Origin of the sequence: Escherichia sp. MOD1-EC6819 (assembly GCF_002965765.1) — a bacterium.
GTDB classification, from domain to species: Bacteria; Pseudomonadota; Gammaproteobacteria; order Enterobacterales; family Enterobacteriaceae; genus Escherichia; species Escherichia ruysiae.
In genome coordinates, this window is record NZ_PTRG01000003.1 from 288,357 (window position 1) to 346,027 (window position 57,671).

The 57,671-nt window shown below is 50.0% G+C and carries 57 protein-coding genes, 1 tRNA gene and 2 pseudogenes (2 of these 60 cut by a window edge); 24 read left to right on the top strand and 36 right to left on the bottom strand.

Annotated elements, in window-relative coordinates; genetic code table 11:
- The 3 genes and pseudogenes from A7Z06_RS05245 to iadA form a co-directional block, all read left to right on the top strand.
- Positions 1-1,028 carry the 3' portion of an MFS transporter gene (locus tag A7Z06_RS05245; RefSeq protein WP_000075228.1) on the top strand. 151 nt of this gene lie to the left of the window's left edge, so the window shows 1,028 of its 1,179 coding nt (coding positions 152-1,179); its start codon lies off the left edge, out of view; it ends in the stop codon at positions 1,026-1,028.
- A gap of 118 nt (positions 1,029-1,146) precedes the next feature.
- A pseudogene (locus A7Z06_RS21975) lies at positions 1,147-1,308 on the top strand (hypothetical protein); the annotation flags it as partial.
- A gap of 12 nt (positions 1,309-1,320) precedes the next feature.
- The gene (gene iadA / locus A7Z06_RS05255) at positions 1,321-2,493 is read left to right on the top strand and encodes a beta-aspartyl-peptidase (protein WP_000568388.1); all 1,173 of its coding nucleotides are present in this window, start codon (positions 1,321-1,323) and stop codon (positions 2,491-2,493) included.
- Positions 2,494-2,567: 74 nt separating this feature from the next.
- On the opposite strand, the gene iraD is transcribed toward iadA, so the two are convergent.
- From iraD to uxuA, 4 genes are all read right to left on the bottom strand, one after another.
- Complete coding sequence (iraD, locus tag A7Z06_RS05260) at positions 2,568-2,960, bottom strand: anti-adapter protein IraD (protein WP_024212578.1); 393 nt, start codon at positions 2,958-2,960, stop codon at positions 2,568-2,570.
- A gap of 406 nt (positions 2,961-3,366) precedes the next feature.
- Positions 3,367-4,140, bottom strand: a complete 774-nt coding sequence (uxuR, locus tag A7Z06_RS05265; protein ID WP_000833697.1) for a Uxu operon transcriptional regulator — start codon at positions 4,138-4,140, stop codon at positions 3,367-3,369.
- Between the two features lie 269 nt (positions 4,141-4,409).
- Complete coding sequence (locus A7Z06_RS05270) at positions 4,410-5,870, bottom strand: fructuronate reductase (protein WP_000208206.1); 1,461 nt, start codon at positions 5,868-5,870, stop codon at positions 4,410-4,412.
- A gap of 80 nt (positions 5,871-5,950) precedes the next feature.
- Complete coding sequence (gene uxuA / locus A7Z06_RS05275; RefSeq protein WP_000438582.1) at positions 5,951-7,135, bottom strand: mannonate dehydratase; 1,185 nt, start codon at positions 7,133-7,135, stop codon at positions 5,951-5,953.
- A gap of 339 nt (positions 7,136-7,474) precedes the next feature.
- Between uxuA and gntP the strand changes: the two genes are divergently transcribed.
- Positions 7,475-8,818: a gluconate permease GntP gene (gene gntP / locus A7Z06_RS05285; RefSeq protein ID WP_000558251.1), complete on the top strand. Its 1,344-nt coding sequence runs from the start codon at positions 7,475-7,477 to the stop codon at positions 8,816-8,818.
- 253 nt (positions 8,819-9,071) lie between these two features.
- Here the strand turns inward: gntP and fimH are convergent, their stop codons facing one another.
- The 9 genes from fimH to fimB form a co-directional block, all read right to left on the bottom strand.
- Positions 9,072-9,974, bottom strand: coding sequence for a type 1 fimbria D-mannose specific adhesin FimH (gene fimH / locus A7Z06_RS05295; protein WP_010346656.1), 903 nt, complete (start codon positions 9,972-9,974; stop codon positions 9,072-9,074).
- 19 nt (positions 9,975-9,993) lie between these two features.
- On the bottom strand, positions 9,994-10,437 hold the full coding sequence (locus A7Z06_RS05300; protein ID WP_370906309.1) for a fimbrial protein: 444 nt from the start codon (positions 10,435-10,437) through the stop codon (positions 9,994-9,996).
- A 72-nt stretch (positions 10,438-10,509) separates the two neighbouring features.
- Positions 10,510-11,040, bottom strand: a complete 531-nt coding sequence (locus tag A7Z06_RS05305) for a fimbrial protein (RefSeq protein ID WP_010346660.1) — start codon at positions 11,038-11,040, stop codon at positions 10,510-10,512.
- A gap of 9 nt (positions 11,041-11,049) precedes the next feature.
- Complete coding sequence (gene fimD / locus A7Z06_RS05310; RefSeq protein ID WP_000121029.1) at positions 11,050-13,686, bottom strand: fimbrial usher FimD; 2,637 nt, start codon at positions 13,684-13,686, stop codon at positions 11,050-11,052.
- 65 nt (positions 13,687-13,751) lie between these two features.
- Entirely contained in the window at positions 13,752-14,477 is a 726-nt protein-coding gene (gene fimC, locus A7Z06_RS05315; protein ID WP_000066541.1) for a type 1 fimbria chaperone FimC, read from the bottom strand.
- Between the two features lie 36 nt (positions 14,478-14,513).
- Complete coding sequence (locus A7Z06_RS05320) at positions 14,514-15,053, bottom strand: fimbrial protein (protein WP_077629697.1); 540 nt, start codon at positions 15,051-15,053, stop codon at positions 14,514-14,516.
- A gap of 65 nt (positions 15,054-15,118) precedes the next feature.
- Entirely contained in the window at positions 15,119-15,667 is a 549-nt protein-coding gene (gene fimA / locus A7Z06_RS05325) for a type 1 fimbrial major subunit FimA (RefSeq protein ID WP_000695569.1), read from the bottom strand.
- Between the two features lie 479 nt (positions 15,668-16,146).
- Positions 16,147-16,743: a type 1 fimbria switch DNA invertase FimE gene (gene fimE / locus A7Z06_RS05330; RefSeq protein WP_000044716.1), complete on the bottom strand. Its 597-nt coding sequence runs from the start codon at positions 16,741-16,743 to the stop codon at positions 16,147-16,149.
- Positions 16,744-17,220: 477 nt separating this feature from the next.
- Positions 17,221-17,823 (bottom strand): type 1 fimbria switch DNA invertase FimB, encoded by a 603-nt coding sequence (gene fimB, locus A7Z06_RS05335; RefSeq protein WP_000790591.1) that lies wholly within the window; start codon positions 17,821-17,823, stop codon positions 17,221-17,223.
- 1,480 nt (positions 17,824-19,303) lie between these two features.
- Here fimB and nanC point away from each other — a divergent pair.
- From nanC to A7Z06_RS22380, 3 genes and pseudogenes are all read left to right on the top strand, one after another.
- On the top strand, positions 19,304-20,020 hold the full coding sequence (nanC, locus tag A7Z06_RS05345) for an N-acetylneuraminic acid outer membrane channel NanC (protein ID WP_016159471.1): 717 nt from the start codon (positions 19,304-19,306) through the stop codon (positions 20,018-20,020).
- Between the two features lie 19 nt (positions 20,021-20,039).
- Positions 20,040-21,146, top strand: coding sequence for an N-acetylneuraminate epimerase (locus A7Z06_RS05350; protein ID WP_010346499.1), 1,107 nt, complete (start codon positions 20,040-20,042; stop codon positions 21,144-21,146).
- A gap of 296 nt (positions 21,147-21,442) precedes the next feature.
- Positions 21,443-21,790, top strand: a pseudogene (locus A7Z06_RS22380) (sialate O-acetylesterase); the annotation flags it as partial.
- Between the two features lie 335 nt (positions 21,791-22,125).
- On the opposite strand, the gene A7Z06_RS22385 reads toward A7Z06_RS22380, so the two are convergent.
- The 7 genes from A7Z06_RS22385 to rlmE all read right to left on the bottom strand — a co-directional run bounded on the left by A7Z06_RS22385 (position 22,126) and on the right by rlmE (position 28,023).
- Entirely contained in the window at positions 22,126-22,224 is a 99-nt protein-coding gene (locus A7Z06_RS22385; protein ID WP_432758338.1) for a hypothetical protein, read from the bottom strand.
- Positions 22,225-22,431: 207 nt separating this feature from the next.
- Positions 22,432-22,518 (bottom strand) — tRNA-Leu (locus A7Z06_RS05360).
- A gap of 13 nt (positions 22,519-22,531) precedes the next feature.
- The gene (gene secG, locus A7Z06_RS05365) at positions 22,532-22,864 is read right to left on the bottom strand and encodes a preprotein translocase subunit SecG (RefSeq protein WP_001517162.1); all 333 of its coding nucleotides are present in this window, start codon (positions 22,862-22,864) and stop codon (positions 22,532-22,534) included.
- 227 nt (positions 22,865-23,091) lie between these two features.
- Positions 23,092-24,429 carry a phosphoglucosamine mutase gene (glmM, locus tag A7Z06_RS05370; protein ID WP_000071137.1) on the bottom strand — a complete coding sequence of 446 codons (1,338 nt, stop codon included), beginning with the start codon at positions 24,427-24,429 and terminating at the stop codon, positions 23,092-23,094.
- Positions 24,422-25,270 (bottom strand): dihydropteroate synthase, encoded by an 849-nt coding sequence (gene folP / locus A7Z06_RS05375; RefSeq protein ID WP_000764735.1) that lies wholly within the window; start codon positions 25,268-25,270, stop codon positions 24,422-24,424. Before folP ends, glmM begins: the two co-directional genes overlap by 8 nt.
- Before the next feature lie 89 nt (positions 25,271-25,359).
- Positions 25,360-27,294: an ATP-dependent zinc metalloprotease FtsH gene (ftsH, locus tag A7Z06_RS05380; RefSeq protein WP_001107477.1), complete on the bottom strand. Its 1,935-nt coding sequence runs from the start codon at positions 27,292-27,294 to the stop codon at positions 25,360-25,362.
- A 99-nt stretch (positions 27,295-27,393) separates the two neighbouring features.
- The gene (gene rlmE, locus A7Z06_RS05385) at positions 27,394-28,023 is read right to left on the bottom strand and encodes a 23S rRNA (uridine(2552)-2'-O)-methyltransferase RlmE (protein ID WP_000145975.1); all 630 of its coding nucleotides are present in this window, start codon (positions 28,021-28,023) and stop codon (positions 27,394-27,396) included.
- 126 nt (positions 28,024-28,149) lie between these two features.
- Here rlmE and yhbY point away from each other — a divergent pair, with 126 nt between their 5' ends.
- The gene (gene yhbY, locus A7Z06_RS05390) at positions 28,150-28,443 is read left to right on the top strand and encodes a ribosome assembly RNA-binding protein YhbY (protein ID WP_001054420.1); all 294 of its coding nucleotides are present in this window, start codon (positions 28,150-28,152) and stop codon (positions 28,441-28,443) included.
- A gap of 155 nt (positions 28,444-28,598) precedes the next feature.
- Here yhbY and greA read toward each other — a convergent pair whose 3' ends face one another.
- Positions 28,599-29,075, bottom strand: coding sequence for a transcription elongation factor GreA (gene greA / locus A7Z06_RS05395; protein ID WP_001148001.1), 477 nt, complete (start codon positions 29,073-29,075; stop codon positions 28,599-28,601).
- A gap of 246 nt (positions 29,076-29,321) precedes the next feature.
- On the opposite strand from greA, the gene dacB reads away from it, so the two are divergent.
- On the top strand, positions 29,322-30,755 hold the full coding sequence (gene dacB / locus A7Z06_RS05400; RefSeq protein WP_001212645.1) for a serine-type D-Ala-D-Ala carboxypeptidase: 1,434 nt from the start codon (positions 29,322-29,324) through the stop codon (positions 30,753-30,755).
- Between the two features lie 111 nt (positions 30,756-30,866).
- Here dacB and cgtA read toward each other — a convergent pair whose 3' ends face one another.
- The 4 genes from cgtA to rplU all read right to left on the bottom strand — a co-directional run bounded on the left by cgtA (position 30,867) and on the right by rplU (position 33,736).
- Complete coding sequence (cgtA, locus tag A7Z06_RS05405) at positions 30,867-32,039, bottom strand: Obg family GTPase CgtA (RefSeq protein WP_000673562.1); 1,173 nt, start codon at positions 32,037-32,039, stop codon at positions 30,867-30,869.
- Positions 32,040-32,054: 15 nt separating this feature from the next.
- Positions 32,055-33,020, bottom strand: coding sequence for a DMT family transporter (locus A7Z06_RS05410; RefSeq protein WP_000813014.1), 966 nt, complete (start codon positions 33,018-33,020; stop codon positions 32,055-32,057).
- Positions 33,021-33,146: 126 nt separating this feature from the next.
- Entirely contained in the window at positions 33,147-33,404 is a 258-nt protein-coding gene (rpmA, locus tag A7Z06_RS05415) for a 50S ribosomal protein L27 (RefSeq protein WP_000940596.1), read from the bottom strand.
- A 20-nt stretch (positions 33,405-33,424) separates the two neighbouring features.
- Positions 33,425-33,736 carry a 50S ribosomal protein L21 gene (gene rplU, locus A7Z06_RS05420; protein ID WP_000271401.1) on the bottom strand — a complete coding sequence of 104 codons (312 nt, stop codon included), beginning with the start codon at positions 33,734-33,736 and terminating at the stop codon, positions 33,425-33,427.
- A gap of 258 nt (positions 33,737-33,994) precedes the next feature.
- On the opposite strand from rplU, the gene ispB reads away from it, so the two are divergent.
- Both ispB and sfsB read left to right on the top strand, forming a co-directional pair.
- A complete protein-coding gene (gene ispB, locus A7Z06_RS05425) occupies positions 33,995-34,966 on the top strand; it encodes an octaprenyl diphosphate synthase (RefSeq protein ID WP_010346507.1) in 972 nt (323 codons plus the stop codon).
- A gap of 226 nt (positions 34,967-35,192) precedes the next feature.
- Complete coding sequence (sfsB, locus tag A7Z06_RS05430; RefSeq protein ID WP_000445413.1) at positions 35,193-35,471, top strand: DNA-binding transcriptional regulator SfsB; 279 nt, start codon at positions 35,193-35,195, stop codon at positions 35,469-35,471.
- Positions 35,472-35,518: 47 nt separating this feature from the next.
- On the opposite strand, the gene murA is transcribed toward sfsB, so the two are convergent.
- The 7 genes from murA to mlaF all read right to left on the bottom strand — a co-directional run bounded on the left by murA (position 35,519) and on the right by mlaF (position 40,349).
- On the bottom strand, positions 35,519-36,778 hold the full coding sequence (gene murA, locus A7Z06_RS05435; RefSeq protein ID WP_000357262.1) for a UDP-N-acetylglucosamine 1-carboxyvinyltransferase: 1,260 nt from the start codon (positions 36,776-36,778) through the stop codon (positions 35,519-35,521).
- Between the two features lie 54 nt (positions 36,779-36,832).
- On the bottom strand, positions 36,833-37,087 hold the full coding sequence (gene ibaG / locus A7Z06_RS05440; protein WP_010346509.1) for a BolA family iron metabolism protein IbaG: 255 nt from the start codon (positions 37,085-37,087) through the stop codon (positions 36,833-36,835).
- Between the two features lie 159 nt (positions 37,088-37,246).
- Positions 37,247-37,540 carry a lipid asymmetry maintenance protein MlaB gene (gene mlaB, locus A7Z06_RS05445; RefSeq protein WP_000004491.1) on the bottom strand — a complete coding sequence of 98 codons (294 nt, stop codon included), beginning with the start codon at positions 37,538-37,540 and terminating at the stop codon, positions 37,247-37,249.
- A complete protein-coding gene (mlaC, locus tag A7Z06_RS05450) occupies positions 37,540-38,175 on the bottom strand; it encodes a phospholipid-binding protein MlaC (RefSeq protein ID WP_000476479.1) in 636 nt (211 codons plus the stop codon). The genes mlaB and mlaC overlap by 1 nt, the downstream gene beginning before the upstream one ends.
- A gap of 18 nt (positions 38,176-38,193) precedes the next feature.
- A complete protein-coding gene (gene mlaD / locus A7Z06_RS05455) occupies positions 38,194-38,745 on the bottom strand; it encodes an outer membrane lipid asymmetry maintenance protein MlaD (RefSeq protein WP_016159478.1) in 552 nt (183 codons plus the stop codon).
- A 4-nt stretch (positions 38,746-38,749) separates the two neighbouring features.
- Complete coding sequence (gene mlaE, locus A7Z06_RS05460) at positions 38,750-39,532, bottom strand: lipid asymmetry maintenance ABC transporter permease subunit MlaE (RefSeq protein ID WP_000925792.1); 783 nt, start codon at positions 39,530-39,532, stop codon at positions 38,750-38,752.
- Positions 39,533-39,539: 7 nt separating this feature from the next.
- On the bottom strand, positions 39,540-40,349 hold the full coding sequence (mlaF, locus tag A7Z06_RS05465; protein WP_000438245.1) for a phospholipid ABC transporter ATP-binding protein MlaF: 810 nt from the start codon (positions 40,347-40,349) through the stop codon (positions 39,540-39,542).
- Positions 40,350-40,557: 208 nt separating this feature from the next.
- On the opposite strand from mlaF, the gene A7Z06_RS05470 reads away from it, so the two are divergent.
- From A7Z06_RS05470 to yrbL, 12 genes are all read left to right on the top strand, one after another.
- Positions 40,558-41,535, top strand: a complete 978-nt coding sequence (locus A7Z06_RS05470) for a calcium/sodium antiporter (protein WP_000922894.1) — start codon at positions 40,558-40,560, stop codon at positions 41,533-41,535.
- A gap of 13 nt (positions 41,536-41,548) precedes the next feature.
- A complete protein-coding gene (gene kdsD, locus A7Z06_RS05475) occupies positions 41,549-42,535 on the top strand; it encodes an arabinose-5-phosphate isomerase KdsD (RefSeq protein WP_010346512.1) in 987 nt (328 codons plus the stop codon).
- A gap of 20 nt (positions 42,536-42,555) precedes the next feature.
- Positions 42,556-43,122 carry a 3-deoxy-manno-octulosonate-8-phosphatase KdsC gene (gene kdsC, locus A7Z06_RS05480; protein WP_001030165.1) on the top strand — a complete coding sequence of 189 codons (567 nt, stop codon included), beginning with the start codon at positions 42,556-42,558 and terminating at the stop codon, positions 43,120-43,122.
- Entirely contained in the window at positions 43,119-43,694 is a 576-nt protein-coding gene (lptC, locus tag A7Z06_RS05485) for an LPS export ABC transporter periplasmic protein LptC (RefSeq protein ID WP_000030542.1), read from the top strand. Before kdsC ends, lptC begins: the two co-directional genes overlap by 4 nt.
- Positions 43,663-44,220, top strand: coding sequence for a lipopolysaccharide ABC transporter substrate-binding protein LptA (gene lptA, locus A7Z06_RS05490; RefSeq protein ID WP_000669785.1), 558 nt, complete (start codon positions 43,663-43,665; stop codon positions 44,218-44,220). The genes lptC and lptA overlap by 32 nt, the downstream gene beginning before the upstream one ends.
- A 6-nt stretch (positions 44,221-44,226) precedes the next feature.
- Complete coding sequence (lptB, locus tag A7Z06_RS05495; protein WP_000224099.1) at positions 44,227-44,952, top strand: LPS export ABC transporter ATP-binding protein; 726 nt, start codon at positions 44,227-44,229, stop codon at positions 44,950-44,952.
- A 47-nt stretch (positions 44,953-44,999) separates the two neighbouring features.
- Complete coding sequence (gene rpoN, locus A7Z06_RS05500) at positions 45,000-46,433, top strand: RNA polymerase factor sigma-54 (protein WP_000809028.1); 1,434 nt, start codon at positions 45,000-45,002, stop codon at positions 46,431-46,433.
- A gap of 22 nt (positions 46,434-46,455) precedes the next feature.
- On the top strand, positions 46,456-46,743 hold the full coding sequence (hpf, locus tag A7Z06_RS05505) for a ribosome hibernation promoting factor (protein WP_001176602.1): 288 nt from the start codon (positions 46,456-46,458) through the stop codon (positions 46,741-46,743).
- 117 nt (positions 46,744-46,860) lie between these two features.
- Entirely contained in the window at positions 46,861-47,352 is a 492-nt protein-coding gene (ptsN, locus tag A7Z06_RS05510; RefSeq protein WP_000183676.1) for a PTS IIA-like nitrogen regulatory protein PtsN, read from the top strand.
- 45 nt (positions 47,353-47,397) lie between these two features.
- Complete coding sequence (gene rapZ, locus A7Z06_RS05515) at positions 47,398-48,252, top strand: RNase adapter RapZ (protein WP_000243741.1); 855 nt, start codon at positions 47,398-47,400, stop codon at positions 48,250-48,252.
- On the top strand, positions 48,249-48,521 hold the full coding sequence (gene npr, locus A7Z06_RS05520) for a PTS phosphocarrier protein NPr (protein WP_000216792.1): 273 nt from the start codon (positions 48,249-48,251) through the stop codon (positions 48,519-48,521). Before rapZ ends, npr begins: the two co-directional genes overlap by 4 nt.
- Before the next feature lie 223 nt (positions 48,522-48,744).
- Entirely contained in the window at positions 48,745-49,377 is a 633-nt protein-coding gene (yrbL, locus tag A7Z06_RS05525) for a PhoP regulatory network protein YrbL (protein WP_000620414.1), read from the top strand.
- On the opposite strand, the gene mtgA is transcribed toward yrbL, so the two are convergent.
- The 4 genes from mtgA to A7Z06_RS05545 all read right to left on the bottom strand — a co-directional run bounded on the left by mtgA (position 49,374) and on the right by A7Z06_RS05545 (position 54,343).
- On the bottom strand, positions 49,374-50,102 hold the full coding sequence (gene mtgA, locus A7Z06_RS05530) for a monofunctional biosynthetic peptidoglycan transglycosylase (protein WP_000047057.1): 729 nt from the start codon (positions 50,100-50,102) through the stop codon (positions 49,374-49,376). The two genes, yrbL and mtgA, sit on opposite strands and share 4 nt — an antisense overlap.
- Positions 50,099-50,752, bottom strand: coding sequence for an isoprenoid biosynthesis glyoxalase ElbB (gene elbB / locus A7Z06_RS05535; RefSeq protein WP_010346520.1), 654 nt, complete (start codon positions 50,750-50,752; stop codon positions 50,099-50,101). Before elbB ends, mtgA begins: the two co-directional genes overlap by 4 nt.
- A gap of 229 nt (positions 50,753-50,981) precedes the next feature.
- Complete coding sequence (gene arcB / locus A7Z06_RS05540; RefSeq protein ID WP_000809801.1) at positions 50,982-53,318, bottom strand: aerobic respiration two-component sensor histidine kinase ArcB; 2,337 nt, start codon at positions 53,316-53,318, stop codon at positions 50,982-50,984.
- A 95-nt stretch (positions 53,319-53,413) separates the two neighbouring features.
- Positions 53,414-54,343 (bottom strand): TIGR01212 family radical SAM protein, encoded by a 930-nt coding sequence (locus A7Z06_RS05545; protein ID WP_024165162.1) that lies wholly within the window; start codon positions 54,341-54,343, stop codon positions 53,414-53,416.
- A 675-nt stretch (positions 54,344-55,018) separates the two neighbouring features.
- Here A7Z06_RS05545 and gltB point away from each other — a divergent pair.
- Positions 55,019-57,671 carry the 5' portion of a glutamate synthase large subunit gene (gltB, locus tag A7Z06_RS05555; RefSeq protein WP_032226595.1) on the top strand. Its footprint extends 1,808 nt past the window's final position, so 2,653 of the gene's 4,461 nt are visible here — the first part of the coding sequence; its start codon is at positions 55,019-55,021; its stop codon lies off the right edge, out of view.

The window sequence follows — 57,671 nt, forward strand, 5'->3', positions numbered from 1 at the left end:
AACTATCGTGGATTGCCAGCGGCAACTACGCTGGGTATCTGGCTGGAAGCCTGTTGTTTTCATTCGGCGCATTTCATTTACCCTCACGTCTGCGCCCGTTTTTATTGGCTTGCGCCCTGGCAACCGGCTTGTTGATCCTCGCGATGGCGTGGTTGCCGTCGTTTATTCTGGTGTTGTTGGTTCGCTTTCTGGCGGGTATCGCCAGCGCCGGGATGTTGATTTTCGGCTCGACGCTCATCATGCAACATACCCGCCATCCTTTTGTACTTGCGGCACTGTTTTCTGGCGTTGGTGTTGGCATCGCACTAGGCAATGAATATGTGCTGGCTGGGCTGCATTTTGCCCTCTCCTCGCAAACGCTATGGCAAGGTGCCGGGGCGCTTTCTGGCATGATATTGATTGTACTGGCGCTTTTGATCCCCTCGAAAAAAAACACCATCACGCCTGCGCCGTTAGCAAAAACCAATCAACAACCTATGAGCTGGTGGTTGCTGGCTATTCTGTACGGTCTGGCGGGTTTTGGTTATATCATCGTTGCCACTTATCTGCCGCTCATGGCGAAAGACGCCGGCCTGCCGTTACTGACCGCCCATCTCTGGACGCTGGTCGGCTTGTCGATTGTGCCAGGCTGCTTTGGCTGGTTGTGGGCAGCAAAACATTGGGGGGCGTTACCCTGCCTGACGGTGAATTTGCTGGTACAGGCTATCTGCGTACTGTTAACCCTCGCCAGCAGTTCTCCTTTATTACTCATCATCAGCAGTATTGGCTTTGGCGGCACCTTTATGGGCACGACCTCGCTGGTGATGACCATCGCCCGCCAGCTTAGTGTGCCGGGAAATCTCAACCTGTTAGGCTTTGTGACGCTTATTTATGGCATTGGGCAAATTCTCGGCCCGGCACTGACCAGTATGCTCGGCAACGGAACGTCGGCGCTCGCCAACTCCACGCTTTGTGGCGCAGCGGCGCTGTTTATTGCCGCGCTCATCAGCACAGTGCAATTATTTAAGCTGCAAACGGCGACTTCATAAGGGGGGATTTTTCTCCCCGCCATACCAGAGAAGAGCGCCCTGGTATTTTCCTTTGGGGCATTTCCCTTGCCAGTCAAGAAACTCAACCGCAACAGTTGCTGTCAGCCTGACCATTAACACCGTTTTACTGCCCGCAATGTATTTAATGGCCAGCACGGTGCAAAATGTCGGTCGCAGCCTGGAGACAGCCGAAGTGAATGCTAAATACCATCTGCATATCATTACGGTCTGCGTGATTAACGCTTTTCTGTCGATCTGGGTTATGCAGTTTATTGTTTAACAAGGAGTTTACATGATTGATTATTCCGCAGCCGGTTTCATCCTGCTGCAGGGAGCGCATTTGTATGCGCCGGAAGATCGGGGAGTTTGCGATGTCCTCGTCGCTAACGGCAAGATTATCGCCGTTGCCAGCAATATCCCTTCTGACATCGTACCGGACTGCATGGTTGTCGATCTCAGTGGGCAGATCCTCTGCCCTGGCTTTATTGATCAACACGTTCATTTGATTGGCGGCGGCGGCGAAGCTGGTCCCACGACACGCACGCCGGAAGTGGCGTTAAGCCGCCTGACGGAAGCGGGCGTCACATCGGTGGTTGGCCTGCTTGGCACCGACTCTATCTCTCGCCACCCGGAATCCCTCCTTGCCAAGACCCGTGCGCTCAATGAAGAAGGTATCAGCGCCTGGATGCTGACCGGTGCGTATCATGTACCTTCCCGCACCATTACGGGTTCCGTGGAAAAAGATGTGGCGATTATCGATCGGGTGATTGGTGTGAAATGTGCCATTTCTGATCACCGCTCTGCCGCACCGGATGTTTATCATCTGGCTAATATGGCGGCAGAATCCCGCGTTGGTGGCTTGCTCGGCGGTAAACCTGGCGTCACCGTGTTCCACATGGGCGACAGCAAAAAGGCGTTACAGCCAATCTATGACCTCCTGGAAAACTGCGATGTGCCAATCAGCAAGTTACTGCCGACGCACGTTAACCGCAACGTTCCTTTGTTTGAACAGGCGCTGGAGTTCGCCCTGAAAGGCGGCACCATCGACATCACCAGCAGCATTGACGAGCCGGTCGCCCCTGCAGAAGGGATTGCCCGCGCCGTTCAGGCGGGTATTCCGCTGGCTCGCATCACCCTCAGCTCCGACGGCAACGGTAGCCAGCCGTTCTTTGACGACGAGGGGAATTTAACGCATATCGGCGTTGCCGGTTTTGAGACTTTGCTGGAAACCGTACAGGTGCTGGTCAAAGACTTCGGTTTCAGTATCAGCGATGCCGTGCGTCCACTCACCAGCAGCGTCGCCGGTTTCCTCAACCTGACAGGGAAAGGTGAAATTCTGCCCGGCAATGACGCGGATTTGCTGGTTATGACACCGGAACTGCGCATTGAGCAGGTGTACGCTCACGGCAAACTGATGGTCAAAGACGGCAAGGCGTGTGTGAAAGGAACGTTTGAAACTGCATAAGCGGTTGTCTGCCGCCCGAATGGACGTAGAAGCCCGTTCGGACGGCTGACAAAGTAAAACGCAGAAGATGGTATTTAGCTGACTTTTCCCACCGTCGCACTGTACCAACCGCCATGCTGCCAGACCAACTCAAGCGTCAGAGGTTCATCATCGTGGTACAGCATCATCTCCAGACTGATCGTCAGATCGTGGCAATATGCTTCTTTCAGACTCACTTGCAATGCAGCAATACGTGGTTCATGAAATAAAAGAGCGGAACGCAGCTGGCGGCAATACCAGCTCTGGAGATGTTTGTCGCTCTGATTATCCCCTTGCCACTCTGGCATACCTGAAATAAGTAATGCAGGTAGCGGTGAATGAGGAGAATTGAAAAGTTGAAAGAGATCCCGACATACGGAATCACGCAGCGATGATGTATTGCTGCCTGTGTTTTCAGGTAATACGGTCTGAAGTAATTGGCGCATCATTTTGCGCACTCCTGACGTTTAGCGGCATCGATATCTTGCCCTGACGGCTTGACACCACTGGGTTGATGCTCATTTTTCATAGTCATTCCTTTTTGCTCATTGCATCCGTGCCTGATAACAGGCTTGATTCTCGCCCGCAAAGTATAAGACCCTGAACAGAAATGAAGATCCACTTACTTTTTATTTAAAAAGATATAATTTGATAAAAGTCACTAAACCAGACAGAAACAAATCAATATATTTTGATTATTCCGAATAATCACTCAGATTTAAATAGATATAAAATGCTTATAAAAGACATGTAATAAGTAATTATTAAATTACTCATCGTTTATTAATAATATCGGTTATTACGTGGCTAAAAGGCCTGGTGCAAAGCTGCTCAACTTGGCACCAGAAATAAGGGTCAGGCGTCAACTTTATCCAACGGCCAGGAGTCGAAGAGATAGCCGTCAAAATAGATATCATCAACATTGGAAAATTCCAGCAGGCGCTGTTTCACATTTTCCAGATGCTGCCACATTGCCAGCTTCGCCGCACGGGCGTCTTTTTTGATTAACGCAGCGAGGATCTGTTTGTGATCGCCCAGCCACTCTTTGCGATACAAGCTGTCATCCAGATGGCTGTGCAACTGGATCCACATCGGATTGTTTTCACGCCACTGCCAGGACTGACGGAACAACTCCACCAGCATACTGTTATGCGTCGCTTCCGCGATGGCGAGGTGGAACTGCATATCGCCGCTTTCACTGCTGCCCGGTGCGCTGGAGGCCAGTTCGCGTTCTTCAAGCTGCAATGCCTGGCGCATTTTGACGATATCTTCGCGGGTGGCCTGCAAAGCGGCAAATTCCGCGATGTTACTTTCCAGTAACTGACGCGCCTGTAACAGCTCAAAAGGACCGGCATCATTGCAGACGTTGGCATCTGCGTTGTCGGCAGTGTGGCTGGTTGAACTGTCGAGAACATAAATACCGGCGCCCCGACGCACTTCTACCAGTCCTTTGATCTCCAGCATGATCAACGCCTCACGCACCACAGTACGCGTGACCTCGAGCATTTCTGCGATTTCACGCTCCGGCGGCAGTCGTTCGCCAGGATTGTACGGTGTTTTGATGATCAGATCGCGGATCATCGCCCCGACTTCCTGGTAAGGTCTTTGCGCAGAGGTGGCAGATTTCATGATGTTGTGTCCGTTAGGTGCGGTTAATCAAATTATTGCCGGATGCGGCGTGAACACCTTATCCGACCGACAAAGAGTGCGTATTTAATAAGTTGTGATTGATACCCTGGCTCGATAAGCGTGCGCATCGGGCGATCTTACGTAGATCGTCAATGACAAACTATACCATTAGCACTGGAAGTTGGCACGTACAGGTAGGCAAAAAAACGAAAACTGGTCAACCAAATATTGGTTTGATTGACCAGTAAGTCTGTATGGTAATCAGTCAGTTACAGTGCAGCCACGCATTCGCGCGCGCCGCGCTCGCACAGTTGCTGATATGCCGCTGTCACTGCACCAACAAAGTCGGCATTCTGCGGCAGATCATCTGCAAAAATACCGCTCAGGCTCAACAGGGCTTTTACGCGTTCTGCTCCCTGATATTGCGCGTTGATCTTCTGGAATTCAGCCAGCATCGGGTCAACTACGTCGATGGCGTTGCCTTGCTCATCCACACCCTGGGTGTAACGCATCCAGCCCGCCACGCCGAGCGCCAGGTGACGCCAGCTACCGCCGTTTTGCAGGTGCAGACGCACCGGGTCCAGCAGACGCTGCGGTAACTTCTGGCTGCCGTCCATCGCAATCTGCCAGGTGCGGTGACGCAGAGACGGGTTGCTGAAACGCTCGATCAGCAGCGTCGCATAGGCGTTCAGGTCAGTCCCTTCCGGCATCGACAGCGTTGGCGCTTGTTCCTGCATCATCAGGGCAAAGGCGGCTTTGCGATAATCCGGGTTAGTCATGGTATCAGCAATGGTTTCATAGCCACCGAGGTAACCAAGGTACGCCAGGAAAGAGTGGCTGCCGTTGAGCATACGCAGTTTCATCATTTCGAATGGTACAACGTCCGAAACGAACTGTGCGCCCACTTTATCCCAGTCCGGGCGACCATTAACGAAGTTATCTTCAATCACCCACTGACGGAACGGTTCACAGGCAATCGCGCATGGGTCGTAAACGCCCAGTTGATCAGCAATTTCCTGTAAGGTTTCTGGCGTCGCCGCCGGAACAATGCGGTCAACCATGGTGCACGGAAAGGTGACGTTCTCTTCAATCCATGCCGCCAGCTGCGGGTCGCGCGCCTGAGCCAGCCCCAGAACGGCAACTTTCGCCACATGACCATTTTCACGCACGTTGTCGCAGGACATTACGGTAAACGCTTTCAGCCCTTTTTCACGACGCAGGCGCAGAGCTTCAACGATGTAACCAATCGCGGACTTCGGCGCGGTCGGATTTTCCAGGTCGTGCTTGATCAGCGGGTTATTGAGATCCAACTGACCGCTTGCCGCATCGGCGCAGTAACCTTTTTCCGTGACCGTCAGAGAGACAATCGCTGTTTGCGGACGCGCCATTGCGTTGAGAATACCTTCGCAACCGTCGATTTCCGGATGCAGAGCTTCTTTCATCGAACCGATAATTTTCAGCTCGGTGCTTTCTGCACCTTTTTCCGCCACGGTGTACAGCAGTTGCTGTTTTTTCAGGTTTTCGATCAGCACGCGGTCGTTGCCTGGCATCAGGTTAACTTCGCAGATACCCCAGTCGCTGTCGGTGCTTTCCAGCAGATGATGGGTGTACAGCGCCTGGTGCGCGCGGTGAAACGCCCCGCAACCGAGATGCACAATGCGTGATTCCAGACGAGAATGATCCCATGACGGGCGGGCAACCGGCAGATTGCTGTCAACAATAGTAGTCATCGTAAACTCCAGAATCCGTCTTCAGAGAGTGACGGCAAGGAAGAAGGAACCGGCACGGCGCGCAGCCATGCCGGTGGATATTAACGGCTAAAGAAAGCGCGCTGGATCGCCAGTTCGACACCGCGAACTTCGGCCAGGCCTTTCAGACGACCAATCGCGGAGTAACCTGGGTTGGTTTTCTTCTTCAGGTCGTCCAGCATCTGATGACCGTGGTCCGGACGCATCGGGATCAGGTCTTCTTTGCCTTCCGCTTTACGACGGTGTTCTTCTTCAACAATCGCTTTCACCACTTCGTACATATCAACGTCACCGTTCAGGTGCGCCGCTTCGTGGAAGGTTTTCGGGTTATCTTCACGCATGGTGGAACGCAGATGGGTGAAGTAAATACGCGGACCGAACTGCTTGATCATATCAACCAGATCGTTGTCAGCACGCACGCCGTAAGAACCGGTGCACATGGTGAAACCGTTCGCCATGCTGTTTACGGTATCAACCATCCACTGCATATCTTCAATGGTGGAAACAATGCGCGGCAGGCCGAGGATCGGGCGCGGCGGATCGTCCGGGTGAACAGCCATACGCACACCAACTTCTTCGGCAACCGGAATAATGGCTTTCAGGAAGACCGCAAAGTTTTCGCGCAGCTTCGCTTTGTCGATATCTTTGTACAGCTCCAGGTGCTTACGGAACTGGTCGAGGGTGTAGCCTTCTTCCGCGCCCGGCAGACCAGCAATGATGTTACGGGTCAGACGAGCTTTGTCTTCGTCGCTCATAGTGGCGAAGCGTTCAGCAGCCTGAGCAATTTCTTCTTCGGTGTAATCCGCTTCCGCGCCTGGACGCTTCAGGATATGCATTTCGAATGCAGCGAATTCGATCTGGTCGAAGCGCAGAGCTTTGGAGCCGTCTGGCAGCACGTATTCGAGGTCAGTACGGGTCCAGTCGAGCACCGGCATGAAGTTGTAGCACACGGTGCGAATGCCGCACTGCGCCAGGTTGCGCAGAGTCTGCTGATAGTTAGCGATCCACTGCTCGTAGTTGCCAGTGTGGGTTTTGATATCTTCGTGAATTGGCACGCTTTCTACGACAGACCACACCAGGCCTGCATCTTCAACGATCGCCTTGCGTTTGAGGATCTCTTCTACGGACCATACTTCGCCGTTCGGGATATGGTGCAGCGCGGTAACCACGCCAGTTGCGCCCGCCTGACGGACATCAGCTAAAGAAACCGGATCGTTTGGGCCGTACCAGCGCCAGGTCTGTTCCATGATTTTTCCTCTTTCACATAGTGGGTTCCACAGCAAAGAGACGCGGAACCCTGGAGTTGTTTAGGTATCCGGATGAACAACCAGACCGCAGCCGTGGCGTCGCACCGGATGAGATGGCGTATAAGTTCTACCTTTTGGTAAGACATGTCAACCCGGATTCTAAAATTGGTTAACCACATCACAAGAAATCTACTCTCCTGCCGGTTGTTGTAAATTACAGCAAAGGGTAAACAACGGTTATTGATCAGGGTATGTGATATTCATCGCAACAATGGTTGACCAATTTGCATAACATGTCGCCCAAAATAACAACGGTTCAACCAGGTAAGGTAAAACGTTATGCATGTGCTTAACATTCTCTGGGTGGTATTCGGCATTGGCCTGATGCTGGTACTGAATTTGAAGTTCAAAATCAATTCAATGGTGGCTTTGCTAGTGGCGGCGCTGTCCGTCGGGATGCTGGCGGGCATGGATTTGATGTCGCTGCTTCACACCATGAAAGCGGGCTTCGGCAACACGCTGGGGGAACTGGCGATCATCGTGGTATTCGGTGCGGTCATCGGTAAATTGATGGTCGACTCTGGCGCGGCTCACCAGATAGCGCATACGCTGCTGGCACGTCTCGGTCTGCGCTATGTACAGCTATCGGTGATTATCATCGGCTTGATTTTCGGTCTGGCGATGTTCTATGAAGTGGCCTTTATCATGTTGGCACCGCTGGTGATCGTGATTGCAGCCGAAGCTAAAATCCCGTTCCTGAAACTGGCTATTCCGGCAGTAGCGGCTGCCACCACCGCACATTCACTGTTCCCGCCGCAGCCGGGTCCGGTGGCGCTGGTAAATGCTTATGGCGCGGATATGGGGATGGTTTATATCTATGGCGTACTGGTGACGATCCCAAGTGTAATCTGCGCTGGCCTGATCCTGCCGAAGTTCCTCGGTAATCTGGAACGCCCAACGCCGTCATTTCTGAAAGCAGATCAACCGGTAGATATGAACAATCTGCCTTCTTTCGGCGTTTCGATTCTGGTGCCGCTGATCCCGGCGATCATTATGATCTCCACCACCATCGCCAATATCTGGCTGGTAAAAGATACCCCTGCCTGGGAAGTGGTTAACTTTATCGGTTCCTCGCCGATTGCAATGTTTATTGCGATGGTTGTTGCGTTCGTACTCTTTGGCACCGCGCGCGGGCACGATATGCAGTGGGTGATGAACGCTTTTGAAAGCGCGGTGAAGAGTATTGCAATGGTGATTCTGATCATCGGTGCGGGTGGCGTGCTGAAGCAGACCATCATCGACACCGGCATTGGTGACACCATCGGCATGTTGATGTCCCACGGCAATATCTCGCCCTACATCATGGCGTGGCTGATCACCGTACTGATTCGTCTGGCGACCGGTCAGGGTGTGGTTTCGGCGATGACTGCCGCCGGGATTATCAGTGCTGCAATCCTTGATCCGGCAACCGGTCAACTGGTTGGCGTGAATCCGGCGCTGCTGGTGCTGGCGACGGCTGCGGGTTCCAACACCCTCACCCACATTAACGATGCATCTTTCTGGTTGTTTAAGGGTTATTTTGACCTGTCGGTAAAAGACACGTTAAAAACCTGGGGTCTGCTGGAACTGGTCAACTCCGTGGTTGGGCTGATTATTGTGTTGATTATTAGCATGGTAGCGTAAAAGAACACCAGAGCCTGCCAATGGCAGGCTCTGACTGATGACAAAGTCTAAAAATGTGCCCAGACAGTCCCCTCGCCCCTCCGGGGAGAGGGTTAGGGTGAGGGGAACAGACCAGCAAAGTGCGCTTTGTTTATGCCAGATGCGACGCTGGCGCGTCTTATCTGGCCTACAAAGGGCTAACGTGCAGGTTTTGTAGGTAGCCTGGCGCATCACGTAATATTACGTACCAGCATTAGCAAGCCCTGTGATTTCTTTATTGATAAACAAAAGTAACACCAATAATCGACTGCACATTACCTGCAGTCACCTGCCCTCCAGTACGTGCGTAATTTGCCGTTAATCCCAGATTTACCGCCGAAGTCCCTACTGCCCCTAATGACACAGTGCTATTCGCTGGAATAATCGTTCCGTTGCGCGTCAACTGTACGCCGACTCCCTGTGCTGGCGAAAACGACGCGGTATTGGTGAAAATCGAGTTGCCCGCATCTGCTGTTGTGCCTGAAAGGTAATACCCCAGGTTTTGGCTTTTCGCACAATAAACGGTAAGAGGAATCGGCACTGAACCAGGGTAGTCCGGCAGTGTAACGGTGACATCACGAGCGGAAACATCACAGCCGCCAGTGGGCACCACCACATCATTATTGGCGTAAATATTCCAGACGAACTGGAAATCATCGCTGTTATAGTTGTTGGTCTGTCGCAAAATAAGCACTGCAATTAATGAGCCTGCCTTAATCGCAACGCCACCCGCACTGCTGACCGGCGTCAGATAAAGCGCCACCGGCCAGGGCTTATCCGTTCTCGAATTATAAACAATGCGCGGCGTTTCGCTGGTGGTCGGGAAGGGATAGCTACTGCCATTATATTTTACGGTTCCGGAAAAATTAGATAACACACCGCCATAAGCTGAACCTCGTTGCAGTGTGACATAGTCTGTAATGGTTTCCGGGTAATCGTTATGGCAAAAGATCTGCGTCGAAAGATCCACGACCAGGTTTTGCCCCACATTCACGGCGGGCGCAAGATTTACATAAACATTGGCGCTGCCACCGCCAATAGGGATAGCTGTACCATTGGCGGTTTTACAGGCGAATGACCAGGCATTTACCGACCAGCCCATCAGCAGTACAGCAAACAGGGTAATAACTCGTTTCATTACAATCATCTCTTCGGGTTCAGCTGTAGGTATAGGTGATGCTAATCACTGCCTGAATGGTTCCCTGAGTGGCTCCGCCATTTACCGTCAATGCTCTGACCTGTAACGGGAAGTGCGCTGATTGTGAGGAATCATCCACCTGAACTGTTTTGGTTGCGCCAGTATTCAATGTGTTGCCACTGTCATCCTGTAGCTCTAACTGGATGTTTTGCGCGGTCCCCTGGTTTTTATAATATCCGGTACTGTCGGCTGCCCCGCTGAAGCTGGCGGTGACCCTGGACGTTCCCACCGGACAATTAGTCAACTCAAGCGCAACATCATGCCAGGCCGATGCCGCTCCGGCAGATATCAGGCTAAAAGAATAAAGATCGCCGAGATCTACCGTGGCATTGGTGGTGGAAACTGTGCACGGTTTGGCGACGACCTTACCGTTCACCGTGATGGTGACATCGGCTGCCTGTATCGTCGCACTTGCGAGCGCCAACATTGCCGCCAATAAATACCCACGTTTGCGCCATTTCATGAGCATCTCCAGTTACTGATATTCAAGAGTAAAGGTTGCCGTGGCATTGATATGCCCCGCAGTGACAGGCACCTGTGTCGCCATTAGCCGGGCGTAAAAATTCAGCGTATTTGGTTTACCCGGCGTCAGGGTCGTCCACGAAATCGCGGACGATGGGGCATTAAGGGGTATCTGATTTTGTTGCTCATTCAGAAGCTGTATTCCCAGCCCTGCGGCCGCTGACACCGTATTTTCAAGTGCAAGCAGGTTGGCATTGTGGCTATCTGAAACACCGGTAAACCCAACCTTTACGGCGGAAACGGCATTACCACAGGGTGACAGCAAAATACGAAAAGGAACGGCTGGAGTCGTCGCCCCAATGTTGCTAAATTGCTTCGCCGCGTTTTCCATCAGATCAACGGTAAAATTGGTTGATTCAGCTGCCACACTACAGCCGTTATCCCTGACATAGCCGCGAATAGTAATTGTGCTATCTGCGGCTCTGGCGTGACTGACAACCAGCGACAAAAAAACGCAGAGAAGATAAAAAGGTTTGCTTTTCATCACGCCCCCTTAACGACATTCAGCTGATAGCTGAGTTAATAACTGCTGCTGACTCTCTGGTGGCAGTTGATAATTGGCGACACAGTGAGCATTCTTCCCTTCTCCCCATTTCACCTGAACTTTTCCCGCTAAAGGCATTCCGCTGAGATAAACCTGGCCATTATCCGCAACAATGCCGCTACTCTGGCTGCTCTCTGATGTGACCATCGCCCCAAACGGCAGCGGCTTATTATTGTGGGTTAGCGTCATGAGCAGTTTTATTCCAACGCGCGCTTTAAACTCTGCTCGCACAATTGCCCCACGGGTGGGAACAACGTTAGCGACCGCGTTATCTAAATCGACGTTATCAGCCAGGGTATTAGTATCCAGCGCCACTCTATTTTCGCGATATTCAGTGGCATAAGGCAGCACGGCATAACCGCGCCAGTCGGTACGCACCCCCGTCTGGTTTTCGACTTTTGCATCTTTTGCGCCAGGCGCTTTAACAAGCACCACCGTATCGTTTAACGGCTGCCCCAGCGTTATGCCATTGGCATGAGCCAATACCCCACCGCTGACTCCGTAATAGAACTGCTTAATATCATCGTTATGGCTGTAACCGATGTTGGCATTGCCGTAGCCACCGCGATAATTCAGCGTGGCGTAGCCTGTACTTCCGCTATTACCATCGCCTCCCCCGGCATAGCCGGTTTGCACGCTATAGCTGAGGTTGTTGTCTTCCAGCAACGTACCGTATACACCTGCCAGATTGGTCATCCGACCGTTGAGATCGTGCGACATGCTGTAGCTGGCACTGGCATATCGCCACTGAGATTTACTGTCAGAACGCAGCCAGTGGCTGAAAGGAATGTTGACGTTAAGAGCTAACATCTGATCCCGTCCTTTTTGCCAGGCGTTTTTCGTCAGGCTATAGCTGAGCGTCCAGTTAATATCTTCGAACGCAGTATTTAATCCAGCCTGGAATTGCTCATCGACATTACTTGTTCCCCAATAAGTTTGATGGCTACCACTCAAATACAGTGTTGATGTGCGCCCGAGTTGCTGAGTAACAGTGAGCTGTAATTTCCCGCGTTTGTTATAAGCGAGGTTGTAATAGTCGGTGAATTTCGGCTTAACCTGAATAACACCATCCTGCGTTTCAATGTTGTAGCCATTCATTCGGCTGTATGTTGTATCAGCGAAATTAAAATATCCGCTGGTCGAATAGCGGTAACCCACTAACTGAATATTCGTGCCTGACTCATTGAGCGATTTGTTATAGAGAAAACGCACCGATTGTCCGTCATGCTGACTTTCATCGGGAAGTGTGGCATTAGCCTGCGTCATATCCACGGACAGAGCGCCCAGTGCCCCCATGTTTTTCCCGATACCGAAATTAAAAGCACGATAACGATCCGCCAGTTGCGTTCCACCATATATTGTCCAGCCAGCCGGAAGGCCGTGGAGTAATGTACTCTGGAAAAAGCGGGGTTTTTCCTGTTGCGCATTTCCACTACGGTATTCTCCTGCCGTAATGGAATAACGTGTATGCCCTTCACGTTGCAAAAGCGGGACTGACGAATAGGGTACGGTAAAGATCTGCGTGCTACCGTCAGCCTCTTTAATCGTTACCTGCAAGTCACCACTATTACCTGCGGCATAGATATCGTTGATGGTAAAAGGCCCCGGTGGCACCGTACTATTATAAATGTCATACCCATTTTGTTTAATAGTGACCTGTGCAGTACCACGCGCAATACCGTGGATCACCGGGGCAAATCCTCTTTGGCTATCGGGTAACATATTGTCATCTGAGGCCAATTGTGCGCCGCGAAAGTTAATACCATCGAAAATATCGCCCTGGGTATAACCATCACCCAGCGTCAGCCGGGAACGTAACGGAATGATGTCTCGCTCAAGCCAGGTATTGATATGCTGCCATTTATTTTTGCTACCTGATGAACTGTCGCTACTGTTATAACTCCAGGTGGTATTGTCGCGTAAACGCCATGCACCAATATTTAACCCACTCTGTAGGTTTAAATATGCATAATGGCTGTTACCCCCAATCCGATTCTGCACACTATTTCCGCTGAAATTATAATTGAGCAATCCGGCATTAATACCGGGATCCCATAACTCAGGAGGAATATAACCACGCGCGCGATTACTCATAAATGCCTGAGGGATCGTCAGGTTGAGTCGCTGCTGACCAACATCTAAATGCGCAGTAGCGTCATGGATCATTGTGGTTAATGGCACGCAGGCATCATCCGCCAGCAGGTTCATACCGGAGACAGAAGCTGTATTCAGCCCCATACTGGCGAGTTGAGCGCGAGTCAGGCAAGGGACAATCCCTTGTTCACTGTCACCCGTATTAAACGTGACGTCACGCGTCGCCATATAACCATTATTCAAATAGATATCGACGCGATACGTCCCCGGCGGTAATTCTTGCCCATTTTCAAAACGCGATAAATCAGCCACAGCCTGGGGATCATCCGCTAAAAAACGCGGATTAAAATAGAGTTCGGCAGATGAAAAAGGTGCCTGTGCGACAAAAGCACAGGCAACAGAGAGTCGGACAAAAAAACCAGCCAGACGAGGCTTACGAATATGTAAGCATTGTGTGTTTCGCTGGTAAAGTCTTAAATTCAGATATGACATTATTCCTCCGGTTAAAATTACCCGGCAGTCAATTCTTTTTATTCAGGCGAAAAATTCCCCCTGCGTTATTCCATTACGCCCGTCATTTTTGGGGTAAGTGCGCCATAATCATTTATTGTTCGGTAAGTAATATTGCTTCCTGCATCAGGAGGCAATTTAACCGTGCTTTCGCCCATTGGAGGCACCAAGGCATTTTCAAGAACCCGGGTTCCGGCATTCAACTCTGTTACCGTCAGGTAATAGGGTGTCGGGTTAATCAGCATCAGAGAATTCGCGCTACGACGAAATCTTAATTTTTCTGCGGCCTGATCGGGTGGCAACGCTAATTTAGCCGGACGATAGTACAGTTTAATGCGGCTGATAATTGCGAGCTGTAGCGTATTCTCAGTCAATTTTGATTTATCCATTGATGGAATCGCTTTAACGTTCATCCAGAATAAACTTTCCCGATCCTGTGGCAATTGGTTATTTGTTGCATCAAGAATACGCAAGGTATTCTCTTTTTTTCCCTTCATCGCAAACAGAGGTGGCGTCACGATAAAACGACCATCCTTTACACCATCGGCATTTTCTACCCATGATTGAATTAAATAGGTGCTATTCTCATCATTATTTGTCACGGCAAGTTGCACTTGTTTTTGCCCTGCAGGATAAATTACACGTGTCGCACCTAAGGCCACTCCCGCTTCAGCGCGTCCGGCAACCATCATTGCCATGATCAACAGGATACCTGCCAGTAAGCAGAATGTTATTTCCTGCGATTTCCTTACATTGACGTTTTTATTACTCACTGTCCTGTTCCTGTTATCACATTGTCTGCTGAACAATTACTGATAGGTTAAAGAGAACCAGGCCTGGGCATTGGCGATGCCGCCAGTAACCCGACGCCCGGTAGCACGATATTTGGCGATGAAATGTAGCGAAGTAGAGCCAGAGTAAAGCCGTTTCCAGTTCACAGGAGGACGATTAATCGGTACGAGGTTTCCTTCATCATCAAACAACGCTACACCAATATTGGTGGCTATCCCTGGCCCCTCTCCCACAGAAAGCACATCCGGATTTTTACCATCCGCGACACCGTGAAAAGCCACGCCCACACGTTCACTCACCACCGTGCTACATTCCCGTAAATGAATAACAAAAGGCACCGGTGCGCTATCTTCCCCTACCGCATGAAACCGGTTACTGCTGATTTGCCCCATATTGACCGTCATTTGTTTATCACCGGCCTCAATCCGGCAAGTTTCCGCAATAATGACGCCCTGAAATTGCATATTTCCGCCGGGCAACGTGGTGTTCCATTTATTTCCGGCCAGAGCAAACATCGGCAGCAACAACGCTACTAGAAATAATCTCGTCCTTTTCATCATTATTCTTATCGCACAAGGAGTGGGCATCCTTGCCCATAATGACGTCCCTAAACCTGAGTAGGTTATTGATACTGAACCTTGAAGGTCGCATCCGCATTAGCAGCACCAGGGGTTGCAGCACCGGTTGCAAAATAACGCGCCTGGAACGGAATGGTGTTGGTACCGTTATTCAGGGTTGTTTGTGCACTAAATGTCGCACCGTCCAGCGCCAGCGCAGTACCCGTTCTGTCCAGGATCTGTACACCAACATTTGTTGCGCTGCCCGCAGCTGAACTCTGCAGAGCCAGTACGTTGGTATGATTTCCATCAATTGCTGTGCCAAGGAAGGCAATGGCTGCTTTGTCTGCAACAGTGGTATCGCAATCATTCAGCTGAATGTTAAAACCGACAGCAGAACTGGTTGCACCTTCTTGTGCCAACGAAGCGGTACGCACTTGACCTAACTGAACAGTTTGATCAACAGAGCCTGCATCAACCGCACAAGCGGCGTTAACAACTTCCCCTTTAAAGTGAACTGTCCCACCATTTACCGTCGTAGCAGCGGCCAAAGCCGCTGTGGAACTGAGGGACAGAGCCGACAGAACAACGATTGCCAGAGTTTTAATTTTCATGCTGCTTTCCTTTTTAAATCTACGTATAAATCAATATGGGCAGTCGTTCTGTACACTTTGTTTTGGAAACGAGTTTGACTGCCAACACTGCACAGTTTCCCCCCAAAAAATGAAACATTTGGGGCCATTTTGACTCATAGAGGAAAGCATCGCGCACGAACTTTTTCAGTTTATTTGTTGGCTTTATATTCTGGTATTAGTTTTATTTATAGATTTTTATATTGAATGAGGTGGTTTTTGGAGAGAAGAATGAGGAAGTTGCTTCGAGACACAGAAACGTTATCTTTACGTAAAGCGGAGGTGATGTGAAATTAATTTACAAGATAAATGGTTTACATATCAAACAGTTAGTTTGTTTTTGTCGTTTTTTGATATTTTTATGCTTGAGAAAAAACACGAAACTTTTTTATGATATGGACAGTTTGGCCCCAATTGTCTTGTATTTCTTTATTTTTTCATTTTATTATCAACAAGTTATATTAAACCTCTTCTCTTTTTAATTTTTCGTTTATAAGATTATTTCTTTCCCATAATCCGGCAAAACGTGCTGCATTACTGGCGGTATAACGCACAGTATGGCGAATATTTCGATGCCCCAGATAATCCTGAATTAAACGGGTATCAGCACCACGCTCCGCCAGTTCATAACCGCAAGCATGTCTTAACATATGAGGGTGAGTCTGCGTCACGGTTCCAGCTTCAATACCGGCATCACGAATGATGCGATAGGCCTGCTGACGAGAAAGTCGACTTCCACGACGGGAAATAAATATGGCGTCGGTCTGCTCAGCGCCTTTCCAGTTAGCACGTTCCTGGGTCCAGCGTTCTACAGCTTCACGCTCATCAAAACGTAATGGGTGAACTGTAGAAAATCCGTTCTTCAGCCGTCGAATATTTATTCGACCTTCATTAAGGTCAAGATCTTGATAATGCAAATCAAGCAGCTCACTAATACGCATCCCATGCCGATATGCCAATAGAATAAGACAATAATCTCTGGCTCCCGTTGCCCCATAGCAAACCGCTTGCATCATTGCCTGAACTTCTTTACCGGTAAGATAACGACGTTTACTCACAATAGTAGTACTCCTGACTGAGATATATTTGAATGAATACCTATAGGAAACCTCAAACGGTCAAAATTAGCCCAATAGATAAAAAGATAATCACACATAAAGTTATGTGGTTATCAGTCAATTACATTAAACATCATACAAAAATAAAATATCACTGATGTGACAACATCTATTTTCATTGATTTAATTCAATATAACAATAGATAGCACCTGATTAACTCCCAGTTGCTTAAAAAATAAAGAAAAAAGTGCAGAAAGAGAAGGATCTAAGTGATATGTAAATTTATGAATGCTTTTGTTTGTTTATTTCGAATAAAATAAACCATTGTATTTTGTATGGGTATGGTTAAGCTAATGTTTATTATGATAATTAAGAATTACACCAACAATAACATCAATTAATAAATGGTTAATTATTATTGATATATCGTAAGAATAATGTAGGTTTTAACACCATCCCTGGTATCTCATCCATCTTTATAAAACAGCGTGACGCTGTCGACCTCTGGGTCTGTCCCAGATGCCGTAAAAACGCCCTGCATTGCTGGCGGTATACCAGACGGTGTGACGAATATTACGATGCCCAAGATAATCCTGGATAAGTCGTGTATCTATTCCCATATTCGCCAAAGCAAAACCACACGAATGGCGTAACATGTGCGGATGAATCTCCAGTGATAACCCGGCATTACCACCTGAAGTCGAGATAATATGGTAAAACTGTTGACGAGAAAGTGGATTCCCTTTGCGTGATAAAAATACCCACTCACTCTCAGCATGTGGATAAGAAGTACGCGTACTCAACCAGTTTTTTAAAGCCTGAACTTCTTTGTTCAATAGCGGGTGCGTTGTTGAAAAGCCTTTTTTTAATCGATGGATATATATGCACTTTGCCTTCAGATCAATATCCGAAATTCTCAATCGGCAAATTTCACTCGCCCGAAAGCCATGAATAAAACAAAGCAAAGTCAGACAATAATTGCGTGCAGCATGAGGCCCGGTATTTGCTGCTTTAAGGAGTGACTCGATTTCACTGTGGGTCAGGAAGTTCCTTTTTTTGTTATCAGCCTTATTCTTCATCGTTTTCCCTTATTATTACAGACGCGCACTAGCTGTGCTGGGTTAGCAATAATCCAACATTGTAATCCTGATTATGTTTATAAAAGCGAATGTTTGCTTAATGACTAACGCAAGTGGACTAGCTCTTTTGAATGAACTTAAATAGAATGGCGATAGCTACTTATAATAACTTTGCCATACAACGCTATGCTCTTGCATGCTATGTTCTTTTATATATTTTCAATCTGATACGAATCTAATAATAACCCTCATCATCAATGTAACTAATCTTATCTATATATCACGTGATATGTTCTGTAACAAGTAAAATCAACATAAAAAAATTCAGCAAAATTTAATTTTTTGTTCAACGCGCTATCTCACATATAACATTATTAGTCAACTCCATTTCCCTCAAAATTGCTATTTCATGAGATTCCTTAATTTTTAAGTGGCTATTATCATGCTAATGCTTAGTTCCCTAGCCATTATTACCCTTTGGTTTGTAAATTCATGCAGTGAGATTGTTATATTCCTTTCCAGACCGTGTATTGTCCAAAGATATGGGGGGAAGTCTGCACGCACCTTTTTTCATCTACATTCGTGTTAAATATGGTGTGGTTACTTCAACTTAATCTTTTCTTACTCACTACTATTTACTGGCGATACGGCAAATAACCGATTCCCCCCCATCCTGAAGTGTGCTGAACATCAACGAGCCAGCCCTGGACAGGATCAGAAACTCCTCTACTACATACCAGGTTGCCCTTAGTCTCAGAACGTTAAAACATATTTTATGATGAGAATTATTGTCAATCTGATAGCGGATAAACACTCATTTTCACCATACCTGAGGAGTTAGCGTGTAAACCCGGTACTGCCGAAAATCATTAAAAATACATTATAAACAATTAGTTAATAACAAAACTTCAGTTTCATGAAGGCAGTCGACAATGACCATCTGGCCTTACATAACATCTTTACCTTCGAAAAATATCGACATATTTTGTGACGCGAATTGCAAATCTGGTTTTGTTGTATGGATTGTGTGATTTTTGATCTGGTATAACAGGTATAAAGGTACACGCAAGAGATAAATAAGACGACTCATATCGCAATCTAATACAAACATCCCTGGCGTCCTCTCTTATCGGGTGATGAAAGAGCACTTCAGTCTGAAAGGAGTATGAAAATGAGATCAACAAACAATCCATTTTATGACACTGGCTAAAAATGGATTTAGTAAGTGAAATAGCTTACGAACACTAAAATCAAATAAACATCAGAATAGATTTAATACTCAGGTATTTAATCCAGATCTCGGTTTATCTTAAATTATGTGGAAAGCAATTTCTCATAGGAGGCATTATACAAAAAATAAAACATAATTATCCGTGGCCAATGACGCTATAAGCCTGGCAAAAAAGAGCACATAACATAAATGCTATTTGTTTATTCGGACTTCGTATTACTTTCTGTATTCTACAAATGAGTGAAATTTATGAAAAAGGCTAAAATACTTTCTGGCGTATTATTACTCTGCTTTTCGTCACCATTAATTTCTCAGGCTGCAACACTGGATGTGCGTGGTGGATATCGTAGTGGAAGCCATGCCTATGAAACTCGACTCAAAGTCAGTGAGGGGTGGAAAAATGGATGGTGGGCAAGTATGGAAAGTAATACCTGGAATACCATTCATGATAATAAAAAGGAAAATGCCGCATTAAATGATGTTCAGGTTGAAGTTAATTACGCGATTAAACTTGATGATCAATGGACCGTGCGCCCAGGAATGTTAACCCATTTTAGCAGCAATGGCACACGCTATGGACCTTACGTAAAACTGTCATGGGATGCGACAAAAGATCTCAATTTTGGCATTCGCTATCGTTACGACTGGAAAGCTTACCGACAACAAGACTTATCTGGTGATATGTCTCGTGATAACGTTCATCGTTGGGATGGATATGTCACTTACAATATTAATAGTGATTTCACCTTCGCATGGCAAACGACGCTGTACAGCAAACAAAACGATTATCGCTATGCAAACCATAAGAAATGGGCGACGGAAAATGCATTTGTTCTACAATACCATATGACGCCCGATATTACGCCATACATAGAATATGACTACCTTGACCGTCAGGGTGTTTACAACGGTAGAGATAATTTATCGGAAAACAGTTATCGCATTGGTGTGTCATTTAAACTGTAGTAGACAGGAGACAGTCACAATGAATAAAACAATAACGGCACTTGCTATCATGATGGCTTCATGTGCCGCAAACGCGTCGGTATTACCAGAAACTCCTGTGCCATTTAAAAGTGGTACTGGTGTAATTGATAACGACACTGTCTACATTGGTTTAGGTAGCGCAGGTACGGCATGGTACAAGCTGGATACGCAAGCCAAAGATAAAAAATGGATAGCTCTGGCGGAATTCCCCGCTGGCCCGAGAGATCAAGCAACCTCTGCCTTTATTGATGGTAATTTGTATGTATTTGGCGGTGTTGGTAAAAACAGTGAGGGGTTAACTCAGGTATTCAACGACGTACACAAATATAATCCCAAAACCAATACCTGGGTTAAATTAATGTCGCACGCACCGATGGGCATGGCAGGTCATGTGACCTTTGTACACAACGGCAAAGCCTATATTACTGGCGGCGTTAACCAAAATATCTTTAATGGCTATTTTGAAGATCTCAAGGAGGCAGGAAAAGATTCAGCGGCTATAGATAAAATCAACACCCACTATTTTGACAAAAAAGCAGAAGATTATTTCTTCAATAAGTTCCTGTTGTCTTTTGATCCCTCTACACAGCAATGGAGTTACACTGGCGAATCCCCCTGGTATGGTACGGCTGGTGCAGCGGTAGTAAATAAAGGTGATAAAACCTGGCTTATTAATGGCGAAGCAAAACCAGGACTGCGAACTGATGCTGTATTTGAGCTTAATTTCACCGGCAATGGCATAAAATGGAATAAACTTTCTCCCGTCTCCTCCCCAGATGGCGTAGCTGGCGGTTTTGCAGGTATTAGCAATGACTCTCTTATATTTGCCGGGGGAGCCGGATTCAAAGGTTCACGAGAAAATTACCAGAACGGTAAAAACTATGCGCATGAAGGTCTGAAAAAATCGTATAGCGCCGATATTCATCTTTGGCATAACGGGAAATGGGAGAAATCTGGCGAACTGTCGCAAGGTCGGGCCTACGGAGTATCATTGCCCTGGAATAATAATTTATTGATTATTGGCGGTGAAACTACGGGCGGCAAAGCTGTGGCGGATTCAGTGTTGCTCTCTGTGAAAGATAATAAAGTTACTGTGCAAAACTAACTTTTCAGGGCTCCAGCAAAGGAGCCCTGCGCTCAATGGCTCATCACCCGTTGTCATTTCAATTACGCATATATATGAACACGATAATATCGCCCGATTATTACTATGTTCTTACCGTTGCCGGACAATCTAATGCCATGGCATATGGCGAAGGACTCCCGTTACCAGACAGTGAAGATGCGCCTCACCCCAGAATAAAACAACTGGCAAGATTTACACAGACGCATCCCGGTGGCTCGTCATGTCAATTTAATGACATTATTCCACTGACTCACTGCCCACACGATATTCAGGATATGCGGGATTATCACCATCCTCTGGCAACGGATCATCAAACACAATACGGTACAGTTGGACAGGCACTGCATATTGCGCGGAAATTATTGCCCTTCATTCCTGATAATGCTGGCGTTCTCATCGTTCCTTGTTGCCGTGGCGGATCGGCTTTTACCGCAGGCTGCGAAGGAACATATTCAGAACAGCACGGAGCCAGCCATGATGCATGTCGTTGGGGAACAGATACTCCGCTGTATCAGGATTTAGTTAACAGAACGCGAGCTGCACTGGCGAAGAATCCGCAGAATAAATTCCTCGGCGTATGCTGGATGCAGGGCGAATTTGATTTAATGACGAGTGACTACGCGTTACACCCTCAATATTTTAATAATATGCTTGAGGCCTTTCGTAAGGATTTAAAGCAGTACAGTTCTCAGCTTCTGAATACTAACACTTCCGCTGCTCCGTGGTTCTGCGGCGATACCACCTGGTACTGGAAAGAAAATTATCCTCATGCGTACGAAACTATTTATGGCAATTACAAAAAGAATGCCTTAACCAATATTATTTTTGTCGGCTTCCAGCAACAAGACGAACGAGGGCTAACGAACGAGCCTGATGAAGATCCGGACGATTTAATCACGGGATATTACGGTTCAGCGTACCGAACGCCAGAAAACTGGACAACGGCGCTACGAAGCAGTCATTTTAGCTCGGCAGCCCGTCGGGGGATTATTTCCGACAAATTTGCTGACGTTATTTTGCGGTTTTGGCAGGAAAAGTGAGCACTCACAAATTTGATTTATGCGCATCCATCAATGCTCTGGACTCTGTTGGTAATCTTCAGCCTCTTCAAACGGTATCTACAACGATTATGTAATCACAACCTATGCAACATAGGGCGATTGCGCTTGTAGAAAATAATGATGCAGAAAACTTTGTTTAACGCTATTCAGACGGGCAACAGATACAAAAAAAGACGCTTTTCAGCGTCTTTCTTTTGGAATATTGGTACTGAGGATGGGACTCGAACCCACAAGCCCGTTAGGGCACTACCACCTCAAGGTAGCGTGTCTACCAATTCCACCACCTCAGCACAGATACTATTCTTAGTTCGGGATATCGCTGGTCGGCTTAGCCGGAGCAGCTGGCTGAGTTTGTTCGGTTTTCGCCGGAGCACTCAGATTTTCCCATTCGCTACCTTTATTGGTTTTGTTGCTGTTGATGTTACCCAGCACCAGACTGATGATGAAGAACAACGTTGCCAGCACAGCCGTCATACGGGTCATGAAGTTGCCAGAACCACTTGAACCAAACAGCGTAGCGGAAGCGCCTGCTCCGAAGGAGGCTCCCATATCAGCGCCTTTACCTTGCTGCAGCATGATCAGACCAACAAGGCCAATTGCTACAATAAGGAAAACTACTAAAAGAGCTTCGTACATAATCAACCTGTTCCTTGCGGAGTTGCCGCGTACCAATGCTTCAACCAATAAAGCGGGAGAATTTAATCTTTCCCACTGAAGCGGGTGTAAATACTAACCAAAGCGAATGACCTTCGCAAGGGCAATTTTATTGCATTGTATCAACTGCGGAAAAAAACAGCAAAATAGATGTGCATAAGAAAAACAAAGGCGACAATCGCCGCCTTTTTAGCCAGTTAGTTATCGCATTAAACCGCTTTTACCGCATCAGCGATACGGTGAGCAAACTCGGTGACCTGCGCTTCGTCTTCACCTTCGACCATCACGCGAATTAACGGCTCAGTGCCGGATTTACGCAACAGCACACGCCCACGGCTACCCAGCGCCGCTTCAACTTCGGCGGTCACGGCTTTAACAGACTCATGCTCCAGCGGATCGCCGCTGCCTGCGGTATAACGCACGTTAACCAGAATCTGCGGGAACATTTTCATGCCACTGCAAAGGTCGTGCAGGCTCATATGGTTACGCGCCATCGCCGCCAGCACCTGCAAACCAGCAACGATGCCGTCACCGGTAGTGGTTTTATCCAGCAGGATCACATGACCGGAGTTCTCTGCACCGATACGCCAGCCTTTTTCCTGCATTTTTTCCAGTACGTAGCGGTCGCCCACTTTCGCACGTGCAAATGGAATGCCTAACTGTTTCAGCGCCAGTTCCAGCCCCATGTTGCTCATTAATGTACCCACCGCGCCACCACGCAGCTGCCCCTGACGAAGACCTTCACGCGCGATGATATACATGATCTGATCGCCATCGACTTTATTGCCTTCATGGTCAACCATAATCACGCGGTCGCCGTCGCCGTCAAAGGCAATGCCGAGATCTGCTTTTTCAGCCAATACGCGTGCCTGTAGCGCACGAACATCAGTTGCCCCCACTTCGGCATTGATGTTTACGCCGTTCGGCTCACAACCGATGGCGATAACGTTCGCTCCCAACTCGCGCAGCACGTTTGGCGCGATGTGATAAGTCGCGCCATTTGCGCAATCCACCACAATCTTCAGTTCACTGAGGCTAAGTTCGTTCGGGAACGTGGCTTTGCAAAATTCGATATAGCGACCCGCAGCATCAACGATACGGCTGGCTTTACCCAGTTCTGCCGAATCAACGCAGCTAATCTCTTTTTCCATTTCAGCTTCGATGGCCTCTTCTACCGCATCCGGCAGTTTGGTGCCGTCGATAGAGAAGAATTTAATGCCATTATCGTAGAACGGGTTATGCGATGCGGAAATCACAATCCCGGCCTCTGCGCGGAAGGTACGCGTCAGATAAGCCACTGCCGGTGTTGGCATCGGGCCGGTAAAAAGTGCGGAAAGTCCCGCTGCCGCCAAACCCGCTTCCAGCGCCGACTCCAGCATATAGCCAGAAATACGCGTGTCTTTACCAATAATGATCTTACGGGAACCATGACGCGCCAGCACTTTACCTGCTGCCCAGCCCAGCTTCAGCACAAAATCAGGGGTGATCGGCGCATCCCCAACACGACCACGGATCCCATCGGTCCCGAAATATTTACGATTACTCATAGCGTTTGTTTTCCTTTGCAGACAGAGTGGCTTCCACCACTCGCATCGCTTCTACGGTTTCTTTGACGTCATGAACACGAATGATGTGTGCGCCCTGCATCGCAGCAATAACTGCACAGGCCAGACTACCGCTCAGGCGTTCGGACGGCCCCACGTTCAGCAGTTGTCCAATCATCGATTTTCGTGACATACCCACCAACAGCGGCAGGTTGAAATGGTGAAATTCAGCCAGACGCGCCAATAATGAATAGTTATGGTGGAGATTTTTACCGAAACCGAATCCCGGGTCGAGCAACAATTTCTCTTTTGCGATACCCGCCCGTTCACAGCGTGCTATTTGCTCAATAAAGTAGCGATTCACTTCAGCATAAACATCGTCATACTTAGGCGCTTCCTGCATGGTCTTTGGATTTCCCTGCATATGCATCAGGCATACGGGTAAACCAGTTTCCGCAGCCGCTTCCAGAGCGCCAGGTTCGGAAAGGGAGCGGATATCGTTAATGATGTGAGCGCCCACTTTCGCCGACTCACGGATAACTTCCGGTTTGGAGGTATCCACAGAGATCCAGACTTCGAATCGTTGCGCAATTGCCTCAACCACCGGAATAACACGTTGCAACTCTTCTTCAACACTCACTTCCGCTGCACCTGGACGCGTAGACTCTCCACCAACGTCGATAATCGTCGCGCCAGCGTTGATCATCAGATTCGCATGTTTCACTGCATCAATCAGAGAGTTATGCGTACCACCATCAGAAAAAGAATCTGGCGTGACGTTGAGTATCCCCATCACGTGAGGATGGCTAAGATCCAGTGAAGTGCCCTGGGCAAAGAGTTTCATGGTGTTATCCCTGGTATAAATTGATAAGAAAAAACCCCGGAGCACGCCCCGGGGTTTTCGGTACAAATACAGTCATCTGATGCGGGAACTTACTTGTCGCCTAACTGCTCTGACATGGTGTTACCCGGATTTGGCGTACGTGGTTCATCAACCGGACGCGGCGCCTTTGGAGTGCCATTATTGTCAGAATTGTTAGATGCTCCCGACTCATCCCAACCTGCAGGCGGGCGTACATCGCGACGAGCCATCAAGTCATCAATCTGCGGTGCGTCGATGGTCTCATATTTCATGAGTGCATCTTTCATCGCATGAAGAATATCCAGGTTGTCGTTCAACAACTGACGCGCACGATTATAGTTACGTTCAATCAGTGACTTCACTTCCTGGTCGATGATACGCGCGGTTTCATCGGACATATGTTTTGCTTTCGCCACGCTACGACCGAGGAAAACTTCACCTTCTTCTTCCGCATACAGCAGCGGACCGAGTTTTTCAGAGAAGCCCCACTGGGTCACCATGTTACGCGCCAGGTTAGTCGCAACTTTAATATCGTTCGACGCACCGGTAGAAACATGTTCTGGTCCGTAGATGATCTCTTCTGCCAGACGACCGCCGTACAGGGTACTAATCTGACTTTCCAGTTTCTGTCGGCTGGCGCTGATTGCGTCGCCTTCAGGCAGGAAGAAGGTCACACCCAACGCGCGACCGCGCGGGATAATCGTTACTTTGTGCACCGGATCGTGTTCCGGCACCAGACGACCAATAATCGCGTGGCCAGCTTCGTGGTAAGCAGTCGATTCTTTCTGCGCTTCCGTCATCACCATGGAGCGACGTTCCGCACCCATCATGATTTTGTCTTTCGCTTTTTCGAATTCAACCATTGATACAACGCGTTTGTTGCCACGTGCCGCAAACAGTGCCGCTTCGTTCACCAGGTTCGCCAGGTCTGCACCGGAGAAGCCTGGTGTGCCACGAGCAATAATTGCCGCATCAACATCTGGCGCCAACGGTACGCGACGCATATGCACTTTCAGGATCTGCTCACGCCCACGGACATCTGGCAGACCAACCACAACCTGACGGTCGAAACGACCAGGACGCAGCAGTGCCGGGTCGAGAACGTCCGGACGGTTAGTCGCGGCGATAACGATGATACCTTCGTTACCTTCGAAGCCATCCATCTCAACCAGCATCTGGTTCAGGGTCTGTTCACGCTCATCATGACCACCACCCAGACCAGCGCCACGCTGGCGACCTACGGCGTCGATTTCATCGATGAAGATGATGCACGGTGCCGCTTTCTTAGCCTGTTCGAACATGTCACGCACACGAGATGCACCCACACCGACGAACATTTCTACGAAGTCAGAACCGGAGATGGTAAAGAACGGAACTTTCGCTTCACCTGCAATGGCTTTCGCCAGCAGCGTTTTACCCGTACCCGGAGGGCCGACCATCAGGACGCCTTTCGGGATCTTACCGCCCAGTTTCTGGAAGCGGCTCGGCTCACGCAGATACTCAACCAGTTCGGCAACTTCTTCTTTTGCTTCGTCGCAACCAGCAACATCAGCAAAGGTCGTTTTGATCTGATCTTCCGTCAACATGCGCGCTTTGCTCTTACCGAACGACATCGCGCCTTTACCGCCGCCGCCCTGCATTTGACGCATGAAGAAGATCCAGACACCAATCAGTAACAGCATCGGGAACCATGAGATGAAGATAGAAGCCAGCAGGCTTGGCTCTTCAGGCGGTTCACCGACAACCTTGACGTTCTTGGTCAGCAGGTTATCCAGTAGTTTCGGATCCTGAACCGGAATGTAAGTGGTATAACGGTTACTATCTTTCTTGGTAACGTTGATTTCACGTCCGTTGATACGCGCTTCACGAACCTGGTCGTTATTGACCTCTTGTAGGAAGGTAGAGTAATCCACCTTACGGCCATTAGACTCGCTGGGCCCAAAGCTCTGGAATACTGACATCAGCACAACGGCAATGACCAGCCAGAGTATTAGGTTTTTCGCCATGTCACTCAAGGGATTAACCTCTTATTACAACTGTGTTAAAAACAGCGTCAGGATACTCTATATCCAGCATCTTTCAAACTTTCGTCTGAAATCTCCCGGTTAGGGTTTACGCCCGGTCGCTACAATATACACTTCCCGCGAACGTGCACGAGAAGAGTCCGGCTTACGAACTTTGACCTTCGTAAACAGGGAGCGAATTTCCCTTAGATACTCATCGAAACCTTCGCCCTGGAACACCTTCACTACAAAACTGCCACCCGGCGCTAACACATCACGACACATTTCTAGCGCCAGTTCCACCAGATACATGGCACGGGGGATATCCACCGCCGGTGTTCCGCTCATGTTTGGTGCCATATCGGACATGACAACCTGGACTTTGCTGTCGCCTACGCGTTCCAGCAGTGCTTTCATCACCAGTTCATCACGAAAATCGCCCTGAAGAAAGTCCACACCAACGATAGGATCCATAGGTAAAAGATCGCAAGCGATGATGCGGCCTTTGCCGCCAATTTGGGTGACCACATATTGTGACCAACCACCCGGGGCAGCACCAAGATCGACAACCGTCATTCCCGGTTTAAAGAGTTTGTCACTTTGCTGTATTTCATCAAGTTTAAACCAGGCACGGGAACGTAACCCCTTTTTCTGTGCCTGTTGAACATATTTATCGCTAAAGTGTTCCTGAAGCCAGCGGCTGGAGCTGGCAGAACGCTTCTTACCTGTCATTTAACTTTCCCATTGGGATAACTCATCGTAACCAATTGCGTAAATTTTTACGCGCCTATTTGGTGATATATGGGAGATGGCGGTAGAATGACCCGTTTTCAATCCCAACGTAAGCAAAAAAATACGATGAATCTGAGTACTAAACAAAAACAACACCTGAAAGGTCTGGCACATCCGCTCAAGCCAGTTGTTCTGCTTGGCAGTAATGGTTTGACCGAAGGGGTGCTGGCCGAGATTGAACAAGCGTTAGAGCACCATGAACTCATCAAGGTGAAAATCGCCACAGAAGATCGCGAAACTAAAACCTTGATCGTGGAAGCTATCGTGCGCGAAACCGGCGCCTGTAATGTACAGGTCATCGGTAAAACGCTGGTGCTTTATCGCCCAACTAAAGAACGTAAAATCTCGCTGCCACGCTAAGATTATCCTAAAGTTACACACATTTTCTGTGTAAAACGAGGGATTTTCCGCAGGCAGGAGAGCAAAATGCCACGCTCTGTTCGTTGATAAAAGGCCGCATAGCGGCCTTTTTCCTTTCTTTACAATACATCAACATTTTGAGTATTGGGTAATTCTTACAGGTATTCCACCTTAATTACTTCAAATTCTACTTCGCCGCCTGGCGTTTTGATGACCACAACATCATCTTCTTCTTTACCGATCAGGCCACGAGCGATAGGTGAGTTTACAGAAATCAGGTTTTGTTTAAAGTCAGCTTCGTCATCGCCTACGATGCGATAAGTCTGTTCTTCATCAGAATCCAGATTCAACACCGTTACGGTAGCACCAAAAATAACGCGGCCATTGTTTGGCATTTTGGTAACATCAATCACCTGCGCGTTCGACAGCTTGGCTTCGATGTCTTTGATACGGCCTTCGCAGAAGCCCTGCTGTTCACGCGCAGCGTGATATTCAGCATTCTCTTTCAGGTCGCCATGTTCACGCGCTTCCGCGATAGCAGCAATGATTTCAGGACGGCGCACAGATTTCAGAAAATCCAGCTCTTCGCGTAATTTTTCAGCGCCGCGTAAGGTCATCGGAATAGCTTGCATTTGTTATACCTCTTGAATATTCCTGATGGGGCGAGTCTCCACCCACCCCGGCTGTTCGGTCAGCCCGGCATAACTCCTCACCAGGCCAGAAGCAAAAAAATACCGACCCGGAAACAGGTTCCAGGTCAGCTACAATTCACATTTTGATGATCATTTTACCCTGAAGTTCCCGAAGGGTCATCGTTTACTTTATAGGGCGTTGCGCCGTAGTATGACGGCTCGATTCCAGGTTGTTAGCGCGAGATTATGCGATTTTCCAGATTTATCATCGGATTGACCAGCTGTATAGCGTTCAGTGTTCAGGCTGCGAATGTTGATGAGTACATTACTCAACTTCCCGCTGGTGCCAACCTTGCCCTGATGGTGCAAAGAGTCGGCGCGTCTGCCCCCACGATTGATTACCACAGTCAGCAGATGGCGCTGCCCGCCAGTACGCAAAAAGTAATCACTGCGCTGGCTGCGTTGATTCAACTCGGCCCCGATTTTCGTTTTACCACTACGCTTGAAACCAAAGGTAATGTGGAAAACGGAGTGCTTAAAGGCGATTTAGTGGCGCGATTTGGTGCCGATCCGACGTTAAAACGTCAGGATATTCGCAATATGGTCGCGACTCTGAAAAAATCTGGTGTCACACAAATCGATGGTAATGTACTCATAGATACCTCCATTTTTGCCAGCCATGATAAAGCTCCCGGCTGGCCATGGAATGACATGACACAATGCTTTAGCGCACCACCCGCCGCTGCCATCGTTGACCGCAATTGCTTCTCCGTCTCGCTCTACAGCGCCCAAAAACCCGGTGATATGGCTTTTATACGCGTGGCATCTTATTACCCCGTTACGATGTTCAGCCAGGTACGCACCCTCCCCCGTGGTTCTGCCGAAGCGCAATACTGCGAGCTGGATGTCGTGCCAGGCGACCTGAACCGCTTTACGCTGACCGGATGCCTGCCACAACGTTCCGAACCTCTACCGTTAGCCTTTGCGGTGCAAGATGGTGCCAGCTATGCCGGGGCGATTCTGAAAGATGAGTTAAAACAAGCGGGTATCACCTGGAGCGGAACACTGCTGCGACAAACGCAGGTTAACGAACCGGGAACGGTGGTGGCCAGTAAACAATCGGCTCCTTTGCATGATCTGCTTAAGATTATGCTGAAAAAATCAGACAACATGATCGCCGATACGGTTTTCCGCATGATAGGCCATGCGCGCTTCAATGTGCCTGGAACATGGCGGGCCGGATCGGACGCCGTGCGCCAAATTCTGCGTCAGCAAGCCGGTGTCGATATTGGCAACACGATTATTGCCGACGGCTCGGGACTTTCACGCCATAACCTGATTGCGCCTGCCACCATGATGCAGGTGCTGCAATATATCGCCCAACATGACAATGAGCTTAACTTTATCTCTATGCTGCCGCTGGCGGGTTATGACGGCTCGTTACAGTACCGTGCGGGTCTGCATCAGGCGGGCGTGGATGGCAAAGTCTCAGCGAAAACCGGTTCGTTGCAGGGGGTATATAACCTGGCGGGATTCATTACCACAGCGAGCGGGCAACGAATGGCGTTTGTGCAATATCTTTCTGGCTATGCAGTAGAACCGGCGGATCAGCGTAATCGCCGTATTCCGTTAGTGCGCTTTGAAAGCCGCTTGTATAAAGATATTTATCAGAACAATTAGTCAAAAAGAAACCCCGGCGCATGGTCGGGGTTTCAGATTATTGACAAAGTGCGCTTTGTTTATGCCTGATAAGCGTAGCGCATCAGGCTATTTGGCGTTTGTCATCAGTAATTAACGCTTGTAAATGAACTCAACGCCTTCTTCGTCGTCTTCGTCCCAGTCGTCATCCCAGTCTTCATCATCCTCTTCAGCAATTTCTTCAAGCTGCTGACGGTGATAATCATCCCACATGAATTCGACTTTCTCTGGCTGTTTCGTTTCTTCGGCCTGCACGACCGGGTTTTCAATGATAAAGGTCATCACATCCCAGCAGAGATCTTTCACGCCCAGTCCGCTTGCCGCAGAGATCAGATAATATTTATCTTCCCAGCCCAGTGCCTCAGCGATCGCTTTCGCTTTCTCTTCGGCTTCCGCTTTATCCAGCAGATCGATCTTGTTGAAGACTAACCAACGCGGTTTCGCCGCCAGATCCTGACTGTATTTTTCCAGCTCGCTGATAATAATACGCGCGTTTTCAACCGGATCGGTGCCGTCAATCGGATCGATATCGATAAGGTGCAACAGGACGCGGCAACGTTCCAGGTGCTTCAGGAAGCGAATCCCCAGACCTGCGCCTTCCGCAGCGCCTTCAATCAGCCCTGGAATATCGGCAACAACGAAGCTCTTTTCGTTGTCCATTCGTACCACACCCAGACTTGGCACCAGAGTGGTAAACGGATAGTCCGCTACTTTCGGTTTAGCCGCCGAAACAGCGCGAATGAATGTCGATTTACCAGCATTTGGCATCCCCAGCATCCCGACGTCCGCCAGCAGCATCAGCTCCAGCAGCAGCTCGCGCTTATCGCCCGGCGTACCGTTGGTTTTCTGCCGTGGTGTACGGTTAACGGACGATTTGAAACGAGTATTGCCCAGACCGTGCCAGCCGCCCTTAGCAACCAGCAGACGCTGACCGTGTTTGGTCATATCGCCCATGGTTTCACCGGTGCCCTGATCGATAACACGCGTACCTACTGGTACTTTAATCGTCACGTCTTTACCACGCTTACCGGTGCAGTCGCGGCTTGCGCCATTCTGACCACGCTCGGCGCGGAAAGATTTTTCAAAACGATAATCGATAAGCGTATTCAGGTTCTCGTCGGCTTCCATCCATACGTCACCGCCGTCACCACCGTCGCCGCCATCCGGGCCGCCTTTCGGAATATATTTTTCGCGGCGGAAGCTCACGCAACCATTACCGCCATCACCTGCAACGACCAGAATCGATGCTTCATCAACAAACTTCATTTTATTCTCCGTAAATCATTCGCCTGCGCGGGGTTGCGATACCACCGTTGTATGCTTACGTAATCCGCCCCAAATACGATGACCAATGGCGGAATACATCGCGCCCGCAACCACGACAAACGCACCGAGATAACCTAAAAGGTTTAACATCGGTCTGGCGAAGAAATCGGGCCAGGCCAGTGATAAAAGATCTGAAAAAAACAGCGTAAACAGTGGGGTGAGCGTGATTATCGCGCTCACCTGCGCTGCCTGCCAGCGAGCCATCGCTTCCGCCAGGGCGCCATATCCTACCAATGTATTCAGTCCGCAAAAAATTAAACATGCGAGCTGCCAGTGGCTAAGCTGCGCTATCACCCCAGGCTTTGCCAGAGGGAAGAGCGCAATTGTACATAAAGTGTACAGTAAAAACAGGATCTGCGGTGAGGCCAGCCGACGCAATAAAACCTTTTGCGCCACGCCATAACTCACCCAAACCGTCGCCGCACCGACCCCAAAGATAACTCCCCAGGTGTAATCGGTGAGCTTTGTAAATATCTCGACCAGACTGGTGTTAAAGAACATCACCAGGCCGCTCAGGAGCATCAATGCTCCCACAACCTGGGTGCTGCGCATTTTCTCTTTCAGGATAAATACGCTGGCAACCATCATGCCAACCGGCGAGAGTTGCCCAATCACCTGCGAGGCGGTCGGACTCAGGTATTGCAAGGATGAGCTGAACAGGATGAAGTTCCCAAACAGCCCGGCAGTCGCCACTGCCAACAAAATCAACCAGCGTGGCTTACGAAACACGCGTAATGGCGGCAGCTTCTTCTTCACCGCAAGAATGGCACCAAGGCCAATACTCGCCATCAAGAAACGGTAAAACACAATTGTCGGAGGTTCCATCACCTCCAGCACCTGCTTCATTGCGATTGGCAACGCCCCCCAGCAAATTGCTGTGGTGAGCGCCAAAAGAATGCCAATGCCTGCCTGCTGCTTCATACCGTATTCCCTGCAAAACGCATTTGCGGATTAACGCCGCACGATGCGCATTTTTACCGGCTATCGAATGTAAAAAGCCCCGCAACGTGTTGCGGGGCTTTCATCCGTTACCGGGACGCGAAAAACTTATTCAGCTTCGATGCTGATAAATTTACGGTTTTTCGGGCCTTTAACTTCGAATTTCACTTTACCGTCTGCTTTAGCAAACAGAGTGTGGTCACGACCGCAACCTACGTTAGTGCCAGCGTGGAATTTGGTGCCACGTTGACGAACGATGATGCTACCCGCCAGAACGGATTCGCCACCGAAACGCTTAACGCCCAGGCGTTTAGCTTCTGAATCGCGACCGTTACGTGTGGAGCCGCCAGCCTTTTTATGTGCCATTTGAAATCTCTCCTCAGGTCTTAGGCGCTGATGCCAGTAATTTTCACATCAGTGAACCACTGACGATGGCCCTGCTGCTTACGATAGTGTTTACGACGACGAAACTTAACGATTTTAACTTTCTCGCCACGACCGTGAGCAACAACTTCAGCTTTGATTACGCCGCCATCAACGAAAGGAACGCCGATTTTGACTTCTTCACCGTTTGCGATCATCAGCACTTCAGCGAACTCAACAGTTTCGCCAGTTGCGATGTCCAGCTTTTCCAGGCGAACGGTCTGACCTTCGCTTACTCGGTGTTGTTTACCACCACTTTGGAAAACCGCGTACATATAAAACTCCGCTTCCGCGCACACCTTTTCAATGATTCAGAGTGCGCTATAAATATTCACAATAGGGCGCGAATATTACGCAAAACGCACGCCTTTGACAAGTGCTACAGTCAATACACGAAGAAAAAAAACACAACTTGTACGGTAACGTTTATCTGTGCCATTTTTTCAGTACAATCACCCTATATTCCTAACCATAAACCCTAAGTTGCCTTTGTTCACAGTAAGGTAATCGGGGCGAAAAGCCCGGCTTTTGCGATGAATTTAGAAAAAATCAATGAGTTAACCGCGCAAGATATGGCGGGTGTTAATGCGGCAATCCTTGAGCAGCTTAATTCCGACGTCCAACTGATCAATCAGTTAGGCTATTACATCGTCAGCGGCGGCGGTAAACGTATTCGTCCGATGATTGCTGTACTGGCTGCACGAGCTGTTGGCTATGAGGGAAATGCGCATGTCACCATTGCCGCTCTGATCGAGTTTATCCACACAGCGACTCTGCTACACGACGACGTTGTGGATGAATCAGATATGCGCCGTGGTAAAGCTACCGCCAACGCCGCGTTTGGCAATGCCGCCAGCGTGCTGGTAGGCGATTTTATTTACACCCGCGCGTTCCAGATGATGACCAGCCTCGGCTCGCTCAAAGTGCTGGAAGTGATGTCCGAAGCCGTAAACGTCATTGCAGAAGGTGAAGTTCTGCAACTGATGAACGTTAACGACCCGGATATCACCGAAGAAAACTACATGCGCGTTATCTACAGCAAAACTGCACGTCTGTTTGAGGCTGCTGCGCAGTGTTCCGGGATTCTGGCAGGATGTACACCGGAAGAGGAAAAAGGCCTGCAGGATTATGGACGTTACCTCGGCACCGCTTTTCAGCTCATCGACGATTTGCTCGATTACAGCGCCGATGGTGAACAGTTAGGTAAAAACGTCGGGGACGATCTGAACGAAGGTAAACCGACGCTGCCGCTGCTACATGCGATGCATAATGGTACACCGGAGCAGGCGCAAATGATCCGTACTGCTATTGAGCAAGGCAACGGGCGTCATCTTCTGGAACCAGTTCTGGAAGCAATGAACGCGTGTGGATCTCTTGAATGGACGCGTCAGCGTGCCGAGGAAGAGGCAGACAAAGCCATCGAAGCGTTACAGATACTCCCGGATACCCCGTGGCGAGAGGCGTTAATCGGCCTTGCACATATCGCGGTTCAACGCGATCGTTAATTCCTTCCCTTTATCCCGCGCATTGCGCGGGATAACTCCAGTAAGTTCCATAAAAACACTTATTCAGTGCAATACCATCTGAATAATCAGCTGTTTGTCTTTATATATTCTGAATCTTCACACTATTTACATGAACTTTTTAGAGCAATGCGCCATCAGGAGTATAGTGATGCTCGATAGAACACATGTTCTGAATGAAAGCGACTAACTTAAGGAGTGAGGCAAGATGGAGAGTAATTTCATTGACTGGCATCCCGCTGACATCATTGCGGGTTTGCGCAAGAAGGGAACGTCAATGGCGGCGGAATCTCGCAGAAATGGTTTGAGTTCCTCGACGCTGGCAAATGCATTATCGCGTCCATGGCCAAAGGGAGAGATGATTATTGCGAAAGCCCTGGGTACTGACCCCTGGGTTATATGGCCATCACGCTACCATGATCCGCAGACCCATGAGTTTATCGACAGAACGCAGTTAATGCGCAGCTACACTAAACCGAAAAAATGAGTGGTCTGGCGGTAGCCCCGCGAACGGGGCTGCCAGCTTTCAGACGATTACTCGCCTTTCACACGCTCGATATTCGCACCTAATGCACGCAATTTGTCTTCAATGCGTTCGTAGCCGCGATCGATGTGATAAATACGATCAACAACCGTAGTCCCTTCCGCAATACAGCCAGCCAGCACCAGACTTGCTGATGCACGCAGATCGGTCGCCATGACCTGTGCGCCGGAAAGTTTTTCGACACCGTGACAAATAACGGTATTGCTTTCAATCTCGGCTTGCGCGCCCATACGGCTCAGCTCTGGCACGTGCATAAAGCGGTTCTCAAAGACCGTTTCGGTGATGAATCCGGTGCCTTCTGCCACCAGGTTCAGCAGCGTGAACTGAGCCTGCATATCGGTCGGGAACGCCGGATGCGGCGCAGTGCGGACATTAACGGCCTTCGGACGTTTGCCATGCATATCCAGGCTAATCCAGTCCTCACCTACTTCAATGTCCGCTCCTGCGTCACGCAGTTTCGCCAGCACAGCGTCAAGAGTATCTGGCTGGGCGTTACGGCAGATAATTTTGCCGCGAGAGATTGCCGCTGCCACCAGGAACGTGCCGGTTTCGATGCGATCCGGCAGCACGCGATAGACACCGCCGCCTAAACGTTCCACACCTTCGATGACGATACGATCGGTGCCCTGACCGCTAATTTTCGCGCCCAGCGTAATCAGGAAGTTCGCGGTATCGACAATTTCCGGTTCACGCGCGGCGTTTTCAATAATCGTGGTGCCTTCCGCCAGGGTTGCAGCACACATGATGGTCACGGTTGCGCCGACGCTGACTTTATCCATCACGATATGCGCGCCTTTCAGACGCCCATCGACGGAAGCTTTTACGTAACCTTCTTCCAGTTTGATCGTCGCGCCTAATTGCTCAAGCCCGGAAATATGCAAATCAACCGGACGCGCACCAATCGTACAACCGCCTGGCAGCGAAACCTGTCCCTGACCGAAACGTGCCACCAGCGGCCCCAGCGCCCAGATAGAGGCTCGCATGGTTTTGACTAAATCATAAGGTGCGCAGAATACATTAACGTCGCGGGCGTCAATATGCACAGAACCATTACGTTCTACTTTCGCACCCAGCTGGCTTAGCAGCTTCATTGACGTATCAACGTCTTTCAGTTTCGGTACGTTCTGGATCTCTACCGGTTCTTCCGCCAGTAGTGCGGCAAAAAGGATAGGCAGAGCAGCATTTTTAGCGCCGGAAATTGTGACTTCGCCCTGGAGCTTCGTTGGCCCCTGAACACGAAATTTATCCATTTAGTTTGTTCTCAGTTAACAATTCATATCCGCTACCGGCAAATCGCCCATAGCTCAAAAGCCGTTCAGTTTGCGATCTCGCGCCCACTCCGTAGGGGTATACGCTTTGATCGACACAGCATGAATGCGGTTATCCGCAATATATTCCATCAGCGGACCATAAACCGTCTGCTGTTTTTTAACCCGGCTCATGCCATCAAACATCTCACCCACGGCAATAACCTGAAAGTGGCTGCCATCGCCGGAAACGTGGACTTCCTGGAGGGAGAGAGCGTTCATCAGCACGCTCTGAATTTCATTATTTTCCATGGGATCTTCATTCATCAGTTAATAAACCAGCAAAACATCTTAGAGCAAAGTTGCGCTGGCATAAATAAGCAAAAAGCCTTGCTGATAAATCAAACAAGGCTCGACTTGCAGGCGGATTTGCCGGACAGGCGGTTAACGCCTTATCCAGCCTGAAAAAATTTAACGAGGCAGGACATCAGACGGCAAATTATACAACTTTGCCAGGGTATACACCTTATCGTTTACCCCCTGAAGCGTCACGCTGTTGCCCTGCTTTTTCGCCAGATCGATAAGGTGGAGCAGCAGCGCCAGTCCACCAGTATCGACGCGGGACACGCGGCTAAGATCGATGCAGGTAATTCCCTTCACCGCTTCTTCACGCACTTCCCAAAGCGGTAGCAGTACGTCTTGATCCAACTCTCCGGTTAATACCAGAGTGTTGCCCGTCTGCACCCAGCTCAGTGACTCGCTCATTATTTTTTCTCTTCCAGAGTGATTTTCTGTTGAGAAATTGATTTCAGTTGCGCGGTCAGGCCGTCAATACCTTTGGTACGCAGCAGCGTTCCCCACTCGTTTTGTTTAGTGGTGATCATGCTGACGCCTTCGGCAATCATGTCGTAAGCCTGCCAGTTGCCAGTCTGGGAGTTTTTACGCCACTGGAAGTCCAGACGCACCGGCGGGCGACCATTCGGATCAATAATAGTAACGCGAATAGGCACAATGGTTTTATCACCCAGCGGCTGTTCTGGCGCAATCTGGTAAGTCTGCCCGTGATACATCGCCAGCGCCTGACCATAAGCCTGCTTCAGGTACTCACGGAAAGCGGCAAAGTATGCATCACGTTGGGCTGGGGTCGCGCCCTTGTAATACTGACCCAGTACCAGTGCACCAGCGTATTTCACCTGCACATACGGCAGCAGTTCCTGATCGACGATAGTACGCAGGTAATCCGGGTTGGCCCGGATTTGCGGTTGCTCATTCTTCAGGCGATCGAACGTTTTCTGCGCCGCCTCGTCCATCAGCTTATACGGATTGGTTTGGTCTGCCGCAGTTGCCGCACTCAGCGGTGCAATCACCAGCAAAGCGACCATCATTAAACGTTTAAACATGCGTCGGTTCTCCTGAAATTATTTCGTTGTACCCACAGGTTCAGTGGTTTCATTATTACCTGGCGCAGCAGCTGGCGCATCGCCACTATTCTTATTGTCATCGCCTTTACTGCCGTAAAGGAACTGACCAATGAGATCTTCCAGCACCATCGCAGACTTGGTGTCCTGAATCGAATCGCCATCCTTCAGGATAGCAGTACCCAGTTCGGGGTCTTCAAAACCGACGTTTAACGCCAGATATTGCTCTCCAAGCAGGCCGGAAGTACGAATGCTCAGCGAACTGGTGTCAGGAATGTGGTTATAACGTTGTTCAATTTCCAGCGTCACGCGCGGCAAATAGGTTTTCGGATCCAGCGTAATATCTGCCACCCGACCGACGACAACGCCGCCAATGCTGACCGGAGAGCGCGCTTTCAGGCCGCCAATGTTATCGAACGTCGCATAAAGCGTGTAGGTCGGTTCAGTACGTATGGACGTCACGTTTGCCGCCTTCAGGCAGACAAACAGCGCCGCCAGCAGTGCTGCTAATAAAAAGATACCCACCCAAATTTCATTTTTTTTCGTTTGCATGAACTCAATTCCCAAACATCAATGCGGTCAGCACAAAATCCAGCCCCAGAACAGCCAGAGACGAGTGGACAACGGTGCGAGTGGTTGCCCGGCTAATCCCGGCAGAAGTCGGGATGGCGTCGTAGCCGTTAAACAACGAAATCCACGTCACCGTAATAGCGAACACCACGCTCTTAATCAGACAGTTGACCAGATCCATACGCCAGTCGACGGCATTTTGCATTGCCGACCAGAAGAATCCGCTATCAATACCTTTCCAGCTCACGCCGACCAGCGATCCGCCCCAGATCCCCACGGCGACGAAAATAATCGTCAGCAACGGCAATGAAATAACCCCAGCCCAGAAACGCGGAGAAATAACCCGACGCAGCGGATCGACCGCCATCATCTCCATGCTGGAGAGCTGCTCTGTGGCGCGCATCAAGCCGATTTCTGCGGTTAACGCCGAGCCGGCTCGACCGGCAAACAGCAACGCAGCAACCACCGGTCCCAGTTCACGCAGTAGCGATAACGCCACCAGCATACCCAGACTGGTTTCCGCACTATAAGTGGTCAGAACCAGATAACCTTGCAGACCCAGCACCATTCCGATGAATACGCCAGAAACCACAATAATCAGCATTGACAGGACGCCGACATTATAGAGCTGACGCACCAGCAGCGGCGCATGTTTACGAAATTCCGGTTTGCCGACCAGCGCATTGAATAACATTAACCCGGCCCGTCCGAACGTTCTCAGGGTTTTAATCCCTTTATGTCCAAGCGAGGCCAGCGCATTTAACAGCATGAGTGGCTTAACTCCCTGGTAAAAGATCAGCGTGATAATCGCCGGCAGGATAGCGGAACGGAACAGGTCCGTCAGCTATCCCGTCCAGAAACTGACGTACGCGCGGATCAGGATTCGCCTGCAACGCCTGGGCGCTACCGTGAGCGACAATTTTTTTATCCGCCAGAATCCAGGCGTGATCCGCAATACTTAAGACTTCCGGCACATCATGAGAAACTACCACGCAGGTCACGCCCAACGCGCTGTTCAGCTCAGAAATCAGCTTCACCAGTACGCCCATAGTGATCGGATCCTGCCCAACAAACGGTTCATCAAACATGATGAGATCCGGCTCCAGGGCAATCGCACGCGCCAGTGCAGCGCGACGAGCCATCCCGCCGGAAAGCTCAGAAGGCATCAGTTTAGCCGCTCCACGCAGCCCCACGGCTTCCAGCTTCATCATCACCGTGCTATGCAACAATGGCGCGGGGAGCTGGGTATGTTCGCGCAGTGGATAGGCAACGTTGTCAAATACGTTCATATCTGTGAACAACGCCCCGGACTGAAACAACATGCTCATCCGTTTGCGCACAGTGTACAGGCGCGAACGAGACATCGCCGGAATATTCTCGCCATCAAAAAGGATCTCACCGTGATCTGGTGCGATTTGCCCGCCAATCAGACGGAGTAGCGTCGTTTTACCGATGCCCGATGGCCCCATGATTGCCGTGATCTTCCCTCGCGGCACGGTCAGGGAAATATTATCGAAGATGCAGCGATTGCCACGCGTAAAACTGACATCGCGCATATCGACTAAATTCGCCACAGACTGCTCCATAATTCACCCTTCGTCTTGCGTTGATTTTCTAAGCATGGTGCTCAATTTAACCTTGAACCCAACATATTTACAGAATATTACCCGCCGTGGTTAGCTAAAGCTGGCATTTGTTTTACTTTTTAGCCGCATAAAGTCAAAATTAAGAATCCGTTACGGCTTTCTGAGAATCTTCAGCGACCGGCGAGTATACCTGAAGAAAGGACGTTAGATGCTTTTAGCTACGGCACTGTTAATTGTTGGTTTACTTTTGGTCGTATACAGTGCCGATCGTCTGGTATTTGCCGCTTCCATTCTTTGCCGCACTTTTGGCATCCCACCGCTGATCATTGGCATGACTGTGGTCAGTATTGGCACGTCGCTTCCTGAGATTATTGTTTCGCTTGCCGCGTCACTGCACGAACAACGCGATTTAGCCGTCGGTACGGCGCTTGGCTCAAACATTATCAATATCTTGCTGATCCTCGGTCTGACCGCACTGGTGCGCCCTTTTACCGTCCATTCCGATGTTCTGCGCCGCGAGTTACCATTAATGTTATTCGTCAGCGTGGTGGCCGGTTCCGTACTCTATGACGGACAACTTAGCCGCAGCGATGGTATCTTTCTCCTTTTTCTGGCTGTGCTATGGCTGCTGTTCATTGTTAAACTTGCACATCAGGCCGAACGTCAGGGAACCGATAGCCTGACCAGAGAGCAGCTTGCAGAGCTACCGCGTGAAGGCGGTTTACCCGTCGCATTTTTATGGCTTGGCATTGCGCTGATCATCATGCCAGTGGCAACGCGGATGGTGATTGATAACGCCACCGTTCTGGCGAATTACTTTGCCATCAGCGAATTGACTATTGGTCTGACGGCAATCGCTATCGGCACGAGTCTGCCGGAACTGGCAACCGCGATAGCCGGTGTTCGCAAAGGTGAAAACGACATCGCCGTCGGTAATATCATTGGCGCGAATATTTTTAATATCGTCATCGTGCTGGGTCTGCCGGCGCTGATTACGCCAGGGGAGATTAACCCACTGGCGTACAGCCGTGACTACAGCGTGATGTTGTTGGTAAGCATTATTTTTGCGTTGCTGTGCTGGCGACGCTCCCCGCAACCGGGCCGTGGCGTAGGGGTATTATTAACAGGCGGATTTATCGTATGGCTGGCGATGTTGTACTGGTTATCGCCAATACTCGTTGAATAACTGGAAACGCATTATGTCGCACGTAGAGTTGCAACCGGGTTTTGACTTTCAGCAAGCAGGTAAAGAAGTCCTGGCGATTGAACGTGAATGCCTGGCGGAGCTTGATCAATACATCAATCAGAATTTCGCGCTCGCTTGCGAAAAGATGTTTTGGTGTAAAGGTAAAGTCGTGGTTATGGGGATGGGCAAATCGGGACACATTGGACGCAAAATGGCCGCGACCTTTGCCAGCACCGGTACTCCGTCATTTTTCGTCCATCCTGGCGAAGCCGCGCATGGCGATTTAGGCATGGTCACCCCGCAGGATGTGGTAATAGCTATCTCTAACTCTGGTGAATCCAGCGAAATCAATGCCTTGATTCCGGTGCTTAAGCGTCTTCACGTGCCGTTAATCTGCATTACCGGTCGCCCGGAGAGCAGCATGGCTCGTGCCGCAGATGTGCATCTGTGTGTTAAAGTAGCAAAAGAAGCCTGCCCGTTGGGGCTGGCCCCGACCAGCAGCACCACCGCCACGCTGGTTATGGGCGATGCGCTCGCCGTCGCTCTGTTAAAAGCGCGCGGCTTTACCGCCGAAGATTTTGCGCTCTCACATCCCGGCGGCGCACTGGGTCGTAAACTTCTGCTGCGCGTAAACGATATTATGCATACGGGTGATGAAATCCCGCATGTCAAAAAAACCGCCAGCCTGCGCGATGCATTACTGGAAGTTACCCGCAAAAATCTTGGTATGACCGTCATTTGCGATGACAATATGATGATTGAAGGCATCTTTACCGACGGTGATTTACGCCGTGTCTTCGATATGGGCGTGGATGTCCGTCAATTAAGTATTGCCGATGTGATGACGCCGGGGGGAATTCGCGTACGCCCTGGCATTCTGGCCGTTGAGGCACTGAACTTAATGCAGTCCCGCCATATCACCTCCGTAATGGTTGCCGATGGCGACCATTTACTCGGTGTGTTACATATGCATGATTTACTGCGTGCTGGCGTAGTGTAAAGATTCAAGGATAAACAACAATGAATAAAGCAGGTGCGTCACTTGAGACCTGTTACGGCCCTGTCAGTGCCGACGTTATGGCAAAAGCAGAAAATATTCGTCTGCTGATCCTTGACGTCGATGGCGTGCTGTCAGATGGCCTGATTTATATGGGCAACAACGGCGAAGAACTTAAAGCGTTCAATGTTCGTGATGGTTATGGCATTCGTTGTGCGCTCACCTCTGATATTGAAGTCGCCATCATTACCGGGCGAAAGGCTAAACTGGTAGAAGATCGCTGTGCCACATTGGGGATTACTCACTTGTATCAGGGGCAGTCGAATAAACTTATCGCCTTTAGCGATCTGCTGGAAAAACTGGCGATCGCCCCGGAAAACGTGGCTTACGTTGGGGATGATCTCATCGACTGGCCGGTAATGGAAAAAGTGGGCCTAAGCGTAGCCGTGGCCGATGCGCATCCGCTGTTGCTCCCGCGCGCCGATTACGTGACTCGCATTGCTGGCGGTCGCGGCGCAGTGCGTGAAGTTTGCGACTTATTACTCCTGGCGCAGGGCAAACTGGATGAAGCCAAAGGGCAATCGATATGAGTAAAGCCAGACGTTGGGTTATCATTGTGCTATCACTGGCGGTTCTGGTGATGATCGGCATTAACATGACCGAGAAAGACGATACCGCCCAGGTGGTCGTCAACAACAATGATCCCACCTATAAAAGCGAGCATACGGACACGCTCGTCTATAACCCAGAAGGGGCGCTAAGCTATCGATTGATTGCTCAACACGTTGAATATTATTCCGATCAGGCCGTTTCGTGGTTTACGCAACCGGTACTTACTACGTTTGATAAGGATAAAATCCCGACATGGTCCGTAAAAGCGGATAAAGCCAAGCTGACTAATGATCGGATGCTCTATTTATATGGACACGTTGAAGTCAACGCACTCGTGCCGGACTCTCAACTTCGCAGAATCACGACGGATAACGCGCAGATCAATCTGGTGACGCAGGATGTTACCTCTGAAGACCTCGTCACGTTATACGGAACAACATTTAACTCCAGCGGTCTGAAAATGCGCGGCAACTTACGCAGCAAGAACGCCGAGCTGATTGAAAAGGTTAGAACATCCTATGAAATTCAAAACAAACAAACTCAGCCTTAATCTTGTGCTTGCCAGCTCTCTTCTGGCCGCCAGTATTCCGGCATTTGCCGTTACCGGAGACACTGACCAGCCGATTCACATTGAGTCGGATCAGCAATCTCTTGATATGCAAGGCAACGTAGTCACCTTCACGGGTAACGTCATCGTTACCCAGGGCACCATCAAAATTAATGCCGATAAAGTGGTCGTTACCCGCCCGGGCGGCGAGCAGGGCAAAGAAGTGATCGATGGCTACGGTAAGCCAGCGACGTTCTATCAAATGCAGGACAACGGTAAACCTGTCGAAGGTCACGCTTCCCAGATGCATTACGAACTGGCGAAAGATTTTGTCGTTCTGACCGGTAATGCTTATCTGCAGCAGGTCGATAGCAATATAAAGGGCGATAAGATCACATACCTGGTGAAAGAGCAGAAAATGCAGGCCTTCAGCGATAAAGGTAAGCGCGTAACCACCGTTCTGGTGCCGTCGCAGTTGCAGGATAAAAACAACAAAGGCCAGACCCCGGCGCAGAAGAAAGGTAATTAATTCGTTATGGCAACATTAACAGCAAAGAACCTTGCAAAAGCCTACAAGGGTCGCCGCGTGGTGGAAGACGTCAGTCTGACCGTCAACTCCGGGGAAATTGTTGGTCTGCTGGGGCCAAACGGTGCCGGTAAGACCACCACTTTCTACATGGTTGTTGGCATTGTGCCGCGCGATGCAGGCAACATCATTATTGATGATGACGATATCAGCCTGCTGCCATTACACGCGCGCGCGCGCCGTGGTATCGGCTATCTGCCGCAGGAAGCCTCCATTTTCCGCCGCCTCAGCGTTTACGATAACCTGATGGCGGTACTGCAAATTCGTGACGATTTGTCTGCTGAACAACGTGAAGACCGTGCGAACGAGCTGATGGAAGAGTTTCACATTGAGCACCTGCGTGACAGCATGGGGCAATCGCTCTCCGGTGGTGAACGTCGCCGTGTAGAAATTGCCCGCGCACTGGCTGCGAATCCGAAATTTATTCTGCTTGATGAACCGTTTGCCGGGGTTGACCCGATCTCGGTTATCGACATCAAACGCATCATTGAGCACCTGCGCGACAGCGGCCTGGGTGTGCTGATCACCGACCATAACGTGCGTGAAACACTGGCAGTTTGTGAACGCGCTTATATCGTTAGTCAGGGGCATTTGATCGCCCACGGCACACCTACAGAAATCTTACAAGACGAACACGTTAAGCGTGTATACCTTGGGGAAGACTTCAGACTCTGATAGGGTAGAAGCTCGCGACGTTTTAGCAGGAGAGTACGATTCTGAACATGAAGCAAGGTTTGCAACTCAGGCTTAGTCAGCAACTGGCGATGACGCCTCAGCTACAACAGGCAATTCGTCTGTTGCAGCTGTCCACGCTGGAACTTCAACAGGAGCTGCAGCAGGCGCTGGAGAGTAATCCACTGCTTGAGCAAATCGACACTCATGATGAAATCGACACTCACGAAACGCCAGACAGCGAAACGCTGGACACCGCTGACGCGCTCGAACAAAAAGAGATGCCGGAAGAGCTGCCGCTCGACGCCAGTTGGGACACCATCTATACAGCCGGTACGCCGTCCGGCACCAGCGGTGACTACATTGACGACGAACTGCCGGTCTATCAAGGCGAAACGACGCAGACCTTGCAGGATTACCTGATGTGGCAGGTCGAGCTGACACCGTTTTCCGACACTGACCGCGCTATTGCTACCTCTATCGTTGATGCCGTTGATGATACCGGTTATCTCACCGTCCCACTGGAAGATATTCTCGAAAGCATGGGCGATGAAGAGATCGACATCGATGAAGTTGAAGCGGTCCTTAAGCGGATCCAACGGTTTGATCCGGTCGGTGTGGCGGCGAAAGATCTGCGTGACTGCCTGCTGATCCAACTCTCCCAATTCGATAAGACCACGCCGTGGCTGGAAGAGGCCAGGCTGATCATTAGCGATTATCTCGATCTGTTAGCCAATCACGACTTCCGCACTTTAATGCGCGTCACGCGTCTGAAAGAAGATGTGCTGAAAGAAGCCGTCAATCTGATCCAGTCGCTCGATCCACGCCCCGGTCAGTCGATCCAGACCGGTGAGCCGGAATATGTCATTCCAGATGTGTTGGTGCGTAAGCATAACGGCCACTGGACGGTGGAACTCAACAGCGACAGCATTCCGCGTCTGCAAATCAACCAGCACTACGCCTCGATGTGCAATAACACACGTAACGATGGCGACAGCCAGTTTATCCGCAGCAATCTGCAGGATGCCAAATGGTTGATTAAGAGTCTGGAAAGCCGTAACGATACGCTACTGCGCGTGAGTCGCTGTATTGTTGAACAGCAGCAAGCCTTCTTTGAGCAAGGCGAAGAATATATGAAACCGATGGTACTGGCCGACATCGCCCAGGCCGTCGAAATGCATGAATCGACGATATCTCGCGTGACCACGCAAAAGTACCTGCATAGTCCACGAGGCATTTTTGAACTGAAGTATTTTTTCTCCAGTCACGTCAATACCGAGGGCGGCGGCGAAGCCTCGTCCACGGCGATTCGTGCGCTGGTGAAGAAATTAATCGCGGCGGAAAACCCAGCGAAACCGTTGAGCGACAGCAAGTTAACCTCTTTGCTGTCGGAACAAGGTATCATGGTGGCACGCCGCACTGTTGCGAAATACCGAGAGTCTTTATCCATTCCGCCGTCAAACCAGCGTAAACAGCTCGTTTGACCCAACCGATAAGGAAGACACTATGCAGCTCAACATTACCGGAAATAACGTCGAGATCACCGAGGCCCTGCGCGAATTTGTCACATCAAAATTTGCCAAACTTGAGCAATATTTTGACCGAATCAACCAGGTCTATGTTGTTCTGAAAGTGGAGAAAGTCACCCATACCTCAGATGCAACACTGCATGTAAACGGTGGCGAAATTCATGCCAGCGCGGAAGGTCAGGACATGTATGCTGCCATTGATGGCTTAATTGATAAGCTGGCACGCCAGTTGACCAAGCATAAAGATAAATTGAAACAACACTAATTGTCCGGGCAATTAGCAAGTGCATGGCGGCCTGTTGTGCGACACAACGGGCCATTTGTACAGTTAATGCTCCGAACCTGTCCCACGATTTGAGTGGTCAGGTTCTTAGGTGAAATTATGACAAATAATGATACAACTCTACAGCTTAGCAGTGTTCTTAACAGGGAATGTACGCGAAGCCGCGTCCACTGTCAGAGCAAAAAACGTGCACTGGAAATTATCAGCGAACTGGCTGCGAAACAACTCAGCCTGCCGCCTCAGGTGGTTTTTGAAGCTATTCTGACGCGGGAAAAAATGGGCAGTACCGGTATCGGTAATGGCATTGCCATTCCGCATGGCAAACTGGAAGAAGATACTCTGCGTGCCGTTGGTGTTTTCGTTCAGCTCGAAACGCCTATAGCTTTCGATGCCATCGACAACCAACCGGTGGATTTACTTTTTGCCCTGCTGGTGCCGGCTGACCAAACTAAAACGCACCTGCATACTCTTTCGCTGGTGGCGAAACGTCTGGCGGACAAAACCATCTGCCGCCGTTTACGTGCAGCCCAGAGTGATGAAGAGCTGTATCAAATCATTACGGATACCGAAGGTACTCCGGATGAAGCGTAGTTATTCTGTAATGTCTCTTTTAGACGTTGTGAGGAGAAACAGTACATGGTACTGATGATCGTCAGCGGACGTTCAGGCTCAGGTAAATCTGTCGCCCTGCGTGCGCTGGAAGATATGGGTTTTTACTGCGTGGATAACCTTCCCGTAGTGCTGTTACCCGATCTGGCTCGCACGCTCGCCGATCGCGAGATTTCTGCCGCCGTCAGCATTGATGTTCGTAATATGCCGGAGTCACCAGAAATATTCGAACAGGCGATGAGTAACCTGCCTGATGCTTTCTCACCGCAACTGCTGTTCCTGGATGCTGATCGTAACACCCTGATTCGTCGTTACAGCGATACGCGCCGTCTGCATCCGCTCTCCAGCAAGAACCTGTCGCTGGAAAGTGCTATCGACAAAGAAAGCGATCTGCTGGAGCCACTGCGTTCGCGGGCAGATTTGATTGTCGATACCTCAGAAATGTCCGTTCACGAGTTAGCAGAAATGTTGCGTACCCGTTTGCTGGGTAAACGCGAGCGTGAACTGACGATGGTCTTTGAGTCCTTCGGCTTCAAACACGGTATCCCTATCGATGCCGATTACGTCTTTGATGTGCGCTTCTTGCCGAACCCGCACTGGGATCCGAAACTGCGTCCAATGACAGGTCTTGATAAACCTGTCGCCGCGTTCCTCGACCGCCACACAGAAGTACACAATTTTATCTACCAGACGCGAAGCTACCTTGAACTATGGTTACCTATGCTGGAAACCAACAACCGTAGCTACCTGACGGTCGCCATTGGTTGTACCGGCGGGAAGCACCGTTCGGTGTATATTGCAGAACAGCTGGCAGACTACTTCCGCTCGCGCGGTAAAAACGTCCAGTCACGCCATCGTACGCTGGAAAAACGTAAACCATGACCGTCAAGCAAACTGTTGAAATCACAAACAAGCTGGGCATGCATGCCCGGCCTGCCATGAAACTCTTTGAATTAATGCAGGGTTTTGACGCTGAAGTGCTGTTACGTAATGACGAAGGCACCGAGGCTGAAGCGAACAGCGTTATTGCGCTGCTGATGCTGGACTCAGCCAAAGGACGGCAGATTGAAGTCGAAGCGACCGGTCCACAGGAAGTGGAAGCACTGGCCGCCGTTATCGCCCTCTTTAACTCTGGTTTCGATGAAGATTAATCTTCATAACCCTGACGCTTAATTCCCCCCAGATATACACCTTCAGCCCGTAGGGGTGAAAAAAGTACAAGCGGAAAATGTCCTCATTTTTCGCGACTTGTACATTTTGTGCTCTTTTCTGTACGAACAAAACCTTAAGAAAACCTTAAAAAGTCCTGTTTAGGTTTTGTTTAAGTTAAGTCCTCATACTGGAGATTGTCAGAAAATATTTCCAGGAGATGGCATGATTCGCTTATCTGAACAAAGTCCCCTGGGCACCGGAAGACATCGGAAATGTTACGCGCATCCGGAAGATGCCCAACGCTGTATCAAGATTGTCTACCACCGTGGCGACGGTGGTGATAAAGAGATCCGCCGTGAGTTAAAGTACTATGCGCACCTTGGTCGTCGTTTGAAAGACTGGAGCGGTATTCCACGCTATCACGGTACGGTTGAGACGGATTGTGGAACCGGTTATGTCTACGATGTCATTGCCGATTTTGATGGCAAGCCGTCTATTACATTGACCGAATTTGCTGGACAATGCCGTTACGAAGAAGATGTTGCTCAGTTGCGTCAGTTACTGAAGCAGCTGAAGCGTTATTTGCAGGATAACCGCATCGTGACGATGTCGCTGAAGCCGCAGAATATTCTTTGCCACCGCATCAGCGAGTCAGAAATCATTCCCGTCGTCTGTGACAACATTGGTGAAAGCACGTGGATTCCGCTGGCGACCTGGTCGAAGTGGTGTTGTCTACGTAAGCAAGAGCGTTTGTGGCAACGTTTTATCGCTCAACCCGCGTTATCGGTCGCCCTGAAGAAAGGCGCACAACTCAGTGAGAACAAGAAACTCACCCTCACCTCGCGCGAAGCTTAATCCAGCTGGTGTTGTCGCATAAACGACTCACCGCCCAACTGATGTATCTGCCGTAAAATCCACGCCTGACGGCTACGCACGTAGCCTGACGGTGCGGAATCTTTAAAGCGTAGTGGGTTCGGAAGTACCGCTGCCAGTAAGGCAGCCTCCGACTGAGTGAGTTTGCTCGCGGGTTTGTGGAAATAGCGTTGCGCTGCGGCTTCAACACCAAACACACCATCGCCAAATTCGGCGATATTCAGGTAAACCGTCAGGATACGCTTTTTGCTCCAGACCGTTTCTATCCCCAATGTCAGACCTGCTTCCAGCCCTTTACGTATCCAGCTACGCCCATCCCATAAAAAGAGATTTTTGGCTGTCTGCTGAGAAATCGTTGATGCGCCGCGAATACGATTTTCATTGCGCTCGTTGTGCGCCAGGGCTTTCTCAATGGAAGCGACATCAAAGCCCCAGTGCTCAGGGAATTTCTGATCTTCTGCGGCAATCACTGCCAGCCCCATCCACGGCGAGATTTGATCCATACTGACCCAGTCAGAATGCGCCACGTAACGAAAATTGCCATGCAGCCAGGCACTGACCTGTCGCTCGACCATCACCGCTGAGAACGGGACAGGCGCTATGCTAAACAACGCGATGCCCCCGCCCCATAAAACGGCGAGGACAACCACTAACCGCAGAAGAAAACGACGAACGAAACCGAACGCCGTTAAGCGGCTTTTACTCATTCAGCCAGAACCAGCACGCGGGAAACCAGCTTATCAATGCCGTTCGCCGCTTCCGCAATGTTCTGTGCCAACATATAAGCCGGTGTAGTGACAATCTTATTGTCTTCATCAACCACGATATCATCGACCGGACACGGTACATGCTCTGCGCCCATCTCTTCCAGCACTTCTGCGGTATCGATATCAGTACCGATGGTCAAACGCAGTGGGAAATCGAAAATTTTCGGCAGCATCGCCGGGGCAATACACATAAAACCAAGCGGTTTACCGGCCTGATGCATCGCTTGCGCCAGCGCCTTTAATTCACGCTCAACAGTGCATTCACTGCCAAGGCTGGCAAAATTGCTTAAATTCTTCGCCGCACCAAAGCCACCAGGCACAATCAACGCATCCAGTTCGGCAGCATCGGCCTGAGCCAGAGGACGGATCTCACCACGCGCAATACGCGCGGCTTCAATCAGCACATTGCGCGATTCCGTCATCGCCTCGCCGGTTAAATGGTTGATAACGTCAACCTGCTGCTTATCCGGTGCAAAGCAGACCGCCTGCGCGCCGCTACGCGATATCGCCAGTAACGTCAACACAGCTTCATGAATTTCGGAACCGTCATAAACGCCGCACCCGCTCAGAACTACGCCAATTTTCTTCATTGTGATCATCCTTTCGCAACTGACTGAAACACATTAATCTTTTTAATAAAAATGCTACGCATCACACATTTAACTGATTCATGTAACAAATCATTTAAGATTTGCTATCTTAACTGCGTGCGGCCTGAAAAACAGTGCTGTGCCCTTGTAACTCATCATAATAATTTACGGCGCAGCCAAGATTTCCCTGGTGTTGGCGCAGTATTCGCGCACCCCGGTCTAGCCGGGGTCATTTTTTAGTGGCTTTTGCCACCCACGCTTTCAGCACGTCTACGTCATGACGCCACTCTTCTTTCATCTCTTCAATCCATTCACCTACGTTATCTTCCCACGCAGGAAGGTCGGGAGACTGAATTTGCTGACCCAACTGTTGTAGATGGCGTAACCCCACTGAACCCGCCGCGCCTTTAATTTTATGCCCTTCCTCGACGATGCCTTTTTTATCCTGCGCCGTCAGATTCGATTCCAGCACGCTGACATAGCCCGGCATCATCTTCTCAAACACCGCTAACCCGTCGGTAATCAACTTCGGCCCTACAAGTTCGAGATACTGTTCCAGCATGGGAATATCGAGTAATGCTTCAGATTTGCTGTTCTCTTCTGTCGTCACCGTGCTCTCCTCATCATCCGGGGTATCCCAGAATTTCTTGATCATCGCGGTTAGCGCCGGTACGGAAAGCGGCTTACTCAGCACATCATCCATTCCAGCATTGAGGTACTCCTGTTTATCTTTCAGCACATTGGCAGTTAAAGCCACCAGCGGCGGTAAATCTTCGCGCGGATAACGCTTCGTCAGTTCACGAGAGATATCCAACCCGGTCATATCTGGCAACTGAATATCCAGCAATACCAGGTCGTATTCGCCCGGCTTAAACATCTCCAGCGCCGCCTTGCCGGTCATTGCTACATCAACGCTGTTACCTAATTTTTCCAGTACAGAACGCGCGACAATAACGTTCAGTTCAATGTCTTCCACCAGCAGCACATTTAGTGCCGGTAAAGGCATATCGTCTTCATCAAACGCATCATCGACCTCTTCTGCCACCGACGGTGCGTGGATCGTCAACCTAAAGGTTGAACCTTTGCCCTGTTCGCTGGTAACAGTAATATCGCCGCCCATATTTTTCGCCAGCCGACGAGAAACGGCCAGACCAATGCCGGTGCCGGTGGCAGGTTTACCGCCGTGACTGTCTTTCACCTGGTAATACATAGCAAAAATTTTATCCAGCTCATCCTGCGGAATGCCGATGCCTGAGTCTTCCACTTCAAAATGCAGCATGTCGCCTTCATCGTAGCGCACGCGCACGGTAACCTGACCTTGCTGGGTAAATTTGACGGCGTTACTGATGAGATTCCACAGGATCTGCCGTAAACGCGTACCGTCGGTAATGACCTGATGCGGTAATGGTAGCGTCGGTTCCAGATTAAAGCGCAGCCCTTTTTGTTGCGCCTGCAATGCGGAAAGATTTTCCAGATCGGCAAGGAAGCTGGTGAAATCAACCGGCTGATTATCAAGCTGAACCTTGCGGCGCTCCATCTTATCCATGTCGATAATATCGTTAAAAATATTCCCCAAAGTGACTGCGGAAACATGGATGGTTTTGAGATATTTTTCCTGCTCAGCAGTGAGTTCCGTATCCAGCAGAATGCGGCTTAAACCAACGATACCGTTCAGAGGTGTACGCAATTCGTGACTGATGGTGGAAATAAACGTCGTTTTATCGCGGCTGGCGCGTTCGAGCGCATCCTGATACCGCTTACGCTCGGTAATGTCGCGACCAAAGCCCATCAAACCATGCCGTTTACCCACACGGTCGTAGTACGGCACTTTACGGATTTCAAAGCAGGCTTTGCGTCCGTCCGGATAATCCAGCCACTGTTCATAAGTCAGTGACACATTATGACGAAACACTTTCTCATCGGTTTCAATAACTTTCGCGGCGGCTTCCGGCGAGTAAACATCAGCAGGTTTCAGGTGAACCAGTTGTTTTTCGCTCTTCCCGGTTAGCAATTCCATTGCACGGTTACAGCCGGAAAACTCTTTATCTTCGTTACGGTAAAAAACCAGATCTGGAGAGGCGTCAAGGAAGGAACGTAAAAAAGAGGATTGCTGTTCGAGCTGAATTTGTGTCTCTTCACGCTCTTTGATTTCAATTTTCAGCTGACCGAAGGTTTCCTGCAATTCAGCTTCAGCTTTTTCACGAACGGCGATTTCCTGATTAAGCTGGGTAATATTGTCTTTTAACTGAACGTTGAGGCTCAGATCGCGCTCGCGCATCTCCTCCAGTTTTTGCACCAGCCGTGACAGACGTTGTCGTGACTCCTCCAGTTGCTCGACGACCACCGAAAGAAAGTAGACCGCCCACGGCGTAATCAGCAGACCAAAGAAGATAGAACGAATAACATCAATACTTTCGACCTGACCATGCAGCACCATGGTCACCGCCATTTGCACCACAATGGCGAGAACGACAAGAGCCAGCGCCAGCAACATTGAGAAGCGCACCAGACCTAACTTCATCATCAGGTCAACATAATACTGCGCCAGCAGACGAATTTGCTTCATTAGGGAATTCCTTCACGACAACCTGCCCCAATAATACCCAATTCTGACAGTTACGTTATAAATTGTGTGAGAAATGCGGAATTCCCCTCAATGGCCTACGCCGTTGGAGGTAGCCACGGACGTCCCAGCGCCGATCCCTGTACGCCATGTTCATTCAGATAGCGATCCAGCTCGACCATACCCGTCCAGCGATTTTCACACCACAGCGGAGCAAGTAACGTCGGGCGACGGGCGCTGGCGGAAATGCGGTGGTAGATAACTTCCGGTGGCGTATGGCGAATCATCTCTCCCGCCGTCAGCGTGTAATCGTCCAGTTCAATACCGTTCAAACGTCCCGCTTCCCAGGCTTTCGCCATAATGCTGCCTTTCACGATATGCAGGGGATGAAGCTTGATGCCGTCCACGCCGGTTTCAACCACTCTCTCCAGTGTTTGCAAACATTCCGCTTGCCCTTCGCCAGGCAGGCCGACAATTAAGTGAGAACACACCTTAAGCCCACGCTGACGCGCCAGCTGGGTCGTGCGCTGATAGCAGGCAAAATCATGTCCGCGATTGATGCGATGCAGCGTTTTGTCGTGCGCGGTTTGCAGCCCCAGCTCCAGCCACACTTCGTAGCCCTGGTCTTTATATTCACAAAGCAGATCCAACACCGCATCCGGCACGCAGTCCGGGCGCGTACCAACACACAAACCGACAATATTGGCCTGGCTCACCGCCTGTTGATACATGGAACGCAGCACCTGAACTTCCGCAAAGGTGCTGGTATAAGCCTGAAAGTAGGCCAGATAGCGTTTCGCACGGTTAACCAGATTCGCCTGATGCGCCAGCTGTTCAGCAATGGAGCGGTGTTGCTGCGCTTCGTCGGCAAACGAAGCAACATTACAGAATGTGCATCCGCCGCGTCCGATGGTTCCGTCACGATTCGGGCAGCTAAAACCGCCATGCAGCGTCAGTTTATGCACCTTTTGCCCGTAACGACGGGTAAGATCCCCACCAAACATATTGACTAATTTCTGTAACTGCATAATCTGATAGACCGCGCCTTGAAAAGAGGCCAAAGCCTGCCATTTTTAGCTCAATTCGGCGATGACCTGGATCAATCGTCCCGACCTGCTTATACCAACTGCATAATAAATCACAATTACTGAAATTTAATGCAATAGCACATAAATTACTTTTGCTTATCTTGCGTCGGATTTTTTTATCCGCTAATGGATTTTAAACAAAAACAGTAGCATGAAATGCCTTTTCCTCTTAAGACAGTATAAAACACTGCTTCAAACGTCAATTCAAGGCAGGATAAGGGTTAACTCGCCGCTAAAGTAGTCAGGCACTCAACGTTTTCCTTTTTCTCTTTCCATTAATTAAGAATAACAAATTTAGTTTAAATTCAATAAATTAACAAAGAATTTTGCGCTAAAGCACATTTCCAGAGCAATAAGCTTGCCATTTGACCTGTATCAGCTTTCCCGATAAGTTGGAAATCCGCTGGAAGCTTTCTGGATGAGCAGCCTGCTCATCATATTTATGCAGTAATTGAGTTCCCCTCTTCACCGTATTAACTGATGCGAAAAGGACAAAAAAGGGGGCGAATGCGAGGTAAGCGTATGAAACGCAAACCCCGTCGCCATGCTCTTTCTGTGCCCGTGCGCAGCGGTTCGGTAGTGGGGTTCCCGCAGAGCCTGGGGGAGGTTCACGATATGTTGTACGATAAATCCCTTGAGAGGGATAACTGTGGTTTCGGCCTGATCGCCCACATAGAAGGCGAACCTAGCCACAAGGTAGTGCGTACTGCAATACACGCACTGGCTCGTATGCAGCACCGTGGCGCGATTCTCGCTGATGGTAAAACTGGTGACGGTTGCGGCCTGCTGTTACAAAAACCGGATCGCTTTTTTCGCATCGTTGCGCAGGAACGCGGCTGGCGTTTAGCGAAAAACTACGCCGTCGGGATGATCTTCCTGAATAAAGATCCTGAACTCGCCGCCGCCGCACGCCGCGTCGTTGAAGAAGAGCTACAACGCGAAACCTTGTCGATTGTCGGCTGGCGTGATGTCCCTACCAACGAAGGTGTACTGGGTGAAATCGCCCTCTCCTCGCTGCCGCGCATTGAGCAAATTTTTGTGAACGCCCCGGCAGGCTGGCGTCCGCGCGATATGGAGCGCCGTCTGTTTATCGCCCGTCGCCGCATCGAAAAACGTCTCGAAGCCGATAAAGACTTCTACGTCTGTAGCCTGTCGAATCTGGTCAACATCTATAAAGGTCTGTGTATGCCGGCGGATTTGCCGCGCTTTTACCTGGATCTTGCGGATCTGCGTCTGGAATCTGCTATCTGCCTGTTCCATCAACGCTTCTCCACCAACACCGTGCCACGCTGGCCGCTGGCGCAGCCGTTCCGCTATCTGGCGCACAACGGCGAAATCAACACTATCACCGGTAACCGTCAGTGGGCGCGCGCCCGTACTTATAAATTCCAGACGCCGCTGATCCCGGATTTGCACGACGCCGCGCCGTTCGTCAACGAAACCGGCTCTGACTCCAGTTCGATGGATAACATGCTGGAACTGCTGCTGGCAGGCGGGATGGATATCATCCGCGCCATGCGTCTGTTAGTTCCACCCGCCTGGCAGAACAACCCGGATATGGATCCGGAACTGCGCGCGTTCTTCGATTTTAACTCCATGCATATGGAGCCGTGGGATGGCCCGGCGGGCATCGTGATGTCAGACGGTCGCTTCGCTGCTTGTAACCTCGACCGTAACGGTCTGCGTCCAGCGCGCTACGTCATCACCAAAGATAAGCTCATCACCTGCGCCTCTGAAGTCGGCATCTGGGATTATCAGCCTGACGAAGTGGTCGAAAAAGGCCGCGTGGGGCCGGGCGAACTGATGGTGATCGACACCCGCAGTGGGCGTATTCTGCACTCGGCAGAAACCGATGATGACCTGAAAAGCCGCCATCCGTATAAAGAGTGGATGGAGAAAAACGTTCGCCGCCTGGTGCCGTTTGAAGACTTGCCCGATGAAGAAGTGGGTAGCCGTGAACTGGACGACGACACGCTTGCCAGCTACCAGAAACAGTTTAACTACAGCGCGGAAGAACTGGACTCTGTGATCCGTGTGCTGGGCGAAAACGGTCAGGAAGCGGTCGGTTCGATGGGCGACGACACCCCATTCGCCGTGCTCTCCAGCCAGCCGCGCATTATTTACGACTACTTCCGCCAGCAGTTTGCCCAGGTGACTAACCCGCCAATCGACCCGCTGCGTGAAGCGCATGTTATGTCGCTCGCTACCAGCATCGGGCGCGAAATGAACGTCTTCTGTGAAGCCGAAGGCCAGGCACACCGTTTAAGCTTTAAATCGCCGATTCTGCTCTACTCCGATTTCAAACAGCTCACGACGATGAAAGAAGAGCACTACCGCGCAGATACCCTGGATATCACCTTTGACGCAACCAAAAACACGCTCGAAGCGACGGTCAAAGAGCTGTGCGATAAAGCCGAAAAAATGGTGCGTAGCGGCACCGTGCTGCTGGTGCTTTCCGACCGGAATATCGCTAAAGATCGCCTGCCGGTTCCAGCCCCGATGGCGGTTGGCGCGATCCAGACCCGTCTGGTCGATCAAAGCCTGCGTTGCGACGCCAACATCATCGTCGAAACCGCCAGCGCCCGCGATCCACACCACTTCGCCGTGTTGCTGGGCTTCGGCGCGACGGCTATTTATCCGTACCTTGCCTATGAAACACTGGGTCGCCTGGTTGACACCCACGCGATTGCCAAAAATTATCGTACTGTGATGCTCAACTACCGTAACGGCATCAACAAAGGCTTGTACAAAATCATGTCCAAGATGGGCATCTCCACCATCGCCTCTTACCGCTGCTCGAAACTGTTTGAGGCGGTCGGTCTGCACGATGATGTTGTGAGCCTGTGCTTCCAGGGCGCGGTCAGCCGCATTGGCGGGGCAGGCTTCGAAGACTTCCAGCAGGATCTGCTGAATCTGTCAAAACGAGCCTGGCTGGCGCGTAAGCCCATCAGCCAGGGCGGCCTGCTGAAATATGTGCATGGCGGCGAATACCACGCCTACAATCCAGACGTCGTGCGCACGCTGCAGCAGGCGGTACAGAGCGGCGAGTACAGCGACTATCAGGAATACGCGAAGCTGGTTAACGAGCGCCCGGCAACAACGCTGCGCGATCTGCTGGCAATTACGCCGGGTGAAAACGCGGTCAACATTGCTGATGTTGAACCGGCAAGCGAACTGTTTAAACGCTTCGATACCGCTGCGATGTCTATCGGCGCGTTAAGCCCGGAAGCCCACGAGGCACTGGCGGAAGCGATGAACAGCATCGGCG

Coding starts and splice junctions, on each gene's coding strand:
- iadA (WP_000568388.1), top strand. CDS start 1,321: ATGATTGATTATTCCGCAGCCGGTTTCATCCTGCTGCAGGGAGCGCAT.
- iraD (WP_024212578.1), bottom strand. CDS start 2,960: ATGATGCGCCAATTACTTCAGACCGTATTACCTGAAAACACAGGCAGC.
- uxuR (WP_000833697.1), bottom strand. CDS start 4,140: ATGAAATCTGCCACCTCTGCGCAAAGACCTTACCAGGAAGTCGGGGCG.
- A7Z06_RS05270 (WP_000208206.1), bottom strand. CDS start 5,870: ATGACTACTATTGTTGACAGCAATCTGCCGGTTGCCCGCCCGTCATGG.
- uxuA (WP_000438582.1), bottom strand. CDS start 7,135: ATGGAACAGACCTGGCGCTGGTACGGCCCAAACGATCCGGTTTCTTTA.
- gntP (WP_000558251.1), top strand. CDS start 7,475: ATGCATGTGCTTAACATTCTCTGGGTGGTATTCGGCATTGGCCTGATG.
- fimH (WP_010346656.1), bottom strand. CDS start 9,974: ATGAAACGAGTTATTACCCTGTTTGCTGTACTGCTGATGGGCTGGTCG.
- A7Z06_RS05305 (WP_010346660.1), bottom strand. CDS start 11,040: ATGAAAAGCAAACCTTTTTATCTTCTCTGCGTTTTTTTGTCGCTGGTT.
- fimD (WP_000121029.1), bottom strand. CDS start 13,686: ATGTCATATCTGAATTTAAGACTTTACCAGCGAAACACACAATGCTTA.
- A7Z06_RS05320 (WP_077629697.1), bottom strand. CDS start 15,053: ATGAAAAGGACGAGATTATTTCTAGTAGCGTTGTTGCTGCCGATGTTT.
- fimA (WP_000695569.1), bottom strand. CDS start 15,667: ATGAAAATTAAAACTCTGGCAATCGTTGTTCTGTCGGCTCTGTCCCTC.
- fimB (WP_000790591.1), bottom strand. CDS start 17,823: ATGAAGAATAAGGCTGATAACAAAAAAAGGAACTTCCTGACCCACAGT.
- nanC (WP_016159471.1), top strand. CDS start 19,304: ATGAAAAAGGCTAAAATACTTTCTGGCGTATTATTACTCTGCTTTTCG.
- A7Z06_RS05350 (WP_010346499.1), top strand. CDS start 20,040: ATGAATAAAACAATAACGGCACTTGCTATCATGATGGCTTCATGTGCC.
- secG (WP_001517162.1), bottom strand. CDS start 22,864: ATGTACGAAGCTCTTTTAGTAGTTTTCCTTATTGTAGCAATTGGCCTT.
- glmM (WP_000071137.1), bottom strand. CDS start 24,429: ATGAGTAATCGTAAATATTTCGGGACCGATGGGATCCGTGGTCGTGTT.
- folP (WP_000764735.1), bottom strand. CDS start 25,270: ATGAAACTCTTTGCCCAGGGCACTTCACTGGATCTTAGCCATCCTCAC.
- ftsH (WP_001107477.1), bottom strand. CDS start 27,294: ATGGCGAAAAACCTAATACTCTGGCTGGTCATTGCCGTTGTGCTGATG.
- rlmE (WP_000145975.1), bottom strand. CDS start 28,023: ATGACAGGTAAGAAGCGTTCTGCCAGCTCCAGCCGCTGGCTTCAGGAA.
- yhbY (WP_001054420.1), top strand. CDS start 28,150: ATGAATCTGAGTACTAAACAAAAACAACACCTGAAAGGTCTGGCACAT.
- greA (WP_001148001.1), bottom strand. CDS start 29,075: ATGCAAGCTATTCCGATGACCTTACGCGGCGCTGAAAAATTACGCGAA.
- dacB (WP_001212645.1), top strand. CDS start 29,322: ATGCGATTTTCCAGATTTATCATCGGATTGACCAGCTGTATAGCGTTC.
- cgtA (WP_000673562.1), bottom strand. CDS start 32,039: ATGAAGTTTGTTGATGAAGCATCGATTCTGGTCGTTGCAGGTGATGGC.
- A7Z06_RS05410 (WP_000813014.1), bottom strand. CDS start 33,020: ATGAAGCAGCAGGCAGGCATTGGCATTCTTTTGGCGCTCACCACAGCA.
- rpmA (WP_000940596.1), bottom strand. CDS start 33,404: ATGGCACATAAAAAGGCTGGCGGCTCCACACGTAACGGTCGCGATTCA.
- rplU (WP_000271401.1), bottom strand. CDS start 33,736: ATGTACGCGGTTTTCCAAAGTGGTGGTAAACAACACCGAGTAAGCGAA.
- ispB (WP_010346507.1), top strand. CDS start 33,995: ATGAATTTAGAAAAAATCAATGAGTTAACCGCGCAAGATATGGCGGGT.
- sfsB (WP_000445413.1), top strand. CDS start 35,193: ATGGAGAGTAATTTCATTGACTGGCATCCCGCTGACATCATTGCGGGT.
- murA (WP_000357262.1), bottom strand. CDS start 36,778: ATGGATAAATTTCGTGTTCAGGGGCCAACGAAGCTCCAGGGCGAAGTC.
- ibaG (WP_010346509.1), bottom strand. CDS start 37,087: ATGGAAAATAATGAAATTCAGAGCGTGCTGATGAACGCTCTCTCCCTC.
- mlaB (WP_000004491.1), bottom strand. CDS start 37,540: ATGAGCGAGTCACTGAGCTGGGTGCAGACGGGCAACACTCTGGTATTA.
- mlaC (WP_000476479.1), bottom strand. CDS start 38,175: ATGTTTAAACGTTTAATGATGGTCGCTTTGCTGGTGATTGCACCGCTG.
- mlaD (WP_016159478.1), bottom strand. CDS start 38,745: ATGCAAACGAAAAAAAATGAAATTTGGGTGGGTATCTTTTTATTAGCA.
- mlaE (WP_000925792.1), bottom strand. CDS start 39,532: ATGCTGTTAAATGCGCTGGCCTCGCTTGGACATAAAGGGATTAAAACC.
- mlaF (WP_000438245.1), bottom strand. CDS start 40,349: ATGGAGCAGTCTGTGGCGAATTTAGTCGATATGCGCGATGTCAGTTTT.
- A7Z06_RS05470 (WP_000922894.1), top strand. CDS start 40,558: ATGCTTTTAGCTACGGCACTGTTAATTGTTGGTTTACTTTTGGTCGTA.
- kdsD (WP_010346512.1), top strand. CDS start 41,549: ATGTCGCACGTAGAGTTGCAACCGGGTTTTGACTTTCAGCAAGCAGGT.
- kdsC (WP_001030165.1), top strand. CDS start 42,556: ATGAATAAAGCAGGTGCGTCACTTGAGACCTGTTACGGCCCTGTCAGT.
- lptC (WP_000030542.1), top strand. CDS start 43,119: ATGAGTAAAGCCAGACGTTGGGTTATCATTGTGCTATCACTGGCGGTT.
- lptA (WP_000669785.1), top strand. CDS start 43,663: ATGAAATTCAAAACAAACAAACTCAGCCTTAATCTTGTGCTTGCCAGC.
- lptB (WP_000224099.1), top strand. CDS start 44,227: ATGGCAACATTAACAGCAAAGAACCTTGCAAAAGCCTACAAGGGTCGC.
- rpoN (WP_000809028.1), top strand. CDS start 45,000: ATGAAGCAAGGTTTGCAACTCAGGCTTAGTCAGCAACTGGCGATGACG.
- hpf (WP_001176602.1), top strand. CDS start 46,456: ATGCAGCTCAACATTACCGGAAATAACGTCGAGATCACCGAGGCCCTG.
- ptsN (WP_000183676.1), top strand. CDS start 46,861: ATGACAAATAATGATACAACTCTACAGCTTAGCAGTGTTCTTAACAGG.
- rapZ (WP_000243741.1), top strand. CDS start 47,398: ATGGTACTGATGATCGTCAGCGGACGTTCAGGCTCAGGTAAATCTGTC.
- npr (WP_000216792.1), top strand. CDS start 48,249: ATGACCGTCAAGCAAACTGTTGAAATCACAAACAAGCTGGGCATGCAT.
- yrbL (WP_000620414.1), top strand. CDS start 48,745: ATGATTCGCTTATCTGAACAAAGTCCCCTGGGCACCGGAAGACATCGG.
- mtgA (WP_000047057.1), bottom strand. CDS start 50,102: ATGAGTAAAAGCCGCTTAACGGCGTTCGGTTTCGTTCGTCGTTTTCTT.
- elbB (WP_010346520.1), bottom strand. CDS start 50,752: ATGAAGAAAATTGGCGTAGTTCTGAGCGGGTGCGGCGTTTATGACGGT.
- arcB (WP_000809801.1), bottom strand. CDS start 53,318: ATGAAGCAAATTCGTCTGCTGGCGCAGTATTATGTTGACCTGATGATG.
- A7Z06_RS05545 (WP_024165162.1), bottom strand. CDS start 54,343: ATGCAGTTACAGAAATTAGTCAATATGTTTGGTGGGGATCTTACCCGT.